Origin of the sequence: Nostoc sp. UIC 10630 (genome assembly GCF_010747425.1) — a bacterium.
Classification (GTDB): domain Bacteria; phylum Cyanobacteriota; class Cyanobacteriia; order Cyanobacteriales; family Nostocaceae; genus Nostoc.
Genome location: NZ_JAAGOG010000041.1, coordinates 1 through 47,058, shown reverse-complemented (window position 1 = coordinate 47,058; position 47,058 = coordinate 1). Strand labels below are relative to the sequence as shown.

The following is a 47,058-nucleotide window of genomic DNA, read 5'->3' as shown; positions in this document are numbered from 1 at the left end:
TTAATTGAATATTATGTTGTTTCGGTAAATAGGATGATTTCACTAGAGTATTTAGATGAGGTAATTAGGATAATCGAAACTCAAGGAATAAATCTTATATTTCCTGCTTCCGAAGAAGGCTTTAAGTTTGTTTCACAATATAGATATGAATTGTCAAAATTTTGTAGAATAGTGGCATTACCAAGTGAAGAAAATTTAGATGCAGCATTTGACAAATGGAAGTTGTACCTTTTATTACAAAAGCATAATATCCCAACACCTGAAACAGTTTTGCTTAAAGAGATTGAGAATATTAGCCAATTTAATTATCCTGTAATACTCAAACCAGTTGATGGAAGTGGTGGAAAAAATATACAAAAATTTGATTCTTTAGAAGAAGAGAATTTTCAGGCTATTTGTAACTATCCCAACGATGCATATATTGTTCAAAAATATGTACCTGGTCATGACATAGGTTGTAGTGTTCTTTGTCAGGATGGGCAAGTTCTTGCTTACACAATACAACAGCAATTAGGATTAACAGAAGGATTTACTCCCAAAATTGACAAATTGAAATTTGTTCATGATTCTGCTGTTATTGATATAGTCACAAAAACTATGAATGTACTTAAATGGAGCGGTGTTGCTAATTTAGATTTAAGATATAATTCTCAGACAGGACAAATTAATGTTATTGAAATCAATCCACGGTTTTGGCAATCTCTAATGGGTTCTCTCTCAGTTGGTGTAAACTTTCCGTATATTTTATATTTACTATCAAATAACATCAGTTTTGAGAGAATTTCCTATGAAGAAAAATATTATGCTAAATTCCATAGGTTTATTCAAGATGCTTTTAACGGCTCTTTAGAATATAGTTTATCTGATACAAACGTTAAATATTTTTTATCAGATCCAAGTAGTATATTCCATTTTTTATGTAATAAGCTGATAAAACAGAAGTTACTTCAAAATGTGAAAAGTATATTTTATCTGCAATTTCAGAAATTACAAAATGTTAAATAACAAGTAAGTGTAAAAGTTTTTAAGATCATCAGGAATACTTTGAATAATTTCTCATGAAAAAATCTGAATTGTTGCAGACTTATCAGATAATCCAAACTACTGAAAATAATCATGACTAAACCAATCTTGCTCTCGACTCCACACATGGGCGATCGCGAGCTAGAACTCATCAAAGAAGCTTTTGATACTAACTGGATTGCACCAGTAGGCCCACACGTAAATGCTTTTGAGCAAGAATTTTGTCAAGAAACTGGGGCTGGGTATGCGGCGGCTGTTAGTTCTGGTACAGCAGCTCTGCATTTGGCTTTACGGTTAGTAGGTGTCCAGTCTGGAGATGAAGTTTTTTGCTCTACCCTGACATTTATAGCTACCGCCAATCCAATTGCTTACTTAGGAGCAAAACCAGTATTTATTGATAGCGATCGCACTTCTTGGAATATGAATCCTGACTTATTGCAGGAAGCCCTAGAGAACCGCGCACGTTTTGGCAGATTGCCTAAAGCAGTGGTACTTGTGCATCTGTATGGTCAAAGTGCAGATATCGATCCCATCCTGAAAGCTTGCAATCAATATGATGTTCCTTTAATTGAAGACGCAGCTGAAGCTTTAGGTGCTAGCTACAAAGAGCGTTCCCCCGGAACTTTTGGGCGCATTGGCATTTACTCCTTCAATGGCAATAAAATCATCACTACCTCCGGCGGCGGGATGTTGGTTTCCGACGATCCACAATTGGTAGCAAAAGCCCGTTTCTTAGCAACCCAAGCACGTGATTCATCTCCCCATTACCAACACTCGGAAATTGGTTACAACTACCGCCTTAGCAATGTTTTAGCTGGTATTGGTCGCGGTCAATTACATCTTTTGAGTGAGCGAGTGGCAGCTAGAAGACGCAACTTTAAGATTTACCAACAGGTTTTAGGAAATCTTCCAGGCATAGAATTTATGCCGGAAGCTATTTTTGGCCGTGCTACTCGCTGGTTAACCTGTTTAACAATCGATCCAGCAACTTTTGGAGCAGATCGAGAACAAGTCCGCATCGCACTTGCCGCACAGCAAATTGAAACTCGTCCTGTATGGAAGCCTTTGCATCTTCAGCCTGTGTTTGCTGAGTGTGAATATATTGGAGATACAGTAGCTAAAGATTTATTTACACACGGTCTTTGCCTACCTTCGGGATCTAATCTCACAGACGAAAATTTGGAGCAAGTGATTAGTGAAATTCTAGCAGTTCGCCATAATAGTTCTAAAACTCATACTTATATGTCTTTATCTAATCAGTAGATTGGTTTGACAAATTATCTATCTTATTTGTTTTGCTTGTTTGTAATATTGAGTCATTCAAGCTTAATTACATCAATCATCAAAAATTCAATTGAAATTTATGGAATCTCAAACAGAAAGCATTATTACATTTAATACATATTTGCAAATTTTTAAGCGCCGTTGGTTGTCTTTTATAGTAATATTTTTCCCAGCTTTGCTAATTTCATTGCTACCTTTGCTATTAAGGCAACCTAAGTATATGGCAGAGGGAAAGCTGCTGTTTCACAAAACAAATATAACTTCTTCCCTAACGGGAGTAGGAGCAGAAATAAACAAGCTAGAATCAGTATCTCAGGATCAAACTAATCCTTTAAATACAGAAGCAGAAGTTATACGCTCTATACCTATAGCGCAAAAAGCTATAAAAAAACTTAACTTGAAGGACGACAAAGGAGAGCTTATAAAACTCCAGGCTTTTCTTAAAAAGTTGACTGTGAATAATATTAATGGAACTGATATTTTATTAGTATCTTATCAAGATACTAATCCGGAAATTGCAACAGAAGTTGTTAATAAATTGATGGATGCTTATTTAGAATATAATATATCAGCTCAGAGGAATCAAACTACGGCTGCGCGCAAATTTTTAGAAAAACAGATGCCGAATGCAGAATTAACTGTTCTAAAAGCAGAAGCCGAGATAGCAAAGTTTAAAGAAAACTATAGAAGTGTTTCCCTGCCAGAAGAAGCAAGTAAGGCAGTAGAAAACATTGCAGATTTACAAAAGAAATTTGGTGAAGCTCAATCAAGAATTGCCGATGTCGATGCACAGTCTAAAGAAATCCGCGAACAATTGGGTATGAACTCTCGGCAGGCAATGATTAAGACTTCCCTTAGCCAAATTTCAGGTGTACAAGATATTCTTAAAGAAATTCAACAATTAGAGTCGCAACTTACACTCAGGCGAACTGTTGTAAAAGACACCCATCCGCAAATTCTAGATTTAGAAGACAAGTTAAAGTCTTTAAAAGAGCTACTGCAACAACGCATAAAAAAAGTTACAGGAACGCATAAACTACAACTAAATCAAAACTATGAATTAGGAGAGCTACAACAGCAACTCTCAGCGAAGCTTATAGAATTAGAGTCAACCCATCTAGGTTTAGAAAGCCAAGCTGCTGCTTTATCTAACTTACAAGCTAGCTACAAACAACGTTTGAGTTATCTTCCGAGATTAGAACAACAACAACGCCAGTTAGAACGTAAAGCACAAGTCGCACAATCTACTTATTTACTTTTGCAACAAAAGCTAGAAGAAAGCCGTTTAGCGGAAAATCAAAACTTAGGTAATGCAATTATCCTATCCGAAGCTCAAGTTCCTCAAGAGCCTATTTCTTCTCCTTTTATGCTTGTGAGTGCTTCTTTGCTGGCTATCCTGGCTACTTTAGTGGCTATCTTTATTTTGGAAGCAACAGATAAATCAATTAAGACTGTTGATGAGACCAAAAGTTGTTGGGATTGACTTTATTAGGGATTATTCTTTCTTTGAGTAATACCATTTCACGAATATTGCTGAATTATAAATGTAAACTTCAGAATCAATTTTATGGATCTGCCTAAGTAGAAAATTCCAACCGATGTGCAGTACCATTATCCACAAAAGTCTGTTCACCAACACCTACTAATTCCACAATGGTTTCACGCGTTATAGGTGAGAATTCACCTTCTCTGGCTGCAATCTCAACAATGGTTCTTTGCTGCTCGGAATAAACACGGTAAGTTGTGGTGCAAAAGGCTCCTGTTTTGTACTCAAAAGTATGACCATCATCTTCATAAAGAGTAAACTCACCAACACCCTTCCAAATCCGCAGTCTCATTTGGTTTATGGGATGTTCATCTACATATTGCATTACTGGTGCGATCGCAATAATGGAGCCAGCACGAACATATAACGGCATTTTCTCCAGTGGCGCATAAGCAAGAATGTGAGTTGGCCCTGTGAATGTCTCCCCGCTCCACCAATCATACCAACAACCTTCAGGCAAGTACACAGCACGATGTTCAACGCCTGGACGGTAAATTGGTGCTGCGAGTAACGACGGGCCAAGCATTACTTGATCGGCAAGAGAAAAGGTTTTTGGGTCATTAGGGAAATCATACAGAAGTGGGCGAAGAATTGGTGCGCCAGTAGTTGCAGCTAACCAAAAAAGACTGTAAATATAAGGTAGTAGTTGATAACGGAGTTCAATATACTCGCGGCAAATTTTTTCGATGCGATCGCCAAATACCCAAGGCTCATGCTGTGCAGTAGTTAATGCTGAATGCCCACGCATCAAGGGGTAAAGCATTCCTAGCTGCATCCAACGCGCATATAGTTCAGCCGTAGCATTCCCCGCAAACCCCCCAATATCACTACCAACAAAGGGAATGCCCGATAGGCCCAGATTACAAAGCATTGGTATGGACATTTCCAAGTGTTCCCACAGAGATTGATTGTCTCCTGTCCAGATAGCTGACCAGCGTTGAATGCCGGCATATCCAGAGCGTGTCAATATAAAAGAGCGTTCAGTTGGACGAGATATTTTCGCTCCTTGATAAGATGCCTGTGCCATCATTAGCCCATAAAGATTGTGAACTTCCTTGTGGGTGGTTATTTCCTCAGTTGGCCCCTGTGGTGCATCAAGGGGAAAGGAAATTTTGTTACCAGGGTCGCCGAATGGACGGTCATCAAGTGCAGGTTCATTCATGTCGTTCCAGATGCCGGCAACACCAATATCAGTTAAACTTTTTTGCCAATTTCCCCACCAATTTCTAACTTCAGGACGTAGGTAATCAGGAAAGACAGCCTTGTCTGGCCAAACATAGCCGTGGAACAATTGACCATTAGTTTTTCGGATGAAATAGTTATTGTTTAATCCCTCGTCAAAGACTTTGTAATCTGCTTCTGGCTCGTATTTGACTCCCGGATCAACAATCGTCACTACTTTAAATCCATCTTGTTTGAGATTGTGGATTAATTTTTGAGGGTCAGCAAATCGCTTGGGACTCCAGGTAAAAACCCTATAGCTATTCATATAGTCAATATCTAAATGAATAACATCACAAGGAATGCGACGCTGACGAAATTCATCAGCTAGTTTTCCTACTATATCTTGTGACTCATAACTCCAGCGACATTGGTGATAACCTAATGACCATCGAGGTGGCAAAGGCATCCGTCCAGTTAGCTGGGTGTAAGTCTGGATAATTTTCGCAGGTTCAGGCCCATAAATAATGTAGTAATCTAGTTCACTTCCCTGAGTTTCCATCTGCCAGACTCCAGGCTGCTGTGCGCCCAGATCAAATCGGCTCCAATAAGTAGTATTAAAAAAAAGTCCGTATCCCAATCCAGGACGCAAGGCGATGAAAAAAGGAATGGCCTGATACATACTGTCTGTCATGATGCCGTAATCGATCGCATCTGATGCCCAGTTGGTTTTCACTTTTGATCGCTGATCTAGTAAACCAGTCGGTTCACCAAAACCATAGAAATGTTCGTCAGATTCAATCCGTTTCCACCCAGCAACCTCCCCTGTGCGCCACCCCATCCCTAAGTCTGTATCTTGTGCAAAAGGCTGTCCTGCTGAGTCAAAACACTGGATACGACACGGATTGCGGGACACGACAATACACAATTGCTCAGTTTCAATTTCTATAGTCTCTGCTTTTTCCCGCACTTCAAACGGCACATTAGGCCATTCTTCATCCGCAAGTGCTACTGCCCACGATCGCCTAGAGAGAAATTCACCACTTGGGGCCATCCTTACCCGAATTAAGTTTGGTGCTAGCACACTAACTATTAGACAGGGGCCGCCGCACAGCAATAGGATATGGCGCTCATTCTGTTGTATTGCTTGTACTGCTCCAAGGATTGACCAAGGCGCTTCAGTTGTGTGCAGTTGTCCAAAGTATTGTGGCATAATTTCTGATTTCAAGATAACTATTTTACCCAATTGAGATTCACATAAACTACTACTCAAAAGCGTGTATCTTTAGGCATAGCGTATATTGAACTTTATTTATCACTGTCCTAGTAGTTCGCCAAGTGAACTTGGCGGGGTAAAGGGAAAGGGGAAAGGTGGGGCCCCCACGAAGTGGGGATAAGGGGCAGGGGGAAAGGTTTTAAATCCCTTACCCTTTCCCCTTTCCCCTTTTCCCAGACCTCACAAGCGCATTTTTAGGTTGGCAGACTACTAGGCAATCAAAGCCGTTCTTTGGAGCCAAAAGTAGTAATATCTGCGATCGCAGACATTACTACCGTTACCCAGAGAAACAATGGTGTTCCTCATTCCCTCCAAGAGCGAGATTACCCGTTTCTATGTGAATACAAAATTCTAATCAAAGTCTCAAGGCGGATGAAGCCATGAGCTAAATTTGTTACTGTTGGCTAAAAATTACAGTTGAGTAAATTTGATGAGTGGTCGAACAGTGCGCTCCTACGCCTTCTTATCAATTGGGGCAGCAATTGTTACTATTGCCTTAAAGTTTGCAGCTTATCTGCTAACCGGATCGATAGGGTTGCTTTCGGATGCAATTGAATCGTGTGTGAATCTGGCGGCAGCATTGATAGCACTGTGGGCAGTAACTTATGCTGCCAAACCAGCTGATGCAGAACACACCTTTGGGCATTCTAAAGCGGAATATTTTTCCAGTGGAGCCGAAGGTGCATTGATTATAGTTGCAGCAATCAGTATTGGAGTTGAAGCCTGGGGAAGATTACTGCATCCAGAAGCGATCGCTCAAGTGGGATTGGGGTTGACTCTATCAGTGTTGGCAACAGCAGTCAATGGTGTAGTTGCTTTTGTCTTGCTAAAAGCAGGACGACGTTTGCGTTCGATTACACTGCGAGCTGATGCTCACCACCTGTTTACTGATGTCTGGACTTCGGGTGGTGTGATAGTGGGAATCTTTTTGGTTCAGGTAACAGGTTGGCTAGTACTTGACCCAATCATTGCTTTGTTGGTAGCAGTCAATATTGTCTGGACAGGATTTAGTTTGCTACGAGAAAGCTTTTTTGGATTACTGGATACTGCCTTGCCTATTGAAGAAATGGAGACAATCCGGGTTATTCTCAGTAAATATGAACGCCAAGGTATCCAGTTTCATGCAGTGCGTTCTCGGATTGCTGGAACACGTCGGTTTATTTCCTTTCATGTTTTAGTACCTGGAGTATGGACAGTGCAGCAAGGACATGATTTATGCGAAGCAATTGAGTTGAGCATCATTCAAGCATTGCCAAAAAGCAGCATCACAACTCATCTCGAACCATTAGAAGACCCTGTATCCTGGGAAGATCAGGAATTGGAGCGGACTAGTAACCAATGACATGAATCACTTGCAAGCGCTGTTCAAGAGGTTAAATAATAGGTGAACCATCTTCTAAACACAAAACAGCCACCTCTGCTCCATTCAACGATCCAACATCAGCAGGGTTTTTTGAATAAGTGTATGTATGAGGCGGTAGCTCCTAGGGACGAAAAAAAGCAAGTACCTCTGGGAATCTGCATAATTCTTTACCTAATTACACAGAAGTTACTAACTGTAACTTCTGTGTAATTAGTAATTTTAAAAATTTTAACTATCTCCTTAACTGTCTTAACTGTCTTAACTGTCTTAACTGTCCGCTTAACTGTCTTAAATGTCTTAAATGTCTGTTTAGCTATCTTAACCATCCGCTTAACTGTCCGCTTAACTGTCTTAACTGCTATTGCATTTTGTAGATAAAGCTGAGATGATTTGTAGGTTGAAGTTGAGTCTGTTCTTTAAAATGCAGTTATTAAATTAAAAATTAGTCTATTTTAATAAATCTATTGTAATGAAAGTTTTGTCCGATATTAAATAGCAGGAATAACCATAAATATTATCTCATAAGAAATCCCTAATCCACTCCAAAAAACTATAGAGGTCACACCCATAAAAATATAAAATGCTTGTCATTAATGGAGGCGGTATCGGGGCAATTGTACTAGCATAAATACAAAAGCGAATACTAAAGATTATTTTTAGTTTGTTAGATTTAATTGCTGATATTTAAACCGGAGGTATTCTTACAATCAGACTAACAGAATTTTATTAAACTTAAACAAATCTCATACATTTCCGAGCCCTGAATATAGTATTGAAAATCTCATTAAAAATATCAGTACAGGAATGAGATATTTTACGAGCTATTATTTAAACATATAGTTGCTTCAATAGAGAATATATTATCCCCATGAAAATATTTCTCTGAATTAGATACTTAAGTAGTGTTTTCATCAGCATCCAAGTGTAAGGATTTTAGGTAATTATTATAATGGATGACATAGTTAAAAAACTTGCTGGTCTGGGTCTTCCTGGTGTAATACTCGTGATTCTAACGGTAACAACAGGGGGGAGTTCTGCTGCGGTTGCAGCTATTCTGACAGCCTTGGGAGGGCCGTTTGGCATCGTCGGAGGTATAGCCCTGCTAGGTCTAGTAACTTTGGTAGGAGATACTGTAACGGGATATGGAATTGAAGCCATTCTTAAAGGCATCTATACAGAACGTAGCAAAACCGAATCTGTGATATTTCTCCTCAAAGAAATTCAAGGTTTACCGATTACAGAGGAGCTAAAAATAAAACTAAAAAATCAACTTAGCGTAGCAATGATTACTGATACTAAAGAAGTTCGATATCTAAAAAAAATTGAAATTATTGAGGAATAGTTTTTATATAAACTGTAAAATTGTCAACATTTAGGTTGACCATGTACAGCAAAATAATACTATTTTTATCAAAAGGGGACTTTAATAAGGATATAAAAGCTAATGCAATTACATAATTATAATCAGCTTTTAGAAAATTCAAGTAATTTAAGTTTTAAATATTATCATGAAATTGAAGCCCCTATTGAAGAAATTGCAGGCGTAGAAGTTTATTATGCAGCAGCTTATGCCATCCGAGCCACTAGAAGTAATACCGATCAATTAGACATCTTTTTTAGTCCAAAACTTTTTAATGATGAGAGTTTAGTGAGTCTCATAAAAGAAATTCACCCTCGAATTGTGAACAGTCTGAGAGTAAATCCCGATTATTTGATTCCAGTAGATAAAGAAATTATTCCTAAAACTGCAATTGGCAAAATTCAGCGATCGCAACTTAGCCAGCGCTTTAATGCAGGTGAGTTTAAAGCAATCATTAAACAGATTGATATATTACTGGGTAATGCCAATACTATTTCTAACTAGTTCTACCGTAAAGTATGAAAGCAAAATTACAAATTTATTTTTTTGTGGAGATTAAAATATTGTGATAAACCAGATATATAGCCAATCAGTACTAACATTTGATGGTCAAGATGATTACATAGATTTTGGCAAAAACGATTTTGATGGTGTTTTTGCTCAAGGAAGTTCAGCCTTTACAATTTCAGGATGGGTGAATCCTCATCAACTAACAGATAAAGCCACCACTTATGGAACGCGCAACGTTTTTTTCGCTCGTTCTTCAGATCGATATAGTGATAATTTTGAGTTTGGCATCAGTGAATCAGGAAACCTAGATGTATACATTGATGAGAATGTTGAAAAGTTTATCAAACCCTTTGGTAATGGAGAGTTAACTGTCGGACAATGGCACTTTTTTGCTATTGTTTTTAATAAGGGTCAAGTAAGTATATACCTTGACGAACATGCGTACTTTGGCTACTTCACCGGTGACTCTTTAAACAAAGCAACCAGTTCTGTGACTCTGGGCGCGACTTTACACAACAACATATATTTCACCGGTCAATTAGCTAACATTAGCCTCTGGAATTACCCTTGTCCCCCAGTGGAAATCCAGAGGCATCGCTATCAACCTTTAGTTGGCAATGAACAAGGATTAATCGCTTACTGGGCATTAAACGAAGGACAAGGGACAAGTGTAAAAGACCAAACTGGAAATGGCCATGATGGAAAATTGCGTGGCAATCCCAGTTGGGATGTTGCACAACTTCCCTTTGGAATTACACAATCATCCAACGAGACTGAGAAACAAGACCAGACGTTGACTAATCCCGATGAGGAAAAACCATCAGAAACTGTGGTACTCGACGAAGAAAAGCAGTTGATTGCAGAAGTTATCCCCATTCAAGTAACTGCGATCGCTGAAGGTGATTTGCGGCAACTATCCGTTGAGGTTCCTCCGGTTGTAGAAACTGACATCCCCACAGAGACAATAACAAAGGGAAAAAAAGGGACAAAAAGACAGACCGAAAAATCTGCAAATATTCAAACTAATCAGCCAAAGGGACAGAAATTAGAAACAGCCCAAACAGTTGCAGTCAATATCCAACAACAGGAACAACCACAAACATTAACTCAGGAGCGATCGCCAAAAACTATGAATACTAAAGCCAATTCCAAATATAAAATCCTTGCCATTGACGGAGGCGGTATTCGGGGCATTATCCCCACCATGATCCTGGCAGAAATTGAAAAGCGGACACAAAAGCCGATTTTTAGTTTGTTCGATTTAATTTCTGGCACTTCTAGCGGCGGAATTCTGGCACTCGGATTAACTAAACCCCGATTAGATTTAGAGGCCACTGATACCTCACCCACCGCCCAATATAGTGCTGAGGATCTCCTGCAAATATATATTGAGTATGGGGCTGAGATATTTTACGAGCCATTCTGGGAAAAAGTACTCGGTCAAATAGAGGATATATTCGTTCAACCAAAATATTCTTCCGAAGGAAGAGAAGAAATTATTAGGCAATATTTTGGTGATACTCCTCTAGAAAATAATCTCAAAGAAGTTTTTGTAACTAGCTACGATATCGAGCAGCGAATTCCAATATTCTTTACTAACAAACTGGAAAAACAACAGACAGAATCGAAAAAGTTTCGTAAGTTATGTGCAGGTTTTACCCTCGCAGATGCGGCATTAGCAACTAGTGCAACTCCAACTTATTTCGCTCCCTATCGCGTTTCTAGCTCCCATAATACCAACGGATTTTATACTTTAGTCGATGGTGGAGTAGTTGCTAATAATCCAGCTAATTTGGCTATTTTAGAAGCACAAATCAGTAGACAAGAAACCAAACAAGCCCTGAATATAGAGGATATCTTATTAGTATCCTTGGGTACTGGTTCCTTGACCAGTGTCTACGCTTATGATGAAGTCAAACAATGGGGACTATTACAATGGGCAAAACCACTGTTAAATATTGTACTGGACGGTGGGAGCGAAGTAGTAGCCGGAGAATTAGAACGGTTATTTGAGGCTACTAATAAAGGGAGTAAAGCTTCTTATTATCGATTCCAAACATTCCTAAAAAGCGAACTTGAAGCAATAGATAATGCCAAACTAGAAAATGTCCGACAGTTACAAACTTTAGGTAGCATACTAATTCAAGAAAGAAGTCAACAAATCGATGAGTTGTGTAGTATTTTAACAAGCTAAATCTGAGAGGATGTTTTAAAAGTTGCCTTAGCAATATCAAAAGTTTTAGTTCCCTCTAAATCACTCGATAAATTGGGAAACTTTGATTCCAGTCTCCTGCCTTTTTAGGAGAACAGAGGGAATAAATTAAGTGTCTAAAATCATAGATAAAAACTTTTAAAACAACCTTTGAGGCTTTCTGAGTAAGTATGTAAAACAACGAGGTATTGGAGTTGTGGCCAAATGGAGTCTTTAAGTAAGGCATCTTATCGGATTGTTGCCATTCCTGGAGAAGGGATTGGGCCTGAAGTAGTGGAAGCTTCCTTAAAAATTCTGCAACACGTTGCTAAACTTCAAGGATTTAGCTTACAGGTAGACTATGGCTGGCTCGGCGCAACTGCCTTTGAACAACTTGGTAGTTACTTCCCTCAAGCCACCGCCGAACTGTGCGATGGAGCCGATGGGATTGTATTTGGTGCAGTTAGTCAAGGCGGATTGCTGGAACTCCGAAAGCACTTCGACTTCTTTTGCAACCTTCGTCCAATCCTCAGCGTTAACAGTCTTGTGCATAAATCTAGTCTTCGACCAGAGAAAATTCAAGGACTTGATATTCTCATCGTTCGAGAACTAGTCAGTGGAATCTATTTTGGCCCATCTGGACGCTCTTGCGATGAACAAGGAAATTATGGATACCATACAATGCGCTATTACGATGAAGAGATTCGTCGAATTGCTCACAAAGCATTAGAAAAAGCGCAATCTCGCCGAGGATTACTGACCGTAGCTCACAAAGAAAACGCTTTACCTCATTTGCCTTGGACTCGTCTAGTTCAAGAAGAAGCTAGACAATTTTCCGGCGTTGTTGTTGAGCCAATGCTGGTAGATAACTTAGCCATGCTTATGGTTTTAAATCCCCAACGGTTTGATGTAATTTTGGCTGGTAATTTGTTTGGAGATATTCTCAGCGATATTGGCGGTGCATTAGTTGGCTCAATTGGCTTATTAGGATCGGCAAGTCTTAATGCTAATGGATTTGGTTTGTACGAGGCCATTCATGGTACGGCTCCAGATATTGCAGGCTTAGGAATTGCTAATCCCCTCGGAACCTTGGGAGCATGTGTTTTAATGCTTCAGCAATGGGGAGAAGTGCAGGCTGCTCAACAGATTATTACAGCGCAAGACCGAATTTTAGCTAAGGGATACCGAACAGCTGATTTGTTTACCCAAGGAGAAGAAATTTTAGTTAACACTGCAACCTTAGTTGACCTTTTACTTGAAGAACTTTCAGTTGTGCAACATTCTCAATTAGGAGTGCTTCATGAGTCACGAAAATAAAGTTTTATACCTTGCGGATGATATTAATACTGATGATATTATTCCTGCTAATCGAGCGACAAATGATGATCTAGATAGCTTAAAACATTATGCTTTAGAACATGTGATTGGAGCAGGTGAGCTGCTAAAATATGATGTGATTGAAGCAGGAGAAAATTTCGGCTGTGGTTCCAGTCGAGAAATTGCTCCCATTGCCCTACAAGCTGCTGGAATTACAAAGATTCGGGCGCGATCGTTCGCCGAAATTTTTTATCGTAATAGCATCAATATTGGACTTTCTCTAGAAATTCTAGGGGAGAAACAGGAGAATCCTGTCGTTGATGCGATCGCAGCAGCAGGTGGGTTAATGTCTTTTAATCAGCTGCGTCGTCAGGGTCAGATTACCATTCCTCGCAGCCTGACCCCGACCCGACCCATGACTTTAGTAGAAAAACTTTTGGCCAAAGCCTCTAGAAATTCCTACGTCCAGCCTGGAGAAGTGGTTTTTGCTCAGGTCGATTTAGCATTATCCCATGATGCTGTAGCCGGGCCTGTAGCTAAAACATTCTATAAACAGTATGGAGAAGGAGCAAAGTTATGGGACTCCCAAAAGGTGGTCTTAGTAGCAGATCACTTCATCCAAATCAACGACATCCGTGCTGATGACAAAGCATATCTGATGTACGAACAGATGATTGAATTTGCTAAATTCCAAGAATGCCACTTATTTGATGTGGTTTCCCCTGGTGAAGCAGCAGGTATCTGTCACGTTTTACTCCCAGAAAAAGGGTTTGTCCGACCAGGGATGATAATTGCCGGTACAGATTCCCATACCTGCACCTACGGAGCATTGGGAGCCTTTTCCACAGGCGTGGGAACAACAGATATGGCTAATATATATGCCACAGGAGATATGTGGATTCGTGTTCCTCCAACCCTAGTATTTGAGTTATCTGGAACCTTACCTCCTACAATCAGTGCCAAAGATATTATCCTGTTTATTCTGGGACAAATCGGCTGTGCTGGCGCTACCAGTAAAGTAATGGAGTTTAGAGGGTCAATCCTGGCACAACTGCCTTTTGATGAACGGTTAACTTTAGCCAATATGGCCGTGGAGTGTGGGGCAATCTGTGGGTTGATTGTTCCTGATGAAGTAACCCGTGACTATCTAAAAAACCGAGTTTCAGAAGAATTTCAAGAGATTATCGGCGATGCTGATGCTGAGTACGAAAGGGTTTATCAATTTGACCTCAGTAGTTTAGAACCACAAGTTGCACGTCCCCCGAAACCAGATCAAGTAGTTGCCATTAGTCAGTTAGAAAACATTCCGATTACCAAAGCCTTTATTGGGTCTTGTACTGGAGGAAAACTCTATGACTTAGCTCAGGCAGCCGAAGTTTTAAATGGTCGCCAACTGGCAGACGGTGTAAACTTGTTTATTGTACCTGCAACCATTGAAATTAGAGAACAAGCTCAAGAATTAGGCTATCTCGACATTTTTGAACAAGCAGGGGCACAAATTCTCAAGACAGGTTGTGGGGCTTGTATCAATTCTGGATTTGGGGTTTTGGCGAAAGAAGAAACAGGTATTTATGCAACCAATCGCAATTTTAAAGGACGCAGTGGCGATCCAACAGGCAAAAATTATTTAGCCTCACCGAGAACAGTAGCTATCTCTGCTGTAAATGGAAAAATTAGCGATCGCTTTGATTAAAGACTGAGCTATCAGATGAGGTTGAATTAGAGATAAAACTCAAAGAATATTAACTCAATCTGAACGTGAATTACTCTTATTTAGCTTAGTCTAGGTTTTAAGAGAAGTTTCTTGATTTACAAAGACTCTATGCTCTTACCCTTAGTAATGTCTTAACCAAGAAAAAAGGATTTTAGGTAATTAAAATGGACGAAATCGCTAAAAAACTTGCTGGTCTGGGTCTTCCTGGGATAATTCTCGTGATTTTAACAGTTACATCAGCAGGTAGTAATGCTGCTATTGTTGCTGCCCTCACAGCAATAGGAGGCCCATTTGGCATCGTTGGAGGTATAGGAATACTCGGTCTGATAACGGTTGTAGGGGATACTGTAGCGGGATATGGAATTGAAGCTGTTCTCAAAGCTGTCTATACAGAACGGAGTAAAACCGAATCTGTAAGATATCTCCTGAAAGAAATTAAAGATTTACCCATTTCAGAGGAGTTAAAACTCAAACTGAAAAATCACCTTAGTCCAGAAACTGTTACTGAGGTGGAAGATGTTCAGCCTCCACAAACAATTGAAATTGTCGAGGAATAATTTCACGGTTAGATTCGGCAACATTTAAAATCAAATGGCACAACTCCTATTTGGGATTTTAGATTAGGGATTTGGGGTTATTAAAAGCTGATTGGATTTTGCTTTAAGATATCCATTCGGATTCTATTTAAAACCAGTATCAGTTAACCGATCGCACCAAATTTCTATGAGCAAAGAAAATGGTCTCTGAGAGGTTGTTTGAAAAGTATTTCACTGTAACTTTAGACAATTTTAGATCCCCCGTAACCCCCCTTAAAAAGGGGGAAACCGGAATTAAAGCCCCCCTTAAAAAGGGGGGTTGGGGGGATCGATAATGTTTTGCTACCGACGAAAGGACTTTTAAAACATCCTCTGAGTTCAATCTCACCGATTAAACCCTCAAAGGCCTATTTTTTGGGATATCTATGCAATAAATGTGTTACTTCGCAGAATCCCAAAAATCGCTCTAAATGCTTGTGAAAAAAATAACTGTAAAGCCTGGGCAAGCATATAGCAAAAAATTAAAAAAATAGGAAAACATTTACTTTCTGTACCAAATTTATTATGGAAGAAACTATCATTAACTCTATTCAAAATATTAATAATTTTTCTGCCTTAACTGAGCAGGAGCAACATAAAATATTGGTGGAATGGAATCAGACAACGGTAGATTATCCAAAGCATTTATGTATACATCAGTTATTTGAAGCACAAGTAGAAAAAACTCCAGACAGCATCGCTGTTGTGTTCAAGGAGGAACAACTAACTTATCAAGAGTTGAACCACCAAGCCAACAAAATAGCACATTATCTACAAATTTGGGGTGTAAAACCAGAGGTGCTGGTAGGTATTTGCGTTGAGCGATCGCTAGAAATGATTATAGGAATGTTGGGTATCCTCAAGGCGGGTGGAGCATACATTCCGCTAGATCCAACTTATCCCAAAGAGCGTCTATCGTTTATGCTCTCAGATTCGCAAGTCCAGGTGGTGTTAACCCAAGAAAAATTCGTTGAAGAATTGGCTGCAAGTGGGGCGAAGTTGATTTGTCTGGATACTGGTTGGGAATCTTTTCAGCGAGAAAGTAACGAGAATCTTAGTAGTGGGGTTGCACCCGAAAATCTGGCTTATGTAATTTATACATCAGGGTCAACAGGAACACCCAAAGGCGTGCTACTCCAGCATCAAGGTGTGTGTAATTTAATCCAAGCACAAGTAAAACTGTTTGATGTACAGCAAAATAGCCGTGTTCTCCAGTTTGCTTCTTTCAGCTTTGATGCTTCAGTTTGGGAAATTTTCATGGCTCTGTGTTCAGGAGCTAGCCTTTACATTGGAACTCAGGATTCCTTGCGCCCAGGAATAGATTTAATTCAATTTTTGCGTAAGCAATCAATAACTCAGGTAACATTACCACCCACAGCACTAGCAGCGTTACCAATAGCGGAATTGCCAAACTTACAAACCCTGATCGTCGCCGGAGAAGCTTGTAATCCGAAGCTGATTGCTGAATGGTCAAAAGGGCGGCGCTTTTTTAATGCTTACGGCCCAACGGAATCAACAGTCTGTGCCACAGTAGCAGAATATACTGGCGACACTCAACTGACAATTGGTCGAGCGATCGCTAATACACAAGTTTATATCCTCGACAACCATCAACAACCAGTTCCAATTGGTACTCCTGGCGAATTGTATATTGGTGGCGACGGCTTGGCTAGAGGCTATCTGAACCGCCCAGAGTTGACTAAAGAGAGATTCATCTCTAATCCCTTCCAAAAAAGCAGAAGAGCAGGGGAGCAGGGGAGCAGGGGAGAGAAAGAAGACCAATCCTCAAATTCGGAACGTCTCTACAAGACTGGTGACTTAGCCCGCTTCTTACCAGATGGCAACATTGAGTTTTTGGGGCGAATCGATCATCAGGTGAAGATTCGCGGCTTCCGCATTGAACTGGGAGAAATTGAGGCGCTTTTGAGTCAACACCCAGGTGTACAGCAGGCAGTGGTAATCACCCGTGAAGACATCCCTGGTGATAAGCGTCTTGTCGCCTATATTGTGCTTAACCAAATTGATGCAAGCGTCACTACCCTCAAACGCTTTCTTCAAGAAAAACTGCCTAACTACATGGTGCCAGCAGTCTTTGTAATTCTAGACTCCTTGCCCCTTACTCCCAATGGTAAAGTTGATCGTCAAAATCTTCCAGCTTGCGATCGCTCACGCCCTGATCTTGAAGAAACCTTTATCGCACCTCGTAACTCCACTGAAGCAATACTAGCAAGCATTTGGGCTGAGTTACTGGGACTTGAGCAGATAGGAATCGATGATAATTTTTTCAATTTAGGCGGTCATTCCTTAATAGCAGCTCAGATGCTTTCCCGCATCCGCGAAGGTTTCCAAGTCGAGTTATTCTTTCACCACATTTTTGCTAACCCTACCATAGCGGGTCTAGCAGGGCTGATTGAACAGCACAGCCATCTCAAAGACCAGTTGCAACGTCCTGCTATGCAACCAATTTCACGCACAGGATACTTGCCTGCTTCCTTTGCTCAAGAGCGAGTATATTTCATCCAAGAAGTAGCTCCTGAAAGTGCTGCCTATCAAGCTCAGGTAACTCTGCGATTCACCGGAAAACTAGATGTGGCAGCATTAGAGCAGTGCCTCAGTGAGATTGTCCGACGGCATGAAATTTTCCGCACGACTTTTCCGGCAATAGATGGACGGTTATTTCAGGTAATCCACCCAGCCTCACCACTTAAGTTAACAGTAGTAGACCTCCAGACATTTCCTAAGTCTGAGCAAGAAGCAGAAAGTCAGCGCCTATTTGACGCAGAGGTGCAAAAGCCCTTCTACTTAAATCAACTGCCATTAGTTAGGTGGTTATTGTTGAAGTTGAGCGACCAAGATCATCTTTTGATCCACATCGAACATCACATGGTTCATGATGGGTGGTCTTTCAACAACGTGTTCTTGAATGAGTTCGTGGAACTTTATCAAGCCTTCTGTTTGGGAAACCCTTCTCCACTACTAGAATTAACACTCCAGTTTGGAGATTATGCCCATTGGCAGCGAGAGTGGGTTAAAAGCCAGGAAGCCGAAGCTCAATTAGCCTATTGGCAGCAACAGTTATCCGGTAGTCCACCCTTATTGGAATTACCATCAGACCGCCCGCGACCAGCAGAACAAACTTACAACGGCGCTCAAGTCAGGGTAGAGTTGCCCATTAGCTTGTGCGAATCTTTGAGAGTTTTAAGCCGTCAAGAGGGAATCACCTTATTCATGACGACGCTAGCGGCTTTTTTAGTAATATTGCACCGATACACCAGACAGGACGATCTCTGTGTGGGGACAGCTGTTGCCAATCGGCGGATGCGCGAGACAGAACAATTAATTGGCATGATCGTCAATAATTTGGTTTTACGCACCGATTTGTCTGGAAATCCCACATTTCGGGAGTTACTGGATCGAGTCCGCCAAGTCAGTCTGGAAGCCTTTGCTAACGAAGATTTACCCTTCGATAAGGTCGTGGAGGTTCTCAAGCCAATCCGGAACTTGAGTTATAATCCCCTGTTTCAGGTGATGTTTAGCTTCCATGATTCTCCTCGTCCAGACTTAACTCTCCCAGAGTTGAACATCACCACGAATGTAGCCCTCAGCAACAAATCAACAAAGTTTGATCTTGATGTCGTTCTGATCCCGCAACATGTTGGGGAGAAGGGAATTAGTGTTATTTGGGAATACAATACCGATTTATTCGACGCTGCCACAATCCAGCAGATGGCAGAGCAGTATCAAACTTTACTAGTGGGAATTGTTGCTAACCCAGAGCAGCGAGTTTCTGAATTACCACTGTTAACGCAGACTCAGCAGCAGTTACTGGTGGAATGGAATCAGACTCACAGAGAGTATCCGTCTCAGCAATGTGTCCATGATTTATTTGCGGCTCGGGTGGAGTTAACGCCCGACGCTGTAGCTATTCAGCAAGAAGGTCAACAGTTAACTTACCGCGAATTGAGCGATCGTGCCAATCAACTGGCACATTATTTACAAAGTTTGGGAGTCAAACCAGAAAGCTTAGTCGGTATCTGCGTTGAGCGTTCTCCAGAGATGATTATCGCCTTACTTGGCATTCTCAAAGCTGGGGGTGCATACATTCCCCTTGACCCTGCCTATCCCGAAGAGCGACTGGCTGATATTTTCGAAGATACGCAACTAAGCATTCTGCTGACTCAAAAAAGATTCAAGGGCAAAATACCAGATTATGCCGGAAAAACGATTTGTTTAGATACAGATTGGGAAATAATTGCTCAACACAGTACAGCCAATCCGATTACTAACGTTCAACTCCATAACCTCGCCTACATTATTTACACCTCTGGTTCTACAGGTAAACCCAAAGGGGTGATGATTGAACAGCGATCGCTAATAAATTTCGTCATCACTGCCACTCATGAATATGGAATTAATGCGGGCGATAATATTCTGCAATTTGCGTCAATCTGTTTTGATACATCTATTGAAGAAATCCTACCTTGTCTTTTAGTCGGTGCAACATTAGTGCTGCGAACCGAACAGATGTTACATTCCAGCGATGAATTTTGGCGGTGTTGCCGAGAATGGCAGTTAACTGTTTTGGATCTTCCTACAGCATATTGGCATCAATTAGTCGCAGAACTTACCCCTGAAGACTCCCGAATTCCCGAAAGTATCAGAATAGTGATTATTGGTGGGGAAGAAGTTCAACTAGAAAAAGTGAAGCGCTGGCACAGTAGTGTTGCTCACTTCTGGCATCCACCCCAATTACTTAATAGTTATGGACCAACGGAAGCAACGGTTATAACCACCTTAGATCGCTTAACCCCAGAAGCTTCCTCTGTTAGCATTGGACGACCGATTAGCAATGTTCAGGTTTATGTCCTGGATCAATATCTGCAACCTGTCCCTATAGGAGTTCCCGGAGAACTGCACATTGGCGGAGCCGGATTAGCTAGAGGCTATTGGCAACGGACTGAACTTACCGCAGAGAAATTTATCCAAAATGCAAAATTGGATCGCCTCTACAAAACAGGAGATTTGGCACGATTTCGCGCAGATGGCAATCTAGAATATCTTGGTCGAGTTGACGATCAGGTGAAAATTCGCGGCTTCCGCATTGAGTTGGGAGAAATTGAAACGGTGCTGAGACAACACCCACAAGTGTTTCAAACTGTGGTCATTGCTCGTGAAGACATTCCGGGACAAAAGCGCCTTGTAGCTTATGTTGTACCGCACGAGCCGCAACCAACCACTAATGAACTGCGCCATTTCCTAAAAGCAAAGTTGCCTAATTATATGGTTCCTTCAGCTTTCGTGCAGCTAGAGACGCTGCCGATGACTCCGAACCGCAAGATAGACTACCGCTCCCTACCAGCCCCCGACCTCTCTCGTGGCGCAGAAGATAACTTTGTTGCACCCCAAACCCCTACAGAAGAGAGATTAGCTGCAATTTGGTCGGAAATCTTAAGACTAAAACAAGTCGGCATCCACGATAACTTCTTTGAATTGGGCGGAGACTCCATTCTCAGCATTCAGGTAATTTCAAGAGCCAATCAAGCGGGTATCAAAATTGCCCCCAAACAGCTATTTCAGTACCAAACAATTGCTGAGTTAGCTGCTGTGGCAGGCATGACTCGCTCCGTCAAAGCCGAACAAGGATTAGTAACTGGCAAGGTGGCGCTAACACCTATCCAACACTGGTTTTTTGAGCAGAAATTGCCCGAACCTGATTACTTTAACCAGTCAGCATTACTGGAAGTGCCGCCAGATTTGCAACCAGAGTTATTGCAGCAAGTTGTACAAGAATTGTTAGTGCATCACGATGCTTTGCGTCTGCGGTTCGTACAAGAAGGGGAAAACTGGCAGCAGTTTAATTACGTTAGCGCAGCGTTAGCGAGTCCGCGAGCGTCATTACGAATTACGAATTACGAATTATTTAGCGTCATCAATTTATCGCACCTATCGGCAGAAGAACAACAAACAGTAATGAAAGCGGCAGATGCTGAACTCCAAGCTAGTTTGAATCTATCGACTGTGGCGATCGCACGAGTAGTACTATTTAGGTTGGGCAACGATCAACCTGGTCAGTTACTGTTCATCATCCATCATTTAGCAGTAGATGGCGTTTCGTGGCGGATTTTGCTTGAAGATTTGGCTATGGCTTACCAGCAAATCAGCCGTGGTGAAACCATTAAATTACCAGCTAAGACAACTTCTTTTCAATATTGGAGCGATCGCCTAACAGAATACGCAAAATCAAAGGCGATTAAAGATGAACTAGATTACTGGCTAAGTGAGTCTAGCTTGAAAGTGACCGCCTTGCCAGTAGATCATCTTTCAGGTGAAGAGGACAACACCATAGCCTCAACTGCGTCTGTGTCACTTTCCTTAAATGAAGAACAGACCCGCGCCCTTTTGCAGGATGTACCCTCTGCATACAACACTCAAATTAATGATGTGCTGTTGACTGCCCTAGTGCAAAGCTTTGCTCAATGGACGGGAGAACGTTCTCTGCTTATTGATTTAGAGGGACATGGACGAGAAGACTTGTTTGAGGATGTGGATTTATCGAGGACTGTAGGCTGGTTTACTACCTTATTCCCCGTTCATTTGCAGCTAGAAGAAATTGACCATCCAGGAGAGGTTTTAAAGTTAGTTAAAGAACAACTGCGGCGCATCCCAAACCGGGGCATTGGCTATGGTGTTTTGAGATATTTACACCCGGATGACACAATCCGCACGAAACTACAAGCGCTACCCCAAGCACAAGTAAGTTTTAACTACCTTGGTCAATTCGATCAGGTGATTAAGGCTTCTACCGCCTTGGGTTTGGCTCAAAAATTCAAAGCTGAACAGAGTCTACTTAATCAGCGCAGCCACCTGTTAGGGGTAAGCGGATTCATTCGTGCAGGAAGGCTGGAGATGACTTGGGCTTACAGCGAGAAAATTCATAAACGAGACACTATTGAGGGTTTGGCCTTTGGATTTATGGAGGCATTGCGATCGCTCATTACCCACTGTCAATCCCCTGATGCGATCGGTCATACACCTTCAGACTTCTCAGCAGCCAGACTCAGCCAAAAACAGCTTGACAAATTTATGACCAAAATCAAAAAAAATAAAACGAAGTAGTCATTTGTCATTGGTCATTTGTCATTGGTCATTGGTCATTTGTCATTGGTCATTTGTCATTGGTCATTGGTCATTGGTCATTTGTCAAGAATCATTTTTTATTCTCCCCATTCCCCATTTCCCATTCCCCATTCCCCACTCAAAGGTAGTTTCATGAACAATATCGAAGACCTTTATGAACTTTCGCCCATGCAGCAGGGGATGCTGTTTCATACCCTTTATGCGCCAGAATCGGAAGTTTATTTTGAGCAGTTGCTTTGTATCCTCCAAGGAAAATTAAATTTTCCTGCCTTCCAGCAAGCTTGGGAACAGGTTGTTGCACGACACCCAATTTTACGCAGTTCCTTTTATTGGGAGGAGATAGAAAAGCCCTTGCAAATGGTGAGTAAGCAAGTGAATCTCCCGTGGGAGGAATTGGACTGGCGGCATTTTACACCTGATGAACAACAAGAGCATTTAGAGAATTTTTTGAAATGCGATCGCCAAAAAGGATTTGGACTAGATGTTGCTCCTCTGATGCGCTTCACCATCATTAGGCTAGGGGAGGAAACCTACCAATTTATTTGGAGTCATCATCATATCCTCTTTGATGGTTGGTCGATGCAGATTATTCTCAAAGAAGTTTTAGCTTTCTATGAAGCACATCAGCAAGGCGAACATTTACGCCTCCAACACGTTCGCCCCTATCGAGAATATATTCAGTGGTTACAGCAACAGGATATTGATCAAGCAAAGAATTTTTGGCAAAAAACTCTCCAGGGGTTTGAAGTTCCTACACCTTTAATAGGAAACAGGGGACAAGGAACATATAATGAGCAACGTTTTCAATTATACCAAACGGTAACTGAAAAATTGCAATATGCGGCGCGACAGCACCATTTAACTTTGAATAATTTGGTGCAGGGAGCATGGGCGTTACTAATTTCCCGCTACAAAGGGGAAAGCGATGTGGTCTTTGGTGCAACTGTATCTGGTCGTCCACCAACGCTTGTGGGAGTGGATTCGATGGTGGGGTTATTAATCAACACCCTCCCCATACGGGTACAAATTACACCAAAAGCAGAATTATTACCCTGGCTCAAGCAATTACAAAGTCAAGCATTTGAACAGGAACAGTATGCTTATTATTCACTGGCAGAAATTCAGCGTTTGAGTGATGTTCCCCCAGGAATGCCTCTGTTCGAGAGCCTTTTAGTATTTGAAAATTATCCACTAGATTCTGCTGAACAGGAAACCAAAAAAACTTTAGAAATTAGTCATCTTCGTTGTTTTGAACGCACGAATTATCCGTTAACAGTGGTGATTAATCCTGAATCACAATTGTCTGGAAGGATTGTCTATGATATTGGTCATTTTGAGCAAGAGACAATTGAGCGGATGATTGGACATTTCCAAACATTGCTATCAGGCATAGGAGCAAATTTACAACAGGATATTTGCCAATTATCCCTGCTCAGTGCAGCCGAAGAGGAAGAGATAATTCTACAAGAGAATAATAAAAATATAGATTCTATTCATTACAAATGTATTCATATTTTATTTGAAGAACAGGTAGAAAAAACTCCTGATGCAGTCGCACTTATATATGAAAAGCAACATTTAACTTATCGGGAGTTGAATAACCGCGCCAATCAATTAGCCCATTATTTACAAGGGCTGGGAGTTAAACCAGAAGTACGGGTGGGAATTTGTATAGAGCGATCGCTCGAAATGGTAGTAGGAATACTGGCAATCCTAAAAGCAGGCGGGGCTTATGTTCCGTTAGATCCTGCTTATCCAACAGATCGACTAACGCTCATGCTGGAAGATTTACAGACACCCATCTTACTAACACAAACTCATTTCCAAAATAGACTCCCACTCAATAATCAAACTGTAGTTAATCTTGACTCAGATTGGGAAATAATCGCTCAACACAAAGAAGACAATTTGCTCAGTGAAGTTAATCCAGAAAACTTAGCTTATATCATTTATACCTCTGGCACGACGGGAACACCAAAGGGAACAGAAGTTACCCATCGTAGCATTATTGGTTTTATGTTTGGGGTTGATTATATTCACCTTGATGCAGAACAGATTTGGCTACAACATTCATCGATTTCTTGGGATGCACTAACCTTAGAACTTTGGCCGCCATTGCTTTACGGTGGGCGTTGTGTACTTTATCCAGATAAAATTCCCACACCAGAAGGCTTAAGCCAGATTATTCAAGAACAAAAAGTTAACACCTTATTTCTGACTACAGCCTTATTCAATCTCATGATTGAGACAATACCGCAAGGATTGTCAGGCGTAAAACAACTACTGTTTGGGGGAGAATCCGTTTCTGTAACTCATGTTCGTCGCGCCTTAGAACTATTGCCGGGAACGCAATTAATTAATGGCTATGGCCCTTCCGAATGTACAGTTTTTACTTGTTGTTACCCGATTCCTAAACAACTTGCTGAAGATGTGAATTCAATTCCCATTGGAAAACCCATCGGTGACAGGATAGTTTACTTACTAGATGGGGATTTACACAGAGTTGCAATTGGCATTCCTGGGGAACTTTATGTGGGTGGAGCAAGCGTTGCTAGAGGTTACTTAAATCAACCAACATTAACGAGTGAAAAATTTATTCCTAATCCTTTTATTAAGGGAGATACACTTTACAGAAGCGGAGATTTAGCACGCCGTCTCCCTGATGGAAACCTGGAATTTATAGGTCGAATTGATACACAAGTTAAAATTCGCGGTTTTCGCATTGAATTAGGAGAAATTGAGGCATTTTTAAATCAGCACCCTGACATCAAGCAAGTTGTTGTTATTGTGCGAGAAGATGAACCTGGTAATAAGTATTTAGTGGCTTATCTTGTCACCAAAGATAATCAACCAACGCCTAGTACACTGCGAAACTTCCTCAAGAAAAAGCTGCCTGATTACATGATTCCCACCACCTTCGTATTTCTAGAGGCATTCCCCTTAACACCTAATAGTAAAATCAATCACAGGGCTTTGCCCGCACCAGATACTTCCCAAAGAAATCTAGAGGTTGATTTTGTTGCTCCTCGCACATCTACCGAACAAGAATTAGCTACGATTTGGGTTGAAGTTCTCAAAGTAAAACAGGTTGGAATTCACGATAACTTTTTTGAGTTAGGGGGACATTCTTTACTAGCTACACAAGCGATTTCTCGATTAAGAGAAGCCTTTTCTGTAGATTTTCCTCTCCGTTATCTGTTTGAAAATCCGACCATTGCTGAACTTGCTCAAAAAGCGATTGCTCACCAGATTGAACAAGCAGAAAATGATGCCCTAGCACAGATTTTAAAGGAAGTTGATCAGTTATCAGACCAAGAAGTGACGCAAGAATTGCTTTTGTAAGTATTAATTCAACTAATCAATATTTTTGTTATCTCTCTGTGTTCTCTGCGTCTCTGTGGTTCGATAAAAAATTAATTTTAAACAATAAATATTATGAGCGATATACTAAAACGTCTAGAAGGACTTTCACCAGAAAAGCGAGAATTAGTTTTACAAAAGCTGAAAAAGCAGCAACAATCTGCACAAAATAATAACAGGCTAACTCCACCCCTAACACCCGTATCAAGAGAGCAACACCTTCCCCTCTCCTTTGCTCAACAAAGACTGTGGTTTCTCGACCAACTAGAAGGCGAAAATTGTGTCTATAACGTACCGTTTTTCTGGCAAATTAGCGGATTTTTGAATATAACTGCGTTAGAAAAAGCGATCGCAGAAATTGTCCAACGTCATGAGGTCTTACGTACTAGTTTCTATGTTGTCGATGAGTCACCGATACAGTTGATTCATGCTCATCCTCAACTGACAATGCAACTGCTAGATTGGCGACAATTGACAGAAGCAGACCAGTTAAGCAAGGCACAGCAGTTAGCAGCAGAAGAATTACAAAAGCCCTTTAACTTATCAAACCCTCCTTTGCTGCGGGTAAAGTTGTTACAACTGGCCGATCAATCTCATCTGCTGTTGCTGGTTATCCATCATATTGTTTGTGATGGCTGGTCTATGGACATCTTTCGCCGGGAATTGTTCAGCCTTTATACTGCTTTCTGCGCTGGAAAACCTTCTCCTTTACCCGAATTATCTCTACAATATGCCGATTTCGCCCACTGGCAAAGACAGTGGTTACAGAAAGAGGTACTGCAAACCCAACTCAATTACTGGCAAAAACAATTAGCGGAAGTTCCGCCTCTGTTAGAATTGCCCACAGATCAACCCCGCCCATCAGTGCAAAGTTTTAGGGGACGGAGTGAGTTTTTAGAACTCAATCAAGATTTAACGCAGAAGTTGAAGCGTTTAAGTCAGGAATCAGGAACTACCCTGTTTATGACAATGCTTGCAGTATTTACGCTGTTATTGTCGCGCTACAGTGGTCAACAGGATATTGTAGTTGGTTCTGCGATCGCTAATCGCAATCGTCGGGAGACAGAACCCCTAATTGGCTTTTTTGTCAATACCTTGGCATTACGTACCAATCTGCAAGGGAATCCAAGTTTCTTAGAATTACTCGAACAAGTCAAGCAAGTAACTCTGGATGCTTATGACCATCAAGATTTACCCTTTGAGAAACTAGTCGATGAATTGGGTTTAGAGCGATCGCTTTCTCATCATCCCCTGTTTCAAGTGGCTTTTGGTTTGCAAAATGAAACCCAAGAGAAACTAGAAATTCCTGGATTAACCCTAACCCGTTTTGAGTGGGAAAACACAACGACGCTGTTTGATTTGTCGCTGATGTTCCGTGAAACTCCTCTAGGCTTGGTAGGAGAATGGGAATATGCAACCGATTTGTTTGACGCTAAAACCATTCAACGGCTGACGGGGCATTTTGCCGTTTTACTTCAGGGAATTGTTGATAATCCTCAACAAAATATTAATAATCTGCCATTAATCACAGAAAGCGAACGTCAGCAACTCCAAAACTGGAATCAAACTAAAACTGATTATCCCCTAAATCAAACTTTGGTTGACTTGTTTGAAGCTCAAGCTGCCAAAGACCCTAATAATCTCGCTTTAGTCTTTGAATCTCAAAGCTTAACCTACCAACAACTTAATCAAAAAGCAAACCAACTAGCTCATTATTTAATTCAAAATTATCAAATTAAGCCAGACACTTTAATTGGTATCTGCATTGAACGGTCTTTAGAAATGATTATTGGTGTTCTAGGTATCCTCAAAGCGGGTGGGGCTTATGTGCCGATTGATCCCAATTATCCTCAAGAACGAATTGAGTTCATGTTAGAAAATTCTAGGACATCGGTGTTGCTAACCCAAAGTCACCTCAAAGAGCAATTACCTTTAACTAAACTGAAACACCAGATCATTTGTTTAGATCGAGAAACTTTTAATTCAGCATTAACAGATAATCCCAATCCTCAAAGTACTCCTGATAATTTAGCTTATATAATTTATACCTCTGGTTCAACGGGACAACCCAAAGGGGTAATGATTGAGCATCGTGCAATTGTCAACCTAAGTTTAGCCTGGGCTGAAACTTTTCAAGTTCAACACGATAGCCATTGGCTTCAGTTTGGCTCTTTTAGTTTCGATTTGTCTATTGGTGAAATTGCCACTGCTTTATCCGCAGGTGCTTGTTTGTACTTAGCTAAGAAAGAAACTTTGTTACCTAGTCAAACTTTAGTTGACTTATTGCGCGATCGCAAAATTTCCCATTTCACCTTATCTCCTTCCGCCTTATATGTATTACCTCAAGCCTCGTTACCGGATTTGCAAGCCGTAATCGTTGGTGGTGAAGCTTGTGCAGCCGAGTTGGTTACACAATGGGGCACAGAAAGACGTTTCTTTAACTGCTATGGGCCGACGGAATCGACGGTTATCGCCAGTATATCTAGTTGTGAACCGAATGGGAAAAAACCTTCCATTGGGCAACCTATAGCTAATAACAGCATCTACATTTTAGATGCTCATCATCAACCATTACCGCCTGGGCTTCCTGGGGAATTGTGCATCGCTGGAGTGGGTTTAGCACGAGGCTATCTCAATCGTCCAGAAACTACCGCCGAAAAATTTGTTGAAGTTGAAATATTTGGCAAAACTGAGCGAATTTACAAAACTGGCGACTTAGCAAGATGGAGAGACGATGGAAATCTTGAATATCTCGGTCGCATTGACGATCAAGTTAAACTACGGGGCTTCCGAATCGAACTTGGTGAGATTGAATCGCTATTATTGCAGCACTCTTTAGTTAAAGAAGCTGTTGTTATTTTATATGAAACTGATAATAATCCCAGGTTAGTAGCTTATGTCACGGCATCGGAAAAATCCAGCAATTTAAGCAGTCAACTCAAAGACTACCTAAAAATTCACCTGCCGAATTACATGATTCCTAGCCAGATTATGGTATTGGATCAGTTGCCCCTTACCCCTAACGGTAAGCTAGATCGTAGAGCATTACCAGCACCAGATACAGCTACTTCTACTAACTTTGAAGCCCTTGTTACTCCAACTGAAGAACTGCTGGCTACTTTATGGCAAAGTCTTTTAAAAGCTAAGTCTATTGGTCGTCAAGATAACTTCTTTGAATTGGGTGGACATTCCCTGTTAGCAACCCAATTGGTTGCCCGCATTCGTGACAGTTTTGGAGTAGAAGTAGCCGTCCGCAAGATATTTGAGCAAAGTGTTTTGTCTGATTTTGCTGGGGAAATTGACAAGGCTACTTCGAGTGTCGCCTTACCACCGATTACACCACAGCCTGAAAATGCTCCCAAAATTTTGTCATCTTCCCAATCAAGACTCTGGTTTTTAGACCAACTTGAAGGCATAGGAACTTCGGCTACCTACAATATGTCAACAGCGCTGCAACTTGACGGCAAGTTGAATATAAAGGCGTTGCGTGCAAGTTTTGATTATCTCCTCGATCGCCATGCCATTCTACGCACCTACTTTCCTGCACTGGAGGGAGAGGCGCAAGTAGTCGTCCAAAATTCGGAGGATATAGAAGTACTAGCGATCGCAGATTTACAGTCACTCGATCCTCAGTCTCAAGCAGAAACTGTACAACGTTTAGCCGATACCCATGCACAAGAACCCTTCGATTTAAATACTGGCCCCCTGTTCAAAGCGCAACTGCTGCAACTTAGCGAACAGAAAAATGTACTGATGATTAATATGCACCACATTATCAGCGATGGCTGGTCAATGGGTGTGTTTAAGCGCGAATGGGAACAAGCTTATGCTGCTTTTGCTACGGGGTATACTCCAAATTTGTCACCGTTGCCGATTCAGTATAGCGATTATGCAGCTTGGCAGCGCAGTTGGCTACAAGGGGAGATTTTAGAAAGCCAGGAAAATTACTGGAAACAACAACTAGGCGATGCTCCCCGATTGCTGGATTTGCCTACCGATCATCCCCGTCCAGCGCAACAAAGTTACCAAGGTGGGCGTGAGGAATATCCTTTAAGCAGTGAACTGACTCAGAAACTCAAAATCGTCAGTCAAAAACACGGGGTTAGTTTGTTTATGACCCTGTTAACGGCTTTTAGTATTTTACTATCTCGTTACAGCCGTCAAGAGGATTTATGTATTGGTTCTGCGATCGCTAACCGCACCCATAGCAACACAGAATCATTAATTGGATTTTTTGTCAACACCTTAGTATTGCGGAGTAAAATTAAGCCAGAGCAAGGATTTAGTCAGTTACTCCAACAAACCCGCCAAACTTGCTTAGATGCCTACGCTCATCAAGATATTCCCTTTGAGTATTTAGTAGAACAGTTACAACCAGAACGCAGTCTGAGCCATAATCCCTTATTCCAAGTGATGATGGTGTTCCAAAATACTCAAGAAGCAGGGAAAAATATTAGTTTACCAGGGCTGGATATTCAATATTTAGAGCAAAGTTTACCATTTGCCAAGTTTGACCTAACACTGGATCTTTGCGAAAGGGGCGGCCAACTCCATTGTATGTGGGAATATGCCACAGATTTATTTGAAGTAGAAACAATTCAACGGATGGCGGGACACTTTGAAGTCTTGCTAGAAGCAATCGCCCAAAATCCCCAACAACCGATCAGTAAACTACCCTTAATCACAACCGCAGAAATTCAACAACTGCAAATTTGGAATCAAACCAAGATCAATTATCCCAAAAATCAGACTTTGGTGAGTCTGTTTGAACAACAAGCAGCACAAATGCCCGATAACATTGCGATGGTGTTTGAAGATCAAAGCCTGAGTTATCAAGAACTCAACCAAAAAGCTAACCAGCTAGCCCATTATTTGTTGGAACTCAAAAGGGAGCAACAATTACCTGATAATCCATTGATTGCGATTTGTGTCGAGCGATCGCTCTTAATGGTCATTGGCTTGTTTGCTATTCTCAAAGCGGGTGGCGCTTATGTGCCGATTGATCCGAGTTATCCTCAAGAACGCATTCATTTAATGCTCGAAGATAGTAATGCTTCTGTATTACTAACAACAAACCCCATCAAAAAGCAACTTCCCCTAGAAAAACTAAACAACCCCTGTCAAGTAGTATTTCTAGAGAAAGAAACATGGGCTAATCAGCCAACAAATAATCCCAACTTACAAAGTAGTCCTGATGATTTAGCTTATGTAATTTATACTTCTGGTTCTACGGGAAGACCAAAAGGTGTAGCAGTTTGTCACTCTTCACTGACGAATTTCTTATATTCAATGAGGGAAAAGCCTGGAATAGCTGCGTCCGATACTCTTCTGGCTATCACCACTATATCCTTTGATATTGCTGCACTAGAAATTTATTTGCCTCTTATAGTAGGAGCCAAAATTGTTCTAGTCAGTCGTGAAATTGCTTCTGACAGTTTACAGTTATCAGAACAATTGCTTAATGGGATCACTTTCATGCAAGCGACTCCAGCGACTTGGCGCATATTATTAGCCGCCGGATGGAAAGGTTCAACACAACTAAAAATCCTTTGCGGCGGTGAGGCTCTAACCTGGGAACTTGCTAATCAACTACTAGAAAGAAGTGCTGAACTCTGGAATCTTTATGGCCCGACAGAAACCACTATTTGGTCAGATATTTATCAGATAAATACTTTTGAGAGAAAAAACTATTCTCAAGGCGCTGTGGTATCTATCGGGAAGCCCATTGCTAACACCCGGATTTATATTCTAGACACCTATAACCAACCCCTTCCTCCTGGTATTCCTGGGGAACTCTGCATTGCAGGTGCGGGTTTAGCACAGGGTTATTTGAATCGTCCCGATTTGAGTGCTGAAAAATTCATTGACCTCAATCTCTTCAACCAAACTGAGCGGATTTATAAAACTGGCGATTTAGCTCGTTGGCTACCTGACGGCAATTTGCAATATTTAGGTCGCATCGATCGCCAGGTCAAACTTCGTGGTTTCCGCATTGAATTAGGTGAGATTGAAGCGTCTTTACTGAAACACTCAAAAATTCAGGAAGCAGTTGTCATTATCCGAGAGGACAGTGATTTCGATCAACGTCTAGTAGCATACATTGTCCCAACAGGAACAGAAGATGAAGACCTTCAAGGTGAACAGGTGGAATTATGGCAACAAGTTTTCAATGATGCTTACCATAAATCACAAGATCCAGAAGATGACCCAACGCTGAATTTGGCTAGCTGGAATGATAGCTATACAGATAAACCTTATCCCAAAGCTGTAATGCAAGAATGGCGGGATAAAACTATTGACCAAATTCTGGAACTTGCACCCAAACGGATCTGGGAAATCGGTTGCGGGACAGGGATGTTATTGTTAAAAATTGCTCCCCATTGTCAAAAGTACCTGGGTACAGATATTGCCGCAGCAGGGTTACATTATATTGAACAACATCTTCAACAGCAATCTCTCAAAGGAAAAGTTACTTTAAAACAAAGTGCAGCTAACCAATTTAACGGTATTGAGACAAATAATTATGATCTGGTAATACTCAATTCTGTTATTCAGTATTTTCCTTCTTTAGATTACTTATTAGAAGTTATCAGAGGTGCTGTTAGTGCGGTGAGAAATCAAGGAAAAATATTTATTGGAGATGTGCGAAATCTCCATTTACTAGAGGTTTTTCACACCGCAGTTAAATTTTATCGTGCCCCTGATGAATTATCAATTAAGGATTTGCGTCAACAGATTCAAAAAAGTATTCACACCGAAGGCGAGTTACTAATTGACCCTGATTTATTTATCGCCCTAAAACAACGATTTCCTCGGATTAGTCATGTACAAATTCAATTGAAACGAGGTGATGGTCAGACGGAAATGAACCGTTTTCGTTATGACGTTGTTTTACATTTGGATCAAACAGATACTCCCGTTGGGGAAACTGAATGGTTAGATTGGCAAACTGAGGAACTTAATTTAGAAACAATCGAGAGAATTTTAACTACTCAGCAACCCGATTTTATAGGTATTAAGAATATTCCGAATGCACGTCTAACTTCAGAAATGCTGCTGTTAGAAAAAATTAGTCAATTGGATGGTACTATTTCAGACTTAAAAGCCGCTGTTGCCGAAGTCAGATCAGGGATAGAACCCGAAGAATTCCGAAATTTAGTACGAGATTTGCCCTATACGGCTTTTATCCAATATAGCCCCACAGAATTTTCTGATTACGATGTTGTTTTTCAACGGAATATTCCTGGACAGGTGACACTACCAAGATTTAATCAAGAGGGAAATTTGCGGTTGAAACCTTGGCAACATTATGCCAACCAACCATTACAATATCGCACCAATCAAGTTGAGCCAGCGTTATTAGAAGAATGGCGAGATAATCTGGAAAAAACTCTTCCAGATTATATGATTCCTAGCCATTTTATTGTTTTAGAAAAACTGCCGCTAACACCAAATGGCAAAGTAGATCGCAAAGCTTTACCCGCACCAAATGCAACCATTTCATCAACAAACATTGAATTGCCTGTAACCCCGACAGAAAAATTGCTGGCCGAATTGTGGGCGAAGCTGCTTAAATATGAAGCGATTGCCCGCCATGATAACTTCTTCAAGTTGGGAGGACATTCCCTATTAGCCACCCAAATGTGCTACCGCATCCGCGACACTTTTAAAGTAGAACTGCCACTGCGTCAAGTATTTGAGTCTCCTATCCTCAGCGAATTGGCAAATTATATAGATAGCTGCATTTGGGTTAATTTTTCCACAGCAGATATACAACCTTTAAACTCAGACGAAGAGGAAATTGAACTATGACTATGACACAAAATCAGCAAATAGTTTCTTTAATGCTTCGTTTGCAGAACATAGGCTGCAAAATTTGGGCTGAAGATGATAAGTTACGGCTTCGTACTAGTAAAAATGCCTTAACTTCTGAACTCAAGCAAGAAATTCAAGCCAACAAAGCAGATATATTAGCTTTCTTAAATTCTGCCAAAGCTGGATCTGTCATGGCAGAGGAAATTCCAACTTTACCAGATGATGTCCCCAAACCGCTTTCCTTTGCTCAACAACGCCTCTGGCTATTAGGGCAACTCCAAGGGCCATCAGCTAGTTATAATATGCCGATCGCTTTACAACTGGATGGAAACCTCAATATTGATGCTTTGCATTCTAGTTTGGCTTATCTGCTTAATCGGCATGACAGTCTGAGAATGTATTTTCCCACAGTGGCGGGACAACCCCAGGTTGCGATCGCAAATTTAGACGACATCGAAGTTTTAACGTACCAGGTACTGGGGACTGGGAACTGGGGATTAGGGACTGGGAATCAAGAAACAAGCGTTCAGCGTTTTATCGATGCTCATGTTCAAGAACCGTTTGACTTAAATACTGGGCCTTTGTTTAAAGCAAAACTGCTACAACTCAAAGGGCAGAAATATGTGTTGCTTATCAATATGCACCATATTATTAGTGACGGCTGGTCAATGGGGATCTTTGTTCGTGAGTTACGGCAAGTCTATACCGCCTTTGCTCAAGGTAAGACCCCAAAACTTGCACCATTGCCCATTCAATATAGCGACTACGCAAACTGGCAACGCCACTGGTTACAAGGGGAAGTATTAGAAAATCAGATTAATTACTGGAAAAATCAACTGGGCGATGCTCTTCCATTACTGGAGTTGCCTACCGATTATCCTCGTCCAGCGCAGCAAAGCTACCGAGGCGATCGCGATCGCTATTCCCTATCAGCTGACTTAACTCTTGCCATTAAAACTCTAAGTCAACAACAAGGGACAAGTTTGTTTATGACTTTGTTGGCGGCTTTCAGTATTTTGCTTTCTCGTTACAGTCGCCAAGAAGACTTATGTATTGGTTCTCCTATTGCTAACCGCATCCATAGCCATACGGAAGGATTAATTGGCTTTTTTGTCAATACTTTGATACTGCGTAACCAAATCAAGCCTGAGCAAAGTTTTATCGAGTTCCTGCAACAAACTCGCCAAAATTGTTTAGATGCATACTCTCATCAAGACATTCCCTTTGAGTATCTGGTAGAACAGTTGCAACCAGAACGCAGTATGAGCCATAACCCCTTATTCCAGGTCATGTTAGCACTGGAAAATAACGAAAGTCCCGACCTAAGTTTGCCAGGATTAGAGATTGAATGGTTTCCATTAAGCTATCCGTTTGCTAAGTTTGACCTAGCACTTATGGTAATAGAATCTAATAACCAGTTATATTTAACTTGGGAATACGCCACCGATCTTTTTGAAAAGGGTACTATCCAACGAATGGCGGAACAGTTTGAAGTTCTGCTGAAGGGAATTATTGATAATCCTCAACAACCTATCAATACTTTACCTTTGATGACAGCGCCCGAACTTCTGCAACTACAACGCTGGAATCAAACTCAAAAAGATTATCCTGACGATAAAACTTTAGCTGAGATATTTGAACAACAAGTTGCTAAAAACCCTAATAATCTCGCTTTGGTGTTTGAATCCCAAAACTTAACTTATCAGCAACTCAATCAAAAAGCGAACCAACTTGCTCATTATCTAATTCAAAATCACCAAATTAAACCAGACACTTTAATTGGTATCTGTGTTGAACGGTCTAGTGAAATGATTATCGGTGTACTCGCTATCCTGAAAGCAGGCGGGGCTTATGTGCCGATTGATCCCAACTATCCTAAAGAGCGTATTGAGTTCATGTTAGAAGATTCTGGGACATCAGTGTTGCTGACCCAAAGTTTTCTGCTAAATCAATTACCAATCGCTGAACTGAAAAAACCCTGTCAAGTAATTTGTTTGGATCAGGAAACTTTTACTACGTTAAAAGAAAATCCTAGCCCTCAAAGTACGCCTAATAATTTGGCTTATGTAATCTATACTTCTGGTTCGACGGGGCGACCAAAAGGGGTAATGATTGAGCATCAAGCAATTGTCAATTTAAGCTTGGCTTGGTCTGAAACTTTTCAAGTTAAACAAAACAGCCGTTTACTTCAGTTTGGTTCCTTTAGTTTTGATCTATCTGTTGCTGAAATTGCGACTACCTTCGTCACTGGTGCTTGCTTGTATCTTGCTAAAAAAGAAACCTTATTACCCAGTCAAACTTTGGTTGACTTCTTAATTCATCATAAAATTTCACACGGATTTTTATCTCCTTCAGCCTTATCTGTCTTGCCTCAAGCCACCTTACCCGATTTGCAGTGTCTAACTGTTGGTGGTGAGGCTTGTTCAGCAGAATTGGTGGCACAGTGGGGAATAGAGCAGTATTTATTCAATTGCTACGGGCCTACAGAATCTACGGTTAATGCTGCGATCGCACTTTGTCATCCTAATGGAAAGAAACCACCGATTGGTCAACCATTATCTAATATCCGCGTTTATATATTAGATCCTCACAACCAACCATTACCTCCTGGCATACCTGGAGAATTATGCATCGCTGGTGTGGGTTTGGCACGAGGCTATCTAAATCGTCCAGATTTAACAGCCGAAAAATTTATCAAAATTGAATTATTCGGTCAAATTGAGCGAATTTACAAAACTGGCGACTTAGCAAGATGGAAATCTGACGGAAACCTTGAATATCTGGGTCGAATAGACGATCAGATTAAATTACGGGGCTTTAGAATTGAACTCGGTGAAATTGAATCGATTTTGTTGCAACATCCATTAGTTAAAGAAGCAATTGTCACCTTATATAAAACTGAGAGTAACCAGAGTTTAATTGCTTATGTAACGGGAATCAATAATGATTTGTCTACCCAATTAAAAAATCATCTAAAATCCTGTCTGCCCGATTATATGATTCCGGCTCAGATCATCGTATTGGATGAGTTGCCTTTAACTCCCAATGGCAAAGTTGACCGGAAATCTTTACCTACTCCAAATGGAGTAATTGAGGGCTTATATGTAGCTCCACGTAACGAAATTGAACAACAACTGGCGCAAGTTTGGTCTGCTGTACTCGAACATCAAGATATTGGGATTCATGATAACTTTTTCGATTTGGGCGGTCATTCTTTATTAGCAATCAAACTGCTCAATAATATTCAACAGGTGTTTGGGCAACATCTTTCTTTAAGTAGTTTATTTCAGAATCCTACTATTGCTCAACTCGCAGAACAACTCTGTAATACTGAGCTTCAACAGTCAAATCCCGATTTACTTTTACTCCAACCTCAAGGAAATGCAACCCCTCTATTTTTTCTTCCTGGCGCAAACGGACATGGCTTCTATTTTCGAGATTTGACCATCAATTTAGGAACTGAGCGACCAGTATATGGACTCGAAACTCCAGGAAGAGACGGCTCTAGCGCACTCCCTGAATCAGTAGTAACCCATGCAAATCAATTGATTGATATATTGCGTCAACAGCAAGCGGAAAGCCCATACATATTAGCAGGATACTCTTCAGGTTGTGCCGTTGCTTTTGAAATGGCTTCCCAACTCGAACAGCAAGGTGAAACGGTAAGTTTACTAGCTATCTTGGATGCTGGACTGGTTTCTCAGCCTGAGTATTTTACTGATAGAGCAGAGCTTGATTGGATCTGGCAATTAATTCGACGAATTGAAGTATTAAAGGGAGTTTCTTTAAGACTACAATACGACGATTTAGCTGCTCAACCTAATGATCTGGCTAGGTGGAATCTAGCAGCAGAGTATTTGTACCAAAATAATGTTTTACCGGAACACTCCACCCTTTCTTTACTCAAAACCAATATGAAAGTGATGAAAGTGCTAACGCTCAATTACGCAAATTATCAGCCTTCTCATCCAATTTCTGCTCCTATTGTTTTATTCCGCGCTCAAGAAGTTAAGGAGATTGTCTTGCAAGAACTCCAAGCTTTTTCTGATTACGATCTACCCGATTGGGGATGGCAAACCTATACTCAAAAGCCTGTCAAAGTAATTTCTGTACCTGGAAACCACGGACAAATGCTTTATGAACCCAATGTCAAACTATTAGCCGCACAATTACATAATTTGATGGTAAATACAGCAGAATAGAGTATTTCACTAGTCTATTCTTACCTTTTTTTAGTCAACTATAAAATGATTCTGCAATAGGTATAATGGAAACTACTTCTATCAGAATTTCCGATGAAACCCTGCGTGATGGAGAACAACAAGCAGGCATTTTCTTCTCTTATCCAACTAAACAAAAACTTGCCTATTCCATTGCTCAAACGGGAGTACATGGACTCGCTATCATGCCCAGTGTTTGTAAACAAGAAGAAGAATTAGTCAAATCATTAGTATTAGAGGGATTGGATAGTCTGATCACTGCTTGTACCTTAATGGGAAAGGAGTACATTGATAAAGCCAAAATGTACGGAGTTAAGCGCATTATTCTTTTTTATGGTCTTTCCGATCGCCTGCTGTTTTTGCGAGATCCTCAGATCCGTTTGTTGAATGAGTTTAAAGGAAAAACCATTGATGACGATATCCCTAAAAAAGTAATCGAGATAATTCGCCAAAACGCTATTGATACAATTGTCGAAAATTTGCGCTATGCCACTAAGGTTGCTGGTCTTAGGGTAGATTTTGCCGCCGAGGATGCCTCAAGAGCCGATTTTGACTTTTTAGTGCAATGTATCCGCTCATGTAGCCCTTATATTGAACACTTTTTGCTTTGTGATACAGTCGGAATCCTCAGTCCAGAAAAGAGCTATATCTGGGTTAATGATCTGCTCCAACGTACAACAGGCGTTGCTTTCGGGGTACACTACCACAATGACATGGGCTTGGCTCTCGAAAATACTCTCCAGTCCGTTATGGCCGGAGCGACTTTAGTATCGGGTACATTTTCCGGGATTGGTGAGAGAGCTGGAAATGTTGCGATCGAGCAGGTATTAAATGGATTGCGAGTCCGTTTCGGAATCGAAGTCAAAGGGATTAATTATGATGCGATCGCCGCAGTGACCAATTACATTGAGCAACTGGGGATTCGTCCTGCTCCCCCTTACTCTCAAACTGCTCAACGCCACGAATCAGGTATCCATGTCAATTCTTTGTTTAGCGATCCTCAAAGCTACGCTGCTTTGCGTTACAGCACTATAGAAGTTCTCTTCGGCAAATGGAGTGGAGTCAGTAATTTTCAATATCTATTTGAAAAGCAATTACAAAATCCCCAACCCAGAAATCAATATGAAAAAATGCGCTCAGTGATCAAATCTCTTGCTGTTGAGCAAGAACGTTATTTTACAGCCAACGAGGTATTAGAGTTATGGAAAAATGGGGTCTTTAAATAATCTATGCTCTCGTATAGTAGCTCGCTACTGTTATGGGATGTGAAAAAATATCCGCGAGCTACATCCTACAGCTAAAACATATAGACTTTGTTTGCACATTACTGTAAAACCCTAAAAGCATTGCAAAACAAAGGATGTAGTCAATATAGTAAAATACCAAAATTATTCAGTCAGCCTCAAGAGTCTTAACTGATTTCTAGAATATGCAATCTAAAACCGTTCATAATCAATCCCTAACCAATACCCCTTCAGCTTTTACTCAATTTTGGGAAGATATCAAAGCGATCGCAGACCCTTACTGGTATCCCACAGAGGCATGGGGACGAGCATTTTCAGACGTGATTCGTGCATGGGGAATGCTCATTATCCTGATATTATTAATAATAATGCTTGTCGGCGTAACTGCCTTTAATAGTTTTGTTAGCCGCTATTTGCTAGATATCATTACTGAAGAAAAAGATATTAATGAATTTATTAATACATTATTAGTTTATGGTGCTGCCCTTATCTGCGTAACACTCTTAGTCGGATTTTCTAAATTTGTTAGAAAAAAAATCGCTCTTGATTGGTATCAATGGCTAAATAATCATGTTTTAGAAAAATATTTAAGCAATCGTGCCTATTATAAAATCAATTTCAAATCCGATATTGATAATCCAGATCAACGAATATCCCAAGAAATTGAACCTTTAATCAGAAATGCTCTCGCTTTTTCGGCTACTTTCCTAGAAAAAGTGCTGGAAATGGCAACTTTTTTAATAATTATCTGGTCTCTTTCCCAATTTGTTGCAGTTGTATTGGTTGTTTATACGATAATAGGCAATTTAATTGCTGTTTATTTGGCTCAAGAATTGAATAAAATTAAACAAGAGGAACTCGAATTTGATGCAAACTATGCTTATAGCCTGACTCATGTACGTAATCACGCTGAATCAATAGCTTTCTTTCAGGGAGAAAAAAAAGAACTAAATATAATCCAGCAAAGATTTAATAATATTATTCACAGTGCTAAACGCAAGATTAATTGGGAGTTAACTCAGGATATTTTTAATAGAGGATATCAGGCGGTTATCCAAATATTTCCATTTATAGTATTCGGTCCTTTACAGATTAAAGGTGAAATTGAATTTGGAGAAATTGCTCAAGCCAGTTTAGCTTGTAATTTGTTTGCTACTGCTATGGCAGAATTAATTAGAGAATTTGCAACTTCAGGACGATTTTCTAGTTACGTTAAACGTTTGGGTGAGTTTACAGATGCGTTAGAATTTGTTACCAAAGAACCAGAGAAAGTAAGTACTATTAAAACAATAGAAGAAAACCATCTCGCTTTTGAGAATATCACTTTACAAACACCCAACTATGAACAGGTGATTGTTGAAGATTTGTCACTTGAGGTTCAACCTGGAGAAGGTTTATTGATTGTTGGGCCAAGTGGTCGAGGTAAAAGTTCTCTGCTGAGAGCGATCGCTGGCTTGTGGAATGCAGGTACTGGTCGTCTGGTGCGACCTCCATTAGAAGAAGTGTTATTTTTGCCCCAACGTCCTTATATAATTTTGGGAACTTTGCGTGAACAATTGCTCTATCCCAATACAACTCGTAAGATGACCGATGCAGAACTCAAAGAAGTTTTGCAACAAGTCAACCTACAAAACTTGTTGAGTCGAGTAGATGGCTTTGATACAGAAGTTCCTTGGGAGAACATATTATCACTAGGAGAACAACAACGCCTTGCATTTGCACGACTACTAATTACTCATCCTAGATTTACTATATTAGATGAAGCAACAAGTGCTTTAGATTTGAAAAATGAAGAGAGTTTATATCAACAGTTGCAAGACACAAAAACAACTTTTATCAGTGTTGGACATAGAGAAAGTTTATTTAATTATCATCAATGGGTTTTGGAACTATCAGGAGATTCTAGCTGGCAAATTATTAGCATACAAGATTATCAACTACAAAAAGCAAAAGAAGTTGTCATTAATCTTCCTAAAAAGCCTGAAATCACAATAGATGTTTTACCCAACAATGAATCCCAAACTCAACCAGAAACATCCATCGAGGTAGGTATAATCGAAGGCCTTTCTCATAAGGAAATGCAGACATTAACAGACTGTAGCATTAACACCATCAGAAGCAAGGCTAGCCTTGGGAAGTCCATTACTGCTAATGATGGCTTTACCTACCGCTATGACAAAGACCCAAAGGTGTTGAAATGGGTAAGAGCTTAACGAATATTTTTACTTTTTACAATCAAGGTCATGCTAACTAAACAGCAAAGACAACTAATTACTTACAAGACTATTTCAATTTATGAAAGAACCTATCAATTACCAGTTCTAAAAAATAATGCTGTAAAAATAGTTCAGAAAAAAATTAGAGAACGTCAAAGATTAATTAAAGAAGGCGTTCGATATCATCATCAGCTTGGCGGGATAATTAAGCGAAAAGAAGAAATTAGCCAAGGAGAAGTTTTTCAGGAAATCCAATTATTTATTAAAGATTACAGCCATATTATTGATTTTCTAGAAAATTATAAGGATAATTATCATGATTTTTTATTAACTCTTGCGGATGACTTAAAAGAATTATTTAAACAAAAATATTTGGCTATAAAAAGCTTAGAAGACGAAAGAAGTAAATTAGAGCTAAAAAATCATAAAAATCCGAAAATACTTGATGAGCTAACATGGGAAAAGCAAGAAAATCTCAAAGCAGTTTTGCTACTGAGTAATGCTTATTTCTTAATGCTAGAAAAAATAAAATTGCTTGGTGAAGGGATTAAAAACCTTGCAGAAGATACAAAAAATCAAAAAGAAGTTGTTCAGCAAATAGTAAAAGATTTAGAAGTATATCAAGAAATTTACGAATATCAAAGAAAAGCCTATAAAATTCGTCAAGAAATAGCTAAAATTGCCCATACTGCAATCAACATTGAAAATTCTTTACAAGATTACTTTAGTCCCTTTCAATCTTTAATAGATGAAGTCATAAAAGTAGATGAATATTTTTATGCAACTGTTGGAGATATTAAAAATTTAGGTGATAATATTTTAAAGCATCAATCAAACTTATTTAATCTGGAAAAAAACGAGGCTATTTCTGAAAGCTTTCTCGATTTTATGGTGACAAGTTATGAGAAAAAAGCCAGATTAAAAGATGCTTTTATTCAATCTCAATTATTAGATTGGCAAATCCATAATTTTGATTTGAGTGAAAATGATGTCTTTTTAGACAAGGGCATTGATTTAATATCTAACTATATATCCAAGCAACTAACAGATCAAAGAAAAGCGCTAAGTATAGCAGAAGTAAATTTTGTCTCTACAGATTCTCTATCTCCTGTTGAAGAAATAGGATTGATAGAGCTAACTAATAATAATGTTACGTTGCCAAAAAAAATTCCCAGCAATAAAGGTATTGATTATACCCAATTGCGGGATCTCCTAGCACAACATCACTGGAAAGAGGCTGATATTGAAACCACTAAAATAATGCTAAAAGTCATGAGTAAAAATTATTGGAATGAAGTTTATAAGGAAGATATTGATAACTTTTCTTGTCAAGACCTTCATACTATCGATCAACTTTGGGATCAATATAGTTATGGCTATTTCGGCTTCACTGTTCAGCAAACTATCTGGAGTGAAATGGGTGGTCAGGTAGACTACGAAACAGAAAAAAGACTTGGCGATCGCCTTGGTTGGCGAAAAGAGGGAAACTGGTTAGACTATGAGCAACTAACTTTTAAATTGTCACCTATGACACCGATGGGACACTTGCCAGCCCAATGGTTACACTACGATCAACATAGTTTTGACTTAGCCCAAAAATCATCTACAGAACACCTTTCAATGGGAGCTTGGCGGGTCAAGTCTTGGTTAGTTTGGCAGATGCATTTATTCTTTTCTCGTATAAAAACTTGTCAAGAAACTTTCTTATGCGATAATCGCACATTTATTAAGAATAGGAAAAATTAGAGCTAAAGCTAATTTGAGGATAAATATGAGTAATAGTAAGCATTCTGATATAGAAATAGAAATTTTACTTTTTGGGAAATGGCGTTTTGATACGTCCTCCGAAAAAGTTACTATTGAATTTAAAGATGATATGACTTATGAACAAACCACGGTTCAAACATTGCTTTTCTCTAAACCTAAAGAACTTATAACAGGGAATAAATTTACCGGGGTATGGTACGTAAGTCAAAAAAAATTGTATTTAAATGTTAAAACTATGCCAAAATCCTTTTTGAATTTAAGGATACCACTAGTTTTTAAGATATCTATTGCAGATATGATTGCTACTTTAGGTTCGGTACTTATGGTAGAAAATTATGAAGTTATGAAAATTAATAGTTCTAAATTTTTAATGAAGGATAAAGAGCAATCAATTCTTGGGACAAAAATAAATAATATTAATATTAGAAAGTAACTTTATTTTGTCACTCTGGGTATGCTTACGGCGGGCTTAAACACATTATTTTTGATAAAATTAACTTTCAGCAATTACAATTACGGGCGGTAACATTTCTAAAACCGTAATGCTCAAATCAGGAAACTCTAAAGGTGAAATAGTCGCATCTTCTGCCAAAATCACTTCACTTTGATAGCCATCCTGAGTTGGTTCTCGAAAGACGTGCAATTGACGACTAACCACATCTAACACCCAATAATCTGTAATTCCCGCTTGCGAGTAGGCTTGAGCTTTGATTTCACAATCTAGTTTCAGGCTGCTATCTGCTACTTCAATAATCAGATAAACTTCTTTTGGAGTGGGATGGTGGTCTGCATAGTCTAGTGGATCTACCTTAACGACAGCTATATCCGGTTCTGGTTCAGATCGTGCGTTTAACTTTACTGGGTCTTGAATACATACCCAAGCCCGATTCCTCAAACTATTTTGCAGTAATCTATCTGTTCTTCCCACTGCTGAACGATGGGCTGTCCCTTTAGCAATCATCCAAATAATCTTTCCTTCTAGGAGTTCTACTCGTTCATCTGCACCAAAAATCCCAGCCTCAGCCATCCGATGGTATTCTTCAACTGTCCACAGGCGAAGCCTTAACGTCGTTTCTGTGTTTTGCATGGCTTGTTTCACAATTGCGAGAAGTAATTAATATTTTAGCCAGTTTTACTTGACACAGAAAAAATAGTATGATGATGGCAAGATATTTCGCTTTAGTCAACTTAACCTAAAATCGGCTGTTAGAAACCGCGTCTATAAAGTCAAAACCCGCACAGGCGGGTTTCAGACTCTTGATTTAACCTTAGCCCAAATCGGTGTAACTCTCGTTTGTGTGCCCATAACCTCTCAATACTTCTCGGTTAAGCATTTTTAATTCGGAATCGGATTTTGGGAAAAGGGTAAGGGTTAAAGGTTTTTTCTTTCCCCTTCCCCTTAACCTAGAAGTATTGCGTAACCTCTGCGAATTCAACTTGTTAAAGCTGCTAATCTTCTAAAATTTGGATTTCATCAAGTTGATTGATCACCACATCTGCACCTCGAACATTATCTGACTTACCCACCCAAGTGATACCAATACAACCTGCGGCTTTAGCATCACGTGCCATTTGCATATCGCCAACGGCATCACCTACCATCAAGGTAGCACCTGGTTCAACTCCCAATGCTTCGCAAGCTTGCAAAAATAGGACTGGATCTGGTTTGCTCGGTCCCTCATCTACTCCCATTTTTAACTGGATATAATCGCTTAATTGGTGATGCGCTACAAATTTATTTACTTCATTGGTTGTTGCAGCTGAGAGGATACCGAGTTTTAAGCCTCCTTTGCATAGGTATTTTAACAAGTCTAAGCTACCCACAAATAGCGGTGAAGGAGTTTGTTCGATGTATTTTTCTGCTTCATCCAAAGCTTGACGGGCTATTTTTAAGGATTCAAACCATCCTTTCCCTGTTTCGGCAATATATGCCGCAGCCGCAACTTCTGTTTCACGGCGACTCGCTACCGATATTAAGCCTGCCGGATCTAGAAGATTGCCATTGATGCCAAATGCCATTAATAGGGGTTCCCCAGTTCCAGGGATTTGAGCATCTATTAATCTTGTTGCCTTTTGTGCGAGCGATCGCAAATACGTTTCTGAATCTTCTAGAGTACCGTTTTTGTCAAACAAAATTGCCTGGATATTATCAAAAGTGATTTTTCTACATTTAATAGTTGCCACAATATTTCACCCCACTTATTTAGTCAGAAGTTATGAGTTTTTATTCCTAACCCCTAACTGTTCCCCAATTTTCCACATAAAAAAAGAGGGTTTTTCCCTCTTTATACAATGATTTAATACTCTTACTTAAAAACAAGTAAAACTATAAAATGTATTATTCTTCAATAGCTGCTGGAATTTCTTCTTCAGTTTCCGTGGCTGCTGGAATCTCTTCTTGAACTTCCGCAACTACTGGGGTTACTTCCTCAATTTCTGCTGCTGGTGGAATTTCTTCTTCTAGTTCTGCTGCTGGTGGAATCTCGTCTTCAAGTTCTGTTGCTGGTGGAATATCTTCTTCTGCTAAAACATCAGCAGGTGCAGCAGGCGCAGCAGTAGCACCTTGTTGCTTGGCTAACAGTTGTTCACGATATTTAGCAGCCATTTCTTCTGCCTTATCGTAAACCAAATCCCGGTTTTTAATCATGTCGCCGGGTTCGGGTTCTAGCTGCTTGGTAGATAGGGAAATGCGACCCCTTTCTGCATCCAAGTCAATGATCATCACTTTCACTTCATCATTGACATTGAACACGCTATGAGGTGTATCAATATGTTCGTGGGAAATTTCAGAAATGTGTAGTAGACCACTGACACCACCAATATCGATGAAAGCACCATAGGGTTTGATACCACGAACTGTACCAATCACTACTTCCCCGACTTCTAGGCGGTTCATCTTGCGTTCAACCAACGCCCGACGATGAGATAGAACTAAGCGGTTACGTTCTTCATCCACCTCTAAGAATTTCAATGGCAGTTCTTCGCCTACCAATTCTTCTTTAGGTTTGCGAGTACTGATGTGAGAACCTGGGATAAAGCCACGTAATCCTTCAATCCTTACCAATGCACCACCGCGATTGGTTGCAAACACGCCAGAACGGACAGTGGCATCTTCTGCTTGCAGCTGTCGCACGCGTTCCCAAGCCCGCATATATTCAATACGGCGAATGGAAAGGGTTAATTGACCATCTTCGTTTTCATCGGTAAGGATGAAAAACTCGCGCGTTTCGTTTGACTGTAAGACTTCTTCCGGGCTATCCACCCGGTTAATAGACATTTCTTGTATAGGAATATATGCTGCGGTTTTAGCACCAATGTCAATCAGAGCGCCGCGCGGCTCTATACTGAAAACTGTTCCTGGCACAACATCGCCAGGGCTAAAATGATAATCGTATTTGTCAAGTAGAGCAGCGAAATCTTCGTGAGTGAATCCAATTTCTGTAGCGGTTAAATTCTGATTGACCATGCTGATTTGTTCCTGGTTCTAGTCTCCGTAAAGGTTGTGCGACAAGCGCGATGTACTATGTAAGCAGTTCTATGGCAGCTTATATTTAACATCCTTTTTCATCCTAGCGCAGAAAAGCTAGTATTAACACATATCTACTCCCAAGATTGGAAATTATATCACAATATAAAAATGATTTGTTATTTACTTAGTATTTAAAATTAATAAAGGACAAACACAATAATATCCGTTGCTCCTACAATTAGTAGCAACGGATACTAACTTCTTTAAATCAGCTAAAGGTCTGGTAATTAGGATCTACTTATCTTTTGGTTTCTCAAAGCGAGGTGGTTCGCGAAATGCGATCGCAAAAAAGATAGTACCTATACACAGAGTAAAAATCAAGATGTACGCAACGCTTTCCATATTATGAATTCCTGCCTATCCAGCTAGTTAATGAGGGATTAGGGATTAGGTACTGGGTATTGGGATTGGGGATTTGGAAAAGTCTTGCCAGTCCCCAGTCCCCAGTCC

The 47,058-nt window shown here is 40.3% G+C and carries 24 protein-coding genes; 19 read left to right on the top strand and 5 right to left on the bottom strand.

Annotated features, from left to right (window positions below; all coding sequences use genetic code 11):
- The 3 genes from G1O98_RS12770 to G1O98_RS12760 all read left to right on the top strand — a co-directional run.
- Positions 1–1,005 (top strand): ATP-grasp domain-containing protein (locus G1O98_RS12770; RefSeq protein WP_163929162.1); only part of this gene is annotated, 1,005 nt, incomplete at its 5' end.
- A gap of 111 nt (positions 1,006–1,116) precedes the next feature.
- Positions 1,117–2,286, top strand: a complete 1,170-nt coding sequence (locus G1O98_RS12765) for a DegT/DnrJ/EryC1/StrS family aminotransferase (protein WP_163929161.1) — start codon at positions 1,117–1,119, stop codon at positions 2,284–2,286.
- 100 nt (positions 2,287–2,386) lie between these two features.
- Positions 2,387–3,790, top strand: a complete 1,404-nt coding sequence (locus G1O98_RS12760; protein ID WP_163929160.1) for a GumC family protein — start codon at positions 2,387–2,389, stop codon at positions 3,788–3,790.
- Between the two features lie 94 nt (positions 3,791–3,884).
- Here G1O98_RS12760 and G1O98_RS12755 read toward each other — a convergent pair whose 3' ends face one another.
- Positions 3,885–6,227 (bottom strand): glycoside hydrolase family 31 protein, encoded by a 2,343-nt coding sequence (locus G1O98_RS12755; RefSeq protein WP_163929159.1) that lies wholly within the window; start codon positions 6,225–6,227, stop codon positions 3,885–3,887.
- 294 nt (positions 6,228–6,521) lie between these two features.
- On the opposite strand from G1O98_RS12755, the gene G1O98_RS39445 reads away from it, so the two are divergent.
- The 16 genes from G1O98_RS39445 to G1O98_RS12680 all read left to right on the top strand — a co-directional run bounded on the left by G1O98_RS39445 (position 6,522) and on the right by G1O98_RS12680 (position 43,512).
- Positions 6,522–6,674, top strand: a complete 153-nt coding sequence (locus G1O98_RS39445; RefSeq protein ID WP_207794498.1) for a hypothetical protein — start codon at positions 6,522–6,524, stop codon at positions 6,672–6,674.
- A gap of 46 nt (positions 6,675–6,720) precedes the next feature.
- Positions 6,721–7,632, top strand: a complete 912-nt coding sequence (locus G1O98_RS12750; protein WP_163929158.1) for a cation diffusion facilitator family transporter — start codon at positions 6,721–6,723, stop codon at positions 7,630–7,632.
- Between the two features lie 970 nt (positions 7,633–8,602).
- Complete coding sequence (locus tag G1O98_RS12745) at positions 8,603–8,995, top strand: hypothetical protein (RefSeq protein ID WP_163929157.1); 393 nt, start codon at positions 8,603–8,605, stop codon at positions 8,993–8,995.
- Between the two features lie 102 nt (positions 8,996–9,097).
- Positions 9,098–9,517 carry a hypothetical protein gene (locus G1O98_RS12740; protein WP_163929156.1) on the top strand — a complete coding sequence of 140 codons (420 nt, stop codon included), beginning with the start codon at positions 9,098–9,100 and terminating at the stop codon, positions 9,515–9,517.
- A 61-nt stretch (positions 9,518–9,578) separates the two neighbouring features.
- Entirely contained in the window at positions 9,579–11,717 is a 2,139-nt protein-coding gene (locus G1O98_RS12735; RefSeq protein ID WP_163929155.1) for a patatin-like phospholipase family protein, read from the top strand.
- Between the two features lie 222 nt (positions 11,718–11,939).
- Positions 11,940–13,031 (top strand): 3-isopropylmalate dehydrogenase, encoded by a 1,092-nt coding sequence (gene leuB / locus G1O98_RS12730; RefSeq protein ID WP_163929154.1) that lies wholly within the window; start codon positions 11,940–11,942, stop codon positions 13,029–13,031.
- Positions 13,015–14,724: an aconitase/3-isopropylmalate dehydratase large subunit family protein gene (locus G1O98_RS12725; RefSeq protein ID WP_163929153.1), complete on the top strand. Its 1,710-nt coding sequence runs from the start codon at positions 13,015–13,017 to the stop codon at positions 14,722–14,724. The genes leuB and G1O98_RS12725 overlap by 17 nt, the downstream gene beginning before the upstream one ends.
- A 185-nt stretch (positions 14,725–14,909) precedes the next feature.
- Positions 14,910–15,302: a hypothetical protein gene (locus G1O98_RS12720; protein WP_163929152.1), complete on the top strand. Its 393-nt coding sequence runs from the start codon at positions 14,910–14,912 to the stop codon at positions 15,300–15,302.
- A 543-nt stretch (positions 15,303–15,845) separates the two neighbouring features.
- A complete protein-coding gene (locus tag G1O98_RS12715) occupies positions 15,846–22,436 on the top strand; it encodes a non-ribosomal peptide synthetase (RefSeq protein WP_163929151.1) in 6,591 nt (2,196 codons plus the stop codon).
- Positions 22,437–22,589: 153 nt separating this feature from the next.
- Positions 22,590–25,799, top strand: coding sequence for a non-ribosomal peptide synthetase (locus tag G1O98_RS12710; RefSeq protein WP_163929150.1), 3,210 nt, complete (start codon positions 22,590–22,592; stop codon positions 25,797–25,799).
- A gap of 93 nt (positions 25,800–25,892) precedes the next feature.
- Positions 25,893–33,629 carry a non-ribosomal peptide synthetase gene (locus G1O98_RS12705; protein WP_163929149.1) on the top strand — a complete coding sequence of 2,579 codons (7,737 nt, stop codon included), beginning with the start codon at positions 25,893–25,895 and terminating at the stop codon, positions 33,627–33,629.
- Positions 33,626–37,834: a non-ribosomal peptide synthetase gene (locus G1O98_RS12700; protein ID WP_163929148.1), complete on the top strand. Its 4,209-nt coding sequence runs from the start codon at positions 33,626–33,628 to the stop codon at positions 37,832–37,834. Before G1O98_RS12705 ends, G1O98_RS12700 begins: the two co-directional genes overlap by 4 nt.
- Positions 37,835–37,899: 65 nt before the next feature.
- A complete protein-coding gene (locus tag G1O98_RS12695) occupies positions 37,900–39,078 on the top strand; it encodes a 2-isopropylmalate synthase (RefSeq protein ID WP_163929147.1) in 1,179 nt (392 codons plus the stop codon).
- Positions 39,079–39,281: 203 nt separating this feature from the next.
- Positions 39,282–41,309, top strand: a complete 2,028-nt coding sequence (locus G1O98_RS12690; RefSeq protein ID WP_163929146.1) for an ATP-binding cassette domain-containing protein — start codon at positions 39,282–39,284, stop codon at positions 41,307–41,309.
- 30 nt (positions 41,310–41,339) lie between these two features.
- Positions 41,340–43,058 carry a GUN4 domain-containing protein gene (locus tag G1O98_RS12685; RefSeq protein WP_163929145.1) on the top strand — a complete coding sequence of 573 codons (1,719 nt, stop codon included), beginning with the start codon at positions 41,340–41,342 and terminating at the stop codon, positions 43,056–43,058.
- Between the two features lie 25 nt (positions 43,059–43,083).
- Positions 43,084–43,512 (top strand): hypothetical protein, encoded by a 429-nt coding sequence (locus G1O98_RS12680; protein ID WP_163929144.1) that lies wholly within the window; start codon positions 43,084–43,086, stop codon positions 43,510–43,512.
- A gap of 60 nt (positions 43,513–43,572) precedes the next feature.
- Here G1O98_RS12680 and G1O98_RS12675 read toward each other — a convergent pair whose 3' ends face one another.
- The 4 genes from G1O98_RS12675 to G1O98_RS12660 form a co-directional block, all read right to left on the bottom strand.
- On the bottom strand, positions 43,573–44,166 hold the full coding sequence (locus G1O98_RS12675) for a Uma2 family endonuclease (protein ID WP_163929143.1): 594 nt from the start codon (positions 44,164–44,166) through the stop codon (positions 43,573–43,575).
- 362 nt (positions 44,167–44,528) lie between these two features.
- Positions 44,529–45,263 (bottom strand): HAD family hydrolase, encoded by a 735-nt coding sequence (locus G1O98_RS12670; protein WP_163929142.1) that lies wholly within the window; start codon positions 45,261–45,263, stop codon positions 44,529–44,531.
- Between the two features lie 154 nt (positions 45,264–45,417).
- Entirely contained in the window at positions 45,418–46,545 is a 1,128-nt protein-coding gene (locus tag G1O98_RS12665) for a 30S ribosomal protein S1 (RefSeq protein ID WP_114081687.1), read from the bottom strand.
- Between the two features lie 297 nt (positions 46,546–46,842).
- Complete coding sequence (locus tag G1O98_RS12660) at positions 46,843–46,950, bottom strand: photosystem II reaction center protein T (RefSeq protein WP_012409025.1); 108 nt, start codon at positions 46,948–46,950, stop codon at positions 46,843–46,845.
- Positions 46,951–47,058 lie beyond the last annotated feature (108 nt).

What these genes read in the sequence shown, in the direction of transcription:
- G1O98_RS12690 (WP_163929146.1), top strand. Translation starts at nt 39,282, where the DNA reads ATGCAATCTAAAACCGTTCATAATCAATCCCTAACCAATACCCCTTCA.
- G1O98_RS12680 (WP_163929144.1), top strand. Translation starts at nt 43,084, where the DNA reads ATGAGTAATAGTAAGCATTCTGATATAGAAATAGAAATTTTACTTTTT.
- G1O98_RS12665 (WP_114081687.1), bottom strand. Translation starts at nt 46,545, where the DNA reads ATGGTCAATCAGAATTTAACCGCTACAGAAATTGGATTCACTCACGAA.
- G1O98_RS12700 (WP_163929148.1), top strand. Translation starts at nt 33,626, where the DNA reads ATGACTATGACACAAAATCAGCAAATAGTTTCTTTAATGCTTCGTTTG.
- G1O98_RS12675 (WP_163929143.1), bottom strand. Translation starts at nt 44,166, where the DNA reads ATGCAAAACACAGAAACGACGTTAAGGCTTCGCCTGTGGACAGTTGAA.
- G1O98_RS12705 (WP_163929149.1), top strand. Translation starts at nt 25,893, where the DNA reads ATGAGCGATATACTAAAACGTCTAGAAGGACTTTCACCAGAAAAGCGA.
- G1O98_RS12710 (WP_163929150.1), top strand. Translation starts at nt 22,590, where the DNA reads ATGAACAATATCGAAGACCTTTATGAACTTTCGCCCATGCAGCAGGGG.
- G1O98_RS12715 (WP_163929151.1), top strand. Translation starts at nt 15,846, where the DNA reads ATGGAAGAAACTATCATTAACTCTATTCAAAATATTAATAATTTTTCT.
- G1O98_RS12740 (WP_163929156.1), top strand. Translation starts at nt 9,098, where the DNA reads ATGCAATTACATAATTATAATCAGCTTTTAGAAAATTCAAGTAATTTA.
- G1O98_RS12660 (WP_012409025.1), bottom strand. Translation starts at nt 46,950, where the DNA reads ATGGAAAGCGTTGCGTACATCTTGATTTTTACTCTGTGTATAGGTACT.
- G1O98_RS12765 (WP_163929161.1), top strand. Translation starts at nt 1,117, where the DNA reads ATGACTAAACCAATCTTGCTCTCGACTCCACACATGGGCGATCGCGAG.
- G1O98_RS12725 (WP_163929153.1), top strand. Translation starts at nt 13,015, where the DNA reads ATGAGTCACGAAAATAAAGTTTTATACCTTGCGGATGATATTAATACT.
- leuB (WP_163929154.1), top strand. Translation starts at nt 11,940, where the DNA reads ATGGAGTCTTTAAGTAAGGCATCTTATCGGATTGTTGCCATTCCTGGA.
- G1O98_RS12760 (WP_163929160.1), top strand. Translation starts at nt 2,387, where the DNA reads ATGGAATCTCAAACAGAAAGCATTATTACATTTAATACATATTTGCAA.
- G1O98_RS12695 (WP_163929147.1), top strand. Translation starts at nt 37,900, where the DNA reads ATGGAAACTACTTCTATCAGAATTTCCGATGAAACCCTGCGTGATGGA.
- G1O98_RS12755 (WP_163929159.1), bottom strand. Translation starts at nt 6,227, where the DNA reads ATGCCACAATACTTTGGACAACTGCACACAACTGAAGCGCCTTGGTCA.
- G1O98_RS12750 (WP_163929158.1), top strand. Translation starts at nt 6,721, where the DNA reads ATGAGTGGTCGAACAGTGCGCTCCTACGCCTTCTTATCAATTGGGGCA.
- G1O98_RS12685 (WP_163929145.1), top strand. Translation starts at nt 41,340, where the DNA reads ATGCTAACTAAACAGCAAAGACAACTAATTACTTACAAGACTATTTCA.
- G1O98_RS12745 (WP_163929157.1), top strand. Translation starts at nt 8,603, where the DNA reads ATGGATGACATAGTTAAAAAACTTGCTGGTCTGGGTCTTCCTGGTGTA.
- G1O98_RS12720 (WP_163929152.1), top strand. Translation starts at nt 14,910, where the DNA reads ATGGACGAAATCGCTAAAAAACTTGCTGGTCTGGGTCTTCCTGGGATA.